Raw genomic sequence first — 57671 nt, 5'->3', positions numbered from 1 at the left:
GGCGATGATTGAGGAGAGGGCGAATGATAAGAACATGACGTCCATATTCTCCAGGGCGAATCCCGCCGAAGTCGAAGCAATCGTCCATTTCTGGTGCGTGTTAAGCGCGTGGTCTTGCGTGGTGGTTTCCATTATTCAGTTCCTCCAAAATGAATGTTCACGGACATTCGTTATTTTTGCCGGCAAACCGGACGTTGGGCATATTATGCCATGGACGTCAGTGAAAAGCAACCGTTAATCCGGATATTAAATTAATTATACGGGTTCTTAGATTTGTCAATCATTAGGAAAATTAACTATTTTGGCGAACAAAGACGGTGTGCCTTTATTTTTCTAGGTAAATCGTCTAACCTGAAACTTGAGGTTGACGCGGACCTGGATTTTCGCTAAACTCAATAGCAACTAAACCTTTAACTTAGCCCTGTGAGACTAAAAAGTTGGACGGTAAAACCCGCAGTAGACCGATTTGCGGGCGAAATCCGGCTAGCCCACCACAGGCGCTAGCCGGATTTTTTTTAGAGAAAGGACCCTTCACATGCGCCCAGTAATCGTGGCTTTAGATTTCGAAAATCAACAGGTCGTCACCGACTTTTTAGCGCAATTTCCCGCTACGGACCAGCCAATGGTCAAGGTGGGGATGGAACTCTTTTACGCGACCGGTCCCAGCATTTTACGAACATTACGGCAACGAGGACTCCAGATTTTCTTAGACCTGAAGTTGTATGATATTCCCCATACCGTCGAGCGGGCCATGCGCCAACTGGGGCGGCAAGGCGTCGCGATGGTGACCATCCATGCGGCCGGGGGCGCGGCGATGATTGCAGCGGCCCGTCGCGGATTGAATCAGGGGAGCCAAGAGGCAGGGGTGGCGCCGGCGAAGCTACTGGCCATTACCCAACTGACCTCGACGACGGAAGCGCAGATGCAAGCCGAACAATTAGTCGCTGCCGACCTCCCCACGAGTGTGCGGCATTTGGCCCAGCTGGCCCAGGCCAACGGTGCGGACGGCGTGATTGCCTCAGCTTTAGAGGATCCGGTGATTCATGCGGCGACCGCCCCGGACTTTCTATGTATCAATCCGGGGATCCGGCTGGCCACGGATGCGGCCGATGACCAGCAACGAGTCGTTACACCCGCCCAGGCCGCACGTCTGGGGAGCGATGGCATCGTCGTCGGGCGGTCGATCACGCAAGCCGCCGATGCGGTTGCGGCGTATCATCAGGTATTAGCAGAATGGGAGGCAGGAAAATGATGACGATTACGGATAAAATTGCAGCGGACCTCTTGCACATCGGCGCGGTCAGTCTGGCGCCCCAGGACCCCTTCCTGTGGGCGAGTGGCATGCAGGCGCCCATTTACACGGACAATCGGCAAACGATTGCCTATCCGCGCGTACGAGCGGCCATTGCCGACGGGTTAGCCGCACTGATTGAAGACCACTATCCCAGTGCAACCGTGATTGGCGGGGTCGCCACCGCGGGGATTCCGCACGCGGCGCTGGTTGCCGATCGGCTGGACCTCCCCATGAATTACGTCCGGGCCAAACCCAAGGACCACGGTCAGGGCAAGCAGATTGAGGGCCAATTGTCAGCGGCAGATCAGGTGGTCTTGATCGATGACCTCATTTCGACTGGCGGCAGTGTGTTAGCCGCCGCCCAGGCCGTTCAGGCGGCGGGGGCCACCGTATTGGGCGTCGTCGCCATCTTTTCGTACGAACTGCCCGACAGCGTCGTCAACTTTCGCCAGGCCGGCCTGACCTTGACGCCGCTGACCACCTACAGCACCCTGATTGCGGTAGCGCGAGCCGAAGGCGACATGTCCGCGGCAGAGTTTGCCTCCTTACAACAGTGGCGGGCAGATCCGTGGCACTGGCCGCGGCGGTAGTGTTTCACGTGGAACAAAACAGGAATAGGTAAACTTACTAGCACGCTGGTTTATTTTAAATAGGCGTGCTAGTGGTGACTTTAGAGATAATTAGATTTTAATAATTGTCTAGAGACCAGTGAAGCGGATAGCCAGCTGAAACATTTGCAAAATATGCATACTTGTTGTAAATATTTACAAAGATGGTAGAATCAAGACAGTTAATAGATAGTATGAAGAGATTTTGCTGGAGGTGGACCCGTATGAACAACGAAATTGTCATTGAAAACATCAAGAAGTGGTTGGAAAAAAACCATCATCCCCAGAGTTGGCTGGCTAAAGAAATCAATGTGAGTGCGCCACTAATCAGTCAAATGCTTAATGGTGAAAGAAAGATTCAAACGAAGTATCTGTTAAGCATTGCAACAGTTACGGGCATGTCGCCAGAAGAGCTTGCACGAGATGAGAAGGTACTAGCCGATAATGAGCTGACGTGTGAGTTAAGAGGGGACTTTTCTAATCCCAAACTCGAAAATCAATTTGATAAGTTACTCTGGGATATTCAGTGTTATGTCGATTTAGCGGGTGCCAGTCATGACTAAACAAACGCATTTTTCTGAAAAGGTCGCTGATCATGCGGCAGCCGTATTTTTAGAGAAAAATATTGGTACCGCGATATTCATCGGTGCTGATATCGAGAATCTGATTGCGGAAAATGCCCAAGTTATTTATCAAGATATTCAGGCTCCCGATTTTTTTGGTGCGCTAATTAGCTACAAGGGTAAACGGTTTGTCGTTTTAAATACCCATCAGGATTTGAGAGCGCGCTATTATAGCGCTGCCCATGAAATGTGGCATTTGGCGTTGACCAGTGCAATGTTTGGAGAACAAAGTGAAGTCATTCAATACGATGCGGCTAATCCGATATTTGATAGCGAGCGGGCTGCGGATCATTTTGCGGCTGCCCTGATGCTACCAGAAGAGACTGTGCTGAAAATTTGGGATAAGTACGTGCAGGGCCAGGAGACGCCCAGTACGCAGTTAGTACAAGAGGTTGTGGTTCGGCTGGCTAATGTTTCTGCGATGCCGTATGTGGCCGTGTGTCGGCGACTAAAGGAATTGGGACTACCGGTCAGTCGGACCATTGTGCGGTGGGATAAGTCAGATTGGCATGACTATCTACAATACGCCGATTTCCCACCAAGTCCACTAGATGAGAAGGCCAGCTTTGATAAGTTTGCGGGTTTGTCAGCATTCGTAAAAAAGCAAGTCGACCATCAGCAGATGACGTTACTGGAAGCAGCGCGCTTTCTAACGCGTGCGGATCCTAACCAAGCGAAGCGTTATCTCAAAATGCGTCAAGAAAAGATTGCCCAAATCGAGGTGGACGATGACTGATCGGCAAAACGTGCGCACTTACATTGATACCAATATGTTGATATTTGCTGAGAATTATCGAAAGGACAATGTTTTCGATTGGCTAGATCAGCTTTACAACGACGTTTGGATTCATATAGACGTCTTGGATGAAGTGCTTCTGGGAAGAAAAAGGATTGAGAGTGAGATAACGGCTAGAGGTTGGCATGTATTTAATCCTGAAACGCTGTCTAGTCCGGAAGAAAGCCTCTATCGCGCCCATCTTGCTGGAATTAAGGTTGCCTTTCAAAAGATGCGTCAAGCGCAGGGAAGCCACGCTAAAACGACTCCTGACTTAGGGGAAAAGGCCACGTTGGCAGTTTGTATCTTACAGGATGCCCAGTTAATCTGTAGTAACGACGCTGATATTGCTGAAGTTATTAGTAGAGAGAACTATTGTTACGTGGACGATGAGGGCAATTCGGAACTGATTTCACAAGATACAACTAGTGACTTTTGTTTTCATTGCGTAGTGGACGTGGGAATTACCAAGTCAAAGGTTCGCCGGTTTTACAAATCTATCTTTGAAGACCAAGCGGAACGGAATGCCAAGCTAGCGGTTTGGGAACGCCGTTTTTAAAAGCTAATGCGTATGAAAACACCCCCATCATTGGATTTTGGCCAATAGTGGGGGTGTTTTTTTGAAGTTCATTTAGACTGCATTACGCCGCCGTCTTCAGCAGTTTCAACGGATCTTGCCAGGAGTGTGCCGCTGGATTTTGCCAGTCGTTTTGGGCGCTGACCCAACTCTTGTGGTTGGTGATGCCCAAATGCAAATGACCACTGGCCTGCGTTGCGATGACTTGGCCGGTCTTGACGGTATCGCCCACGTGGACGGTGTGAGTCTGTTTGCCCATCGCAAATTCCTGGTAGATGATTTCGTCGCCCGCGGCGGTCTTGGTGACCACGACGTCTTTGCCCAGGCCCAGCGGATAGGCGTCGGTCACGCCCCGCTTCATGGGATTGCCCACGAAGATGACCTTGCCGGCGTGGATGGCGTGAATCTTGCTGCCAACGCCCGCGTTGAAGTCAACGCCGTCGTGCCAAGGAGAATCTGCCAGGTCACGTTTGCCAAAGGTCGATGTCACGTAGCGGCCACCGGTGTAGGGCCAGCCCCATTCGGTGGTGGACTCGGATTGCGTCGCGGGTTGTTGGGCCGTTGCCAAGCGGGTTAATTTCGGCTTGGCGGGAGTGGTTTTTTCCACGTGGAAGTATTGATAAACGCGCTTGGGCTGGTCCGTGGCCAGATCGGTGGGCGTGTTGGCGATGGTTAAGGTCTCTGCCTTGGCCGTCGTCTTGGTGGTCCAAGATGCTAGCAGCAGGACTGCGCCCAAGACGACCAGTGCGGCCGTGATCAGGAGCAAGTGGCGATTAAGCCGATGATTTAAGTGGGGGAGTTGATGTAGCGTCGACATTGTTTTGGAACCTACCTTTTAACAGTGATAAGAAAGATTGTACCAGTGATTAGCCGACTAAGTGTTAAGAAATTGTGAATTTTTCCCGCGACGGGCACAATTTATCCAAAAAAGTTGTGGGCCAAATGCTGTGATACCGGCGCTTGCGGCGGTTTCCGACAAAAAAGCCACGCCGAAGAAATTTTTTCTTCGGCGTGGCTTTAAACGTTTAAATTCGGCTAGATTTCTTCCACATCTGAAGATTGAAAGGGAAATGAACGCGCTGATTGCCGTAGCAACGGTGTTCTGACACCTAAAATTAGTGAAATCAGGCGCCTGCGTCAGCCAGGGTTCCGCCTGCTCTGGGGAACACCTCCAGCCTGAGGGGCGGTCTTCCGGTTCGCTTGAAAGCCTGGCACAAATCGCCAGTCTCTCAAGTCGTCCCGCGCTGTAGGCTGAGAAAGGACCTCAGCCAACACCGCCGACACAGCTGGCTCCACCCTGGCTGCCTCCGGCAAGGTGGAGGTTATCAGTAACACTGTGTTAATGAAAGACTAGTTGTCAACGTAACTACTATCTGGGGTTAAGACGATTGTTACCAACACGCACTACCGTAGCTGAGAGTTCGCCAAATATGGGTTCAGCCGTGGGAGTTGCCTTAGCGGCGCGGTTCATGCCGCTTAGGCAACTGGCGTCTTTGAGACGTGGGTTGCGGCTCAAAGCGAGGCGTCGAGACCGATCTTTGGCTCGGCCCGTCCGCCCCAGCGTTCCAACCCATATTTGGCGAACGGTAGGCGGCCAGTTCGTATTATGTGGCTGTAAACGACTATTTTTGATGCCATGAGTCGCATGCTAACCGTAGTTCCAGCTGATTTCCGTCTTTCAATCTTGAGCTTCCACATCCATTGCCGATAAGTGGCCGTGCCGGCGCGCGTAGAAGAGCACGCTGAGTAAGGAGAAGGCGACCACGATGCCTCCGAGGACGGCGATTTCTGGCAAGGCGGAATTGCCGATCATCAGCGTTTCACGCAGCCCGGCCACCGAGTAGCTCATTGGCAGCCACGGGTGTAGGGCCTGGAAGAAGCCGTTGGTCATTTGCAACGGGTAGGTTCCGGCAGAGCCACCAAGCTGGAGCACCAAGAGCACCATGCTGAAGAAGGCACCGGGCTTGCCGAGCACGAGGTTGAGCCAGTAGACGATGCTCATGAAGGCGCCGCCAGTCATCAGCAGTGTCAGGAAGGTTGCCCACGGGTGGATCGGCGCCAGTCCGTCGATGGCCGCCAAAAGGCCGGTCATGAACAGGGCTTCACCCAAGACGAAGGCGCACATGATGGACGCCTTGCCCAGCCACCACCGCCAGCCACTGCGCGGATACTTGCGGGGCGTGTACATATCAAACATCAGGTTAAACGCCAGCGCACCCACGAAGAGGGACACGGACATCATGTACGGGGCCATCCCCGTGCCATTGTCCGGGGCGTCATCGTGATCGGTGTGACTGGTAGTCGCGGGTTTGGCAAATTGCCGGTAGGTCAGCTGGGACGGGTGGACGGCCGCCTGGTGCCCGGCTTGATTCAAGGATTGTGCGAGGTGGGCGTTGCCAGCTTGTACGGTCGTGGCCCCATTGGCGGCCTGATGGGCCCCGGTGGCCAATTGCGAAGCGCCACTCGTGACCTGCGTGCTCCCGGACGTGGCACTTTGCGTGGCCGCCGTCAGCTGCGGACCCGTCGTGGCCAGAGTCGTCAGTCCGGCATTGAGCGTGGTGGCCCCAGTGGCCAATTGGCCGACACCCTGGGTCAGTTGCGGCGCCCGTTCATTCAGCGTGGCCAGGCCATTGGCTAAGGTGGTCGCCCCGGTGTTCAGCGCGGTGCTCTTGGCGGTCAATTGGTGCGTTCCCGCGGCGAGTTGCGTGCTCCCGGCGGCCAACTGGCCGGTCCCAGCGGTCAATTGGGTCCCGCTCGTGGCTAGCCGTTGCGTGCCGTTGACCAGGGTGGTGGCGCCGGTAGCCAGTTGTCCGGCGCCAGTATTGAGGGCGGGGGCTTGAGTGTTTAGCGTGTGCAGGCCTGTGGTCAGGGTGGTTAACGCCTGATTGGTCTGTTTCAGCCCACTGGTCAGGCTTTGAGCATTGGTGGTGAGAGTCGTCAGCCCTTGTCCCAGTTGCGTTTGGGCGCTAGCGGCTTGGGTCAACCCGGTCTGTAACGTTTTGGCGGCATTGGCCCCGGTCGTCAGCGCGCTGAGGTCGCTGTCGAGGTGCTTGGCGGCGGTTTGGACGGCCGTGAGGGTGCTGGTAGTCGTGGTGGCGCTAACGGCCTTTAGCATGGCGGCCTTTTGACTGGCGGTCAGGTCTTGGGCGTCGGCGGCCGCAGCGACCTTGCTTTGCAGCTTGGTGGAGTCATCGGCGCTGGCCAGGGCTGTCAATGCCGTCTGCAGGCTGGTCGCGTCTTGCTTGAGCGCCTGGGTGCTGGCGGTGCTGGTGGCCAGCTGGCTAGCGGCCTGTTTCATCGTTGCCTGTTGGGCCTGCGACGTTTTCACGCCGGCCTGGAGCTTTTGGAGGCCTTGGGTTAAAGCGGCACTGCCGGTCGTGAGCTTGCCGAAGTTTTGGGTGAGCGTTTGACTACCCGTGGCCAGTTGGTTCACGCCACTAGTGAGCTGTTGGGTGCCGGCATGTAGGGTGGTCAACTGGGTCGCGAGCTGTTGGGCGCCTTCATTGGCACTGGTGACGCCGCTGACGTAGCGGTGGGTACTGGCGTCAACGGTTTGGCTGCCACTGGACAACCGGATTGCGGCGGTGTTGAGCTGACCAGCGCCGGCTGTATAGGCACTCACGCCACTGGCGAGCTGGTGACTGCCGGTGGCCAGCTGATTGAGGCCGGCGATGAGTTGGTGCGACTGACTCAGCAGGCGGTCCAGTCCGGTGGTCAGCTGCTGGCTACCGGTTTGCGCCTGCTGAACGCCGTTGACGTATTGGCTGAGCTTTTGGGAAATAGTGCGCTCACCGTTAGTTAATTTCACGGTGCTGGTCGCCAGGGTCGTGAGGCCCCGCGCAATCTTCTGGTCGGCCGCCGTCAGTTGCTGGCTACCGGTAGCGAGCTTTTGACTGCCGCGACCGGCCGTATTCAGACCGTTCCCTAACCGCTTGATGTCCGTAAATAGGGTGTGCGCGTAGGTACGCGTGACCTGGTCGCCGACGGCCGTGGCCGCTGATTGGGCGGCCGAAGCGGTCATCTTTGAGGCGGTGTAGTTGTGCCCGGCGCTGGTTTGGTAGTGCAGAACCATTTGGTGCGGGTCTTTGGCCATCAGCGTCGTGGCGTTGTGCGAAAAGTCCTGCGGAATCGTCACGACCATATAGTACTTGCCGTTGGTGAGGCCGCGGTGGGCGGCGGCTGCGTTAGTCGTGGTGAAATGAAGCGCGCTGGAGTGGGTCAAATTGTGGGTGAGGTCTTGTCCGGCCGTCAGGTGCTTTCCCTGATAGGTGACCGGGCGATCTTGGTTGACGACCGCGACGGGTAAGTCTGCGAGCTTGCCGTACGGGTCCCACATGGATTTTAAAAATGTCACGGCGTAGATGGATGGAATCAACATGACCACCACCAACACCACCAATAATAGTTTGTGTTTTAACAAATAGCGCCATTCTGCACGGATCATCGGCGACGCCCCCCTAACTGTTGTGGTATTCTATGGGCAAAGGATCTGCCTCATTTGTGGGTAAAGCATACGCAGGGAGTGGCCAAGCGTCCACAACAGATATGAGCACTTTGAGGATTAAACCTCACTTTCGCCACATCTGGGGTTTAACGGGAGGGATTAGATGACGGATAGACGAGTTGTCCGAACGAACCAGGCACTGCGCGCGGCCTTCAGAAAGCTGGCCCAGCAGTATCCGTACCACGACATCACGGTCCAGCAGCTGACCGATGAAGCCAATATCAATCGTAAGACATTTTACTTACATTTTGACTCGATTGATGACCTGGCGGAAAGTTTCACCACAGAAATCGCTGACCAGCTCTTGACGCTGTTGCTCCAAGCGCCAGCCGACCACGAACCGTTGGAACATCCCGGCATCTGGGCGCAACGGCTGGGGGAGTTCTTCGACGAGGCACCGGCCTTTTACACGTTCATCCTGACGTCAGATGACTATAGTTTCCTATCGCGACGGGTCAAAAATCGCGTGGCTGAAGGAATGGCTGCGGATTTTCAGCGCGATTACCAGCTGAGCGCTACTGATGCCCAAATCGGCGTGAACTTCCTGATCGACAGCACGATGACGCTGTTTCGCTTGTACATCACGAAGCAGATCGACCTATCCAAGTCGGCCTTTCGCCAACGCTTGGTGGCGTTGAATTTGTCGGGGATGCAGGGGTTGTTGGCGTTAACAAAGCAAAACTGAAGGTTGAAAGACGGCAATCAGCTGAAACTACTGTTAGCATGCGACTCATGGCGTCAAAAATAGTCGTTTACAGCCACATAATACGAACTGGCCGCCTACCGTTCGCCAAATATGGGTTGGAACGCGGGGGCGGACGGGCCGAGCCAAAGGTCGGTCTCGACGCCTCGCTTTGAGCCGCAACCCACGTCTCAAAGACGCCAGTTGCCTAAGCGGCATGAACCGCGCCGCTAAGGCAACTCCCACGGCTGAACCCATATTTGGCGAACTCTCGGCTACGGTAGTGCGTGTTAGTAACAGTTGTCTTAGCCCCAGATAGGAGTTACGTTGACAACTAGTCCTTCATTAACACAGTGTTACTGATAACCTCCACCTTGCCGGAGGCAGCCAGGGCGGAGCCAGCTGTGTCGGCGCTGTAGGCTGAGGTCCTTTCTCAGCCTACAGCGCGGGACGACTTGAGAGACTGGTGATTTTTGCCAGGCTTTCAAGCGAACCGGAAGATCGCCCCTCAGGCTGGGGCCGTTTCTCAGAGCGGGTGGAACCCTGGCTGACGCAGGCACCTGGTTTCACCAATTTTAGGTGTTGGAACACCGTCGTTACGGCAATCAACGCGTTAATTTTAGGCGCAACCTTCAAAGCAAAAGTAAAACTCACTAGCGACTCTCGGCGGAGGGGGCTAGTGAGTTTTTTGATTGTCATTTTTGATAAACAAACACCAATTCCCGCGCGGTCGACCGCTCCGGCGCAAAGGCCCAGTCGGGGTGGTCGAAGGCCTGGATCTCCGCCGGGGCGTTGGCCTGGTGTTCGGCCAGAAAGCGGACCATTTCGCCGCGGGCCATCTTGGCGAGGGTGGCCTTGGTCTTGAGTTTGCCATCTACCAAACTGGCAAAGACCACGGTGATCAGTGGTTGGTCGGGCTGCAGGTAAGGCGTGATGGCCTTGGCGTATTCCTGCGAGGCCAGATTGATGATGGGCTCTGGTTTAGGGGTCAACGCGCGATACAACCGGTCGCCCCAGAAGTCGTACAAGCTGCGACTTCCTGCCACGTTGAGCTTAGATTGCATTTCCAAGCGGTAGGGTACGACGCCGTCAAAGGGCCGCAAGATGCCGTAAAAGCCCGACAGAATGCGTAAATTGGCCCGCACGTAAGCCAAGGCCGGCGCGGTGAACAGGTCCGGGGCCATGTACTGGTACTGAATGCCGGAGAAGGCCAGCAACGCCGGAGTGAGCTGATGGGTCAAGTCGAGCCGTTGCAGCCAGTCGAAGTTGGGCCGCGCCAGCTTGTCGCTACAGTGCCACAACGCCTTGGCCGCCGGATAATCCAGTTGCCGCAGGGCCGCAAGAAGCTGTTGCGTTTGGGCTAAGTATTGGGGGAGCGCGTCGATGCCAAACGTGTCGGAATCGACGACCATCTTCTTGGCGGGCGCAATGATAATTTTCACGAGGGGGCCTTCTTTTCAAGATAAATTTGTAAATAAAAACAGCCTCGCGTTCTACTCGAGACTGCTGTGGTGAGGTGCGGCGACCTTCGGAATGCTTGCGCACCGATCGCGTACCCTCACCGTGGTTTGGCACCACGAGTAGTATCGCACGTGGTGGCGGTGGCGTCAAGTTAAACTTCGTGGGCTATTCGCTGACGACGGCAATGCCTGAGCTGGTGCCCAGCCGCGTGGCCCCGGCGGCTAGCATGGCTTCGGCTTCTGCCTTAGTGTGGACGCCGCCGGACGCCTTGACTTGGATGCGGTCACCGACGGCTTGCTTCATCAAAGTCACGTCATGGACGCTGGCGCCGCGGGTGGAAAAACCAGTGGAGGTCTTGACGAATTCTGCGCCGGCGTCGACCACGAGCTCAGATGCCTGGGTGATTTCAGCATCGCTCAACAGGGCCGTTTCGATGATGACTTTGGCCAATTTGTCATGGTTGTGGGCCGTTTGAATAACCGCTTTCAAATCACTGGTCACGGTGGCAAAATGGCCACTCTTGAATTCACCGATGTTCATGACCACGTCGATCTCGTCGACCCCGTCGTGGATGGCTTGTTTCGTCTCGGCAACCTTGATGGCCGTGGTGTTGGCCCCCAAAGGAAAGCCGATGACCGTGTCGGTGTTCACGTCGGTATCAGCTAATTGTTGATGGGCGTAGGCGACCCAGTAAGGGTTGAGCATGACGGAGCGAAAATGGTGTTCCTTAGCTTCACGAATGATGCGGTCGATGTCGGCTTGCGTGGCTTCTGGGGCCAGTAAGGTGTGGTCGATGGTGCGATTTAATGTGGTCATGTGAGTTCCTCTTTTCAATGTTAAGTTATTTACCCACTTAATTTAACACTCATTTTTACAAATGTAAAGTAATAAAAATAACAAATGTAAAGTGTGGTAGAATAGGTTAACGACAAAAATTGTTCAGACGAAGGAGGGAAACCCATGGCATTAACCAAGAAACAGATCGAACGGATCTTGGCTGTCAGCCGGTATTACTATCAAGATGACCTGAGCCAACAAGAGATTGCTCGCAAGATGGACCTGTCGCGGCCCACGGTGTCCAAATCACTTCAGTTAGCGCGCGACAACCACATCGTGACCATCAACATTCACGACCCGTTTGAAGATACCGGGGTCATGCGCGAGCAGTTGCGGACCAAGTATCAGCTGAAAGACGTCGTGATCGCTGAACAGGCCAACTACGATGAGCAGGGGATTTTGGAACAGTTGGGAGCCGTCACCGCCGACTACCTCGATGAGATCGTCACGGACGGCGTGACCATTGGCATCAACTGGGGGCGGACTATGGAGGCCGTGGCCAATCATCTGCATGCCAGCCACAACCGCAACGTCCGGTTGGTCCAGCTCAAGGGAAGCGTGACCAATTCTAGCGAAGATAACTTTTCGGCCGACATCACTCAGAAATTTAACCGGGCCTTTCACACGCAGGCGAGTCTCTTGCCGCTGCCCATCGTGTTCAGCGACGCACGGATCAAGCAACTGGCCATGACCGACCAATTCATCAAGCAGGTCGTGACGCAGGGGGATGCCGCCGACATTGCGCTGTACACGGTCGGCACGACGCGGCCCACGGCGATGTTGTTTCAGTCGGGCTATCTGGATGACCAGCAGATTCACCAGCTCCAGACCGATGCGGTGGGTGACGTCTTGTCCCACTACATCACGGCGACCGGAGCCTTGGCCGCACCAGACTTAGACCAACGCACGGTGTCGATTCCACTCGAGCGGCTGAGTAAGAAGCGCTACGCCATTTTAGTGGCGGGCGGTCAGGCCAAATTGCAGCCAATCCACGCGGCGCTCGTAGGCCATCACGCCAACGTGTTGATCGTGGACCAGGCGGTGGCTAAGGCGTTGCTGCGGTTGTAAATGACACGTAAATTGCATAGTAGCATTCGCAAGGAGCTTGGGCGGTTGTCTCAAGCTTTTTTGTGTTAGGGGTTACAAAAAATGATTGAATTTCGTTTGTATCAGTAGCGGATAGCAAAACTCACCCACCGGCAAAATTACGCGGTGAGTGAGTTTAATTTCGATGGCGAGTGATTGGAAATGACTATTTAACAGCGAACCGCAGGACGTTCCAAGATAGCGGCTGTAGCGTCACGGCTGCTTGGTGACCACTGGCGTTGACGGCGAGTGGTTGGAGCTGCATCTTGCCGTCACGGTTGTCAGCCTTGACGTCGTAGCCGTAGAACTGAGTGGCATCGATGACGTGGTCGACCGTGAAGTCGGTCAGATCTAAGTCGAAGTCCAGCGTATCGGTCTGGTGTTTGTTTTCGGCAAAGACCGTGAGCGTTTGGCTGGCCTCATCGTAGGTCGTGACGGTGTCTAAGTACGGAATATCCTTGAATTCCCGGGAATTGTAGGTGGCCGACTGGCTGTGATCGACCAGGACCTTGCCTTGACCGTAGTTAGCGACCTGCATGAACGGGAAGAAGATGGACTGCTTCCACACGCCGCCGTCGGTATCGGTCATGATCGGCGCAATCACGTTGACCAGTTGGGCCAGGCAGGCAATTTTGACCCGGTCGGCGTTGCGTAACAGCGTCATTAAGAGGCTGCCGACCAGCAGGGCGTCCTCGAAGTTGTAGACGTCTTCCAGCAAATGTGGACCGACTTGCCACGGTTCGACCTTGGTGTCGGCATCGTTGGAGTGGTACCACACGTTCCATTCGTCAAAGGACAGGTTGATAGTTTTGGTCGACCGTTTGCGCGCCTTCACGGCATCACACATGGCAACGACTCCCTTGATGAAGGCATCGAGGTCGAGGTTCTTGCCCAAAAAATTGTCCAGTTCAGTCGGGTCATCGTCGTTGTAATAGCCGTAGTAGCGGTGCAGTGACAGGTAATCGACGTTGTCGTAGCATTCGTCGAGCACGGTTTCTTCCCATTCACCAAAGGTCGGGTTGTCCATCGACGAACTGCCGCAGGCCACGAGTTCCAGCGAATCGTCGACGCGGCGCATGGCCTTGGCCGTTTCGTTAGCCAGGTGGGCGTATTCACTGGCGGTCTTGGCGCCGATTTCCCACGGACCATCCATTTCGTTGCCTAAGCACCAGGTCTTGATGGCAAAGGGCTGTTCCGCCCCGTTTTGCCGGCGTAGGTCGCTCAGGTAGGTGCCCTTAGGGAAGTTGCAGTATTCGACCAGATCGGCGGCTTCTTGAATCCCGCGGGTCCCGAGGTTGACGGCCATGTTGGGGACCGCATTGACCTTGTCCGCCCACTTCATGAATTCGTGGAGGCCAAATTGATTGGTTTCGATTTCGCGCCAAGCCAAGTCAAGTCGTGTGGGCCGCTGGTCTTTCGGACCAATGCCGTCTTCCCAGCGATATTGTGACAGAAAATTCCCGCCGGGGTAGCGAATCAGCGGCACGTTGAGTTCCTTCACGGCGTTGATCACGTCGGTCCGAAAACCATCTTCGTCCGCAGCCGGGTGTCCGGGTTGGTAAACGCCGGTGTACACTGCGCGGCCCAGTTGTTCGATGAATGAGCCGTAGATGCGCCGGTCGATCGGTGCGATGACGTCTTGTGGTTGAATCTTCGTGGAACCTTTCATGGGTATGACCTCCAAATTTAATGGTGTGGTGAGCTTTTATGGTAGCGGTTACATTTGCTTGCTCACTAAATAATTACCTTAAATATAACGGAGGATAAAGTCGCTGGCCATGGGGAATTTCACTGTTCGTTTATAAATTTTGTCATAGTTGAGGGGATGAAAAAACGCGGCCGGGTCAAGTGACTGGTCGCGTGGTGGGGCTAGCGCTTGAAGATCATGGCGCCGTAACTTTCATTGCCGGTGTAGTTGCCGGCCAGGTGGAAGACATGTTTCGGAATAATATCGAAATGCTTGTGACTGAAAATCTTGACCTTAACAAGTTCGGAGCGCTTCTTGGAGTAGTGTAAGCGGCCGTAGTAAGTGGTCTTGGTGTGTTTCTTGAGGCCGGTAAAGTGCCAGTGATAATGCAGACTGGATCCCTTGACCTTGACCGTGAAGTGGTTTCCCTTAAAGGTCGTCTTGTCATGGAAGCCGCCTTGGGCACCATCGGTCAGGCGATACCAAGTGTGGCTGCGAACGGTTTTAGGTAGGTAGGTCGTCTTGGCGCTGGCAATGGTTGGGTTCGCAACCCCGAGGCCAGTCACCGCCAAGCCAATGGCGAGCGTCGTGTAAACAATCTTCTTCATGATGAATCCCCTTTCATAATGATAACTTTAGTATACGAGTCTGAGTGGGGGATTCAAGGGAAGTCTGCAAGGGAATTGGTGTAGTCAATGCCTGTGAATCAGTCAGCCGATTTTTTCCGGGTCTAACGAACCGACCCAGTGTTGTATAATGAAAGGGTGAGTTTTTTAGATGAGGTGAGTTTTTGAAGAAGTTAGCACCCCTATTTGTAGGGTTAGGCGCGGTAAGTTTCGGAATCCCCGCGACGCTGTTTAAGATTGCTGCCCGCGAAGGCGTGGTCAATGGACCGTTGTTGTTCTGGTCGTTTCTCAGCGCTGTGATCATTCTCGGCGTGATCCATTTTGCACGCCGGCAGTGGCTGCGGTATCAGCACACCAACTGGAAGCAGATTCTGCTGGTGATTGCGGCTGGCACGGCCTCCGGATTTACCAATACCTTTTATATTCAGTCGTTGAAATTAATTCCGGTCGCTGCTGCGGCGGTCATGTTAATGCAGGCCGTTTGGCTGTCAGTCTTACTGGGATCCATCATCCATCGACAATGGCCATCCCGGGTTCAGGTCGTCAGCATTGTCTTGGTCCTGGCCGGGACGGTCTTGGCCGCGGGCCTGTTTCCCATCACCCAGGCGTTGTCGCCGCTAGGCTTGTTCTTTAGTTTCCTAGCAGCCTGCGCGTATGCTTGTACCATGCAGTTTACGGCCAGCTTGGGGAACAATTTGGATGCCTTGAGCAAGACCTGGTTGTTGTGTATTGGGGCTTTCTTGTTGATCTCCATTGTGTGGGGGCCACAAATCGTGACGGCGCCGGTGACCGGCAACACCATCAAGTGGGGCGTGCTGATCGCGCTGTTTTCCATGGTCTTCCCCCTGGTGGCCTACTCCATCTTCATGCCTTACCTGGAGCTGGGCATCGGTCCCATCTTATCGTCGCTGGAATTGCCATCGTCCATCATCGTAGCGTTTGTCATCCTGGGCGAAACGGTCAGTTGGCCGCAAATTATCGGCGTGCTGATCATCATTGGGGCGGTCATCTTGCCCAACGTCTGGAGCATGCAACGCCGGGGACAACTTAATTAGGTTCTATGATACTTGGTGTTGATGGAGAACTCCATCGACGCCATTTTTGTATAAAAAAGAGGCATATCACCTCTGTGCTACAATCAAGTCGTCGAAAACCAATTGAAAGCGAGGAAAATGATATGTCCCAAGAACAGTTTACAAGAAAACTCTTACAAATTAAAGACCAAAACATTAATAACTTCAAGGTCTTAGACGAATCACGTGATGCCTTACGTATTTACGCGGATCTTTCCTACACCCTTAGTGTTTGCCCACGGTATGGCAAACATGAAGTCGTTAAAAAGGGTAGTGTTGCTGCCTTGTCCGGTTTCACGTGAAACACGGCTATCGTTAGGCACCGTGCCGTTTATTGGTTAAAAGTAATGTCGGTAACGTAATCAGCAGAGCCACAATTGAGATTAACAAAAAGCCATTCTGAAAGGCCTGAATCTTTAAAGCTAGCACATGACTGGCCGCAAAAGCTGATAAATGTTCAGCCGTTACGTGGAACTTCCCGGCTTTTAATTGTTCCGCAAAGGTATGAATCCGTGTCGTCGCATCAGCTGTTACCACCGTTGTAATTAAGGCTGAACCAAAAGCACTCCCAATGTTTTGAATAATTCGAGAACCAATCGTGGCTGCCGGAATCTGGTCTTTCCGCATACCGGTATAAGCATCCGCCATCAGTGGCATTAAGATTCCACCGGCACCAATTCCTCTAATGAACAGGACTAACGCGATTACCCAATAGGCTGTGTGCTGATCAAACCAATAAAAGGGGAGCGTTCCCACAAAGGTAATGACGACACTCACTAAGACCACATATTTTGCACCCAAGCTATCGGTTAACTTTCCCGTTGCTCCTCGTGAAATTAACATGCCAATCCCTTGTGGCAACAAGGCCAAGGCTGCCATGATTACTGACATATTTTGAATATTTTGAAAATACAGTGGCAAGAGCAGCATCGCCCCATTTAACACGGTTCCCGCCATGAATAACCCCAGACCAGAGCCATCGAAGGAACGAAATTTAAAGAGCGATAATGGCAGCACGGCTTGTTTTCCTTGATAGCTGGCCCATCCAAGATAAAATAACGCCGCAACGATTCCCAAGCCAACAAAGAGAACACTGGTGTGATTCATAAAACTACCACGGTGTGCTGCCTGAACAATGCCATAAATTAAAGCACTGGAAGATAGAATCAATAATAGAATCCCCACAAAATCCATTTTAGCGGTCTTATTTTGAGCCGGATAATGGGGCATCTTCCACAGAATCAAAGCAATCGCAATCACCACAACCGGAACATTTACCCAAAAAATCCACCGCCACGATGCCACTTTTATAATGATACCGCCAATAATGGGGCCAAATAACGGTCCCAAAATCATCGGCAATCCGACCGTTGCCATCATCTGTCCCATAACGGCAGCTCCCGCCGTTTGCACTAATAGCGTTGTCAGCAGTGGCATAATAATCCCACCAGCAAATCCCTGAATGAGTCGTGCCACAATTAAGGCCTCAATACTTGGCGCTAAAGCGGACATGATTGAACCGAGACCAAATAAAATCTCACCGGCCATGAAAACATGTTTCCCATCAAACTTATTCAAAAACCAACTAGAAAACGGAACCGCCACCCCCGTTGCAAGTAAATAGCAGGTAACCGTCCATTGAACCGTAGTCACCGAACTACCAAAGCTATGAACGAGATTGTTAAGAGCGATATTCATCATCGTTGAATCCAATAATGGTGCCATGGCACCAAAAACAATGACCAAGGCTATCACAATGGTTGACTTAGGAATCTGATTTTCTTTAGACATTTTTGTTCTCCTTTTAAGAAACTTTTTGGTATCTTAATGACGCAAAGCGTATAATACACCCTAGATAGAAAAAGTCAATAAGAAACTATATAGTTTCTTAATTTGGAGGTTATCATATGACGAAAACCCGCCGTCGCGGAGCAGAACTTAATGCCGCCATTTATCAGGCCACTCGGACTATTCTAGAACAGGATGGCCTCGCACAATTAACCTTTGCCAAAGTTGCCGAAGTAGCCGGAACCAGCAAACCCGTTATCTATCGTCACTGGGATTCACCATTTACTTTGGCCTTACTGGCTATTCAGGATAAAATTAAAACTGATAATCACGGTCGTCTCGATCAGCTCACTTTAACTGGTCATAATCTAGCGACTGATCTTTTTCAAGTACTCAAACGATTTACTCTGAGCATGGACGCTTACGGCCAGGCACTTATGAACACTTGGTTTACCGGCCTAGATCATGAACAAACTGCGCAACTACAACAAATGTTAACGGCCGTCAAAGAGATTGATAGTCACGCCATCGACCATGTTTTACAACGGGCGCAGCAACGGCACGAACTCACACGGACCAATCTTCCTGATAATCTTAAATTATTACCCTTTGATTGGATTCGTTACCAACGCTTTGTCAATCAACCAATCGATGATCGCCAACTAACCGATTTCGTACAAACAGTCCTGCTCCCTAGTTATACGGCTGCTTTAACCGAATGATTACATGTGATCGGCGCAGATGATTCTATAATTAAATTAATTTGCAAGACGAGATGGATTTTGCTGATTTTAATTGTTTTATCATTTAAAATTAGCTCAACTGCACCACTTAAAAGACAATCAACGTCTAATTGTTAGAATTAGGCGAGAATGGTGTAAATTAAACCGAAAGAATGCGATCACTGTGAAGAACCGTTCTCGTTTCATCCCATATCACCCGATACTTAGTCACCATAGATGGGAAGTTCTTTTACATGACCAAAATTACCATTCAGCACCTCACATTTGGCTTCGCTGGTACAGCACCACTCTTTGAACACATCGCGCCCCTAACACTGACCCCACTGGCGACCCATTATCCGGTTTTACTCCACGTTCAAGACCTGACGTTGCAATATCCCGGCGGCCTTAATTAAATGTTTCATGTGAAACACTAGGGGGTGGGCCAAAAGGCGATTAGCCGGCGAGCATAAGGCTACTAACCGAATAATCCCGGGTTGGGATTGTTTGGTTAACAGTTTTAAACGCCGGCCGCCTTTTGGCGCACGGTTCAGCTAGGTAAAAGTGACGCGAAGGGTCTGGGAAGTTTTTCCCAGGCCCTTTTTTCGTCAGGGTGAACGATTACTGAATCACGCAACTTGACTTTACATAGATAGGCATCTATATTTTATGTATAGATACTTATCTATGTATTGGGGGTGAATTTCGTGGATTATGAAGGGTATGCTCAGACGCTCAAAGCATTGGCCAATGCGAAACGACTGGAGATCGTCGACCTACTCTCGTGTGGGACGTTGTGTGCTTGTGATATTTTAGCGCATTTTTCATTCACCCAGCCAACATTGTCCCATCACATGAAGGTTCTTCAAGATGCGGGGATTGTTCGCGCTGAAAAGCGGGGGCGTTGGCAGTATTACACGTTAGTTGCGGCATTTACAACAGAATTTCCCCAGTTCGCCCAACGGCTGTTACAGCGTGATGAGAACTGTATTTGTCATGAGAAAACGCAAGCAGGTTCTGACTGTGAGGAGGTAGGTTAAGTTGAAACGGTATGATCCGTTAGATTCAGCGTTAACACACTATCTATTTTTTACGGGTAAAGGCGGTGTGGGTAAGACCACGATTGCGAGCGCAACCGCCATTAAGCTGGCAGATGAAGGTGCTCGAGTCATGCTCGTTTCGACTGATCCCGCGAGCAATTTGCAAGATGTTTTTCAGACATCATTGACCGACCAGCCGCGAGCCATCCCTGGGGTGGCCAATCTGCAAGTGGCAAACTTCAATCCCATGGCGGCAGCTAAAGCCTATCGTGAGTCGGTGGTGGCGCCGTACCGTGGCGTCTTACCAGCGGCAGCACTAGCAAATATGCAAGAACAATTATCAGGTTCTTGTACAACTGAAGTGGCCGCGTTCAATGAGTTTACGCATTTTCTGACTGATGAGACGGTGGACCAAAGCTTTGATTATATTATTTTTGATACGGCTCCCACTGGGCATACGTTAAGAATGTTGCAGCTGCCAGCGGCCTGGACCAGTTACTTGGATACGAACGTTACGGGGACTTCTTGCTTGGGACAACTGGCGGGATTAGCGGATAACCGACAAATTTATCGGCAGGCGGTGGCAACGTTGGCGGACGGGCAAAAGACGACGATGCTGTTAGTGACCCGGCCCCAGCGGACCTCGTTATTAGAGACTGTGCGCACAGCGTCAGAGCTAAAACGCTTAGGCATGACGCAGCAGAAAGTCATTGTTAATGGGGTTATCCCAGTAGCCGATGACGAGGTGACGGCGCAAATCCGGCGCCAGCAACAACAAGATCTGGCCGAATTATTACCACGGTTGGCGGCATCCCCGCAAAGCGAAGTTTATTTACGGGCGGGGAGTACGGTCGGTATCGCCAATATGCGACAAATTTTAGAGCTAGAAATGGTTGAACCGCACCAACAATTACGGCAGCCGACTCCCCACTTGCCAACGTTAGCGACGATTATTGCTGATTTGGACCGGCAGGACAAGCGACTGATCTTTACGATGGGGAAGGGCGGCGTGGGTAAAACCGCCACGGCAGTGCAGATTGCGCAAGGTTTAGTGGCAAAAGGAAAATCGGTGCAATTGATTACGACCGATCCGGCAGATCATTTGGGGTTATTTAAAGTGGACGCCCGGGTCCAGGTGACTCACGTTGATCAGCAGCGCGTTTTACAGGACTATCAAGAGCAGGTGATCCAGCAGGCGGCACAAACGATGAGCGCGGATGATTTAGACTACGTGAAGGAAGATTTACGGTCGCCTTGTACTCAGGAAGTTGCTTTATTCAGGGTGTTCGCGGATGAAATTGCCCAGACCAAGTGCGAGGTGACGGTGGTAGATACGGCGCCAACGGGACACACTTTATTGTTGTTGAACACGACTCGAGAATATGAAGCAGAAGTTAAACGAACGGTGGGCACTGTTCCGGTAGCGGTCACTAACCTACTGGCGCGATTACGCCACGCCCAAGACGTTGAAGTGGTCATGGTCACGCTGCCCGAAGCGACACCGGTTTATGAAACCGAAAGATTAAGCGCGGACCTGGATCGCGCGCAAATGCCGCATAAATGGTGGTTAATCAATGAGAGTTTGCTAGCAACAACTACGACTAGTCCGCTGTTACAGGCCAAGGCGGCAGCCGAGAGAAAGTGGGTAGCCAAGGTTGAGGCTGTATCGGGTGGGCACTTTGCGGTTGAAGGCTGGCAGCCGGACTTTGAAGCACAACGTTTGCGGGTTTGACAAAATTGACAACGAGTTGTTCAAAGTGACTAAGATTCCTTATTTGGGAGGCGAGATGGCTTATGCGAAAGATTCAAGTTTATGAGGAAGCATTGTGTTGTCCGACTGGGGTTTGTGGTCCGGTCGTTCGTCAAGACTTATTGCGCATGACGGCGGTCCAAAAGGAAGTGAACGCGTCCAAAGACGTGCGGGTGATTCGCTATAATTTGGCACAAAATCCTGGGGCCTTTGCCCATCAAGCGGTGGTCCAAGAACTATTGGCTACCCGGGGGATGGCTTGTTTACCAATAACGATGGTGGGAGATGAAGTGGTCAAGTCAGGTGAATACCCAAGCGTGGCCGAATTTTCAGATTACGCGCGACTTCAGTTAAAGCAGTCATGAGTGAGGGCGGTTAAGACTTGAAATGTAACCGCTAACAAAAAGAGGAATGGGCCAAAAGGCGATTAGCCGGCGAGCATTAAGGCTGCTAACTGAATAATCTCGGGTTGGGACTGGTTGGCTGTTTTAAGCGGAACCGGGCTGCCTTTTGGCGCACGTTTCAGCTAGGTAAAGGTGATGCGAAGCGTCTGGGAAGTTCTGTCCCAGACCTTTTTTTCGCGTGGCAAAATCATTAAATGGGTAATCATGTTATCGGGTGCTGTCGCCAAAAAAAGGTTGACGCCGGAACACCTGTTCTGTATAGTAAACACTACGCATAATTAATCAGATGCGTTAAATTAAAATTCTTATATTTAGATTGGTAAGCTGATTAAGCTGCCGGAACAATTTCACCGGTAAACTAGACGCTAATCGGGCGTTGTCGGTATACTGGAGAGATGAGAGTCTCGCAGAAAACCTGCGACATAGAGGAGGGGAGCATCATCGCAGTTGCACTTGATCCAAAATTAAGAGAGCTATTGCTGGCCAACAATCTCGGGTTGAGCAGAGATCACCGGTTGGCCGGTTGGAATGTGTTGACGATTCTCTATCACGACGGCGCTGCCAGTGGCGAGGTCACGGATTTAAACTACCTCTCTCAGAAATATAACAACGAGTACCTGGATGAGGAAGAAAAACCCATCACCGATGAAGTTCTGAAGCGAATCTTGGACGTGTTGAGCACTCAGGCGGGCTTGATTGAAGTGTCCCCCAAAAAGGTCCGCAAACGCATGATGAATGGGGGATACCACATTCACCAATCCTACGTTTACAAGATTACGAGTAGTGGTATTGAGTATTTAACCCTAATGGTCAAGGTCATCGATGCCGATAACACGGTGACGGCCAACATCACGCGGATTCAGGAGTACTGTGTGTTGGTGGCGAAATTGGCCGATCCGGAACTGTCGGCGGAAGATACGCAGCTGTTCAACGATTTTCAAAATATGCTGGCGGCTTACGCGGACGTGATGAAGGGAATGCACAAGCTCGACGAAGACCTCAGTGAGTTGGCCAACGACCTGGCCTTCAATCATGGCGGGGCCGCGGCCGAGCAGTTACAACAGATGCTGCAAGACAAGGCCATCCCAGCCTTTAAGCAGCTATTGGGTCAGGGCCCGCGCATTCAAGCCCTGGCGGATTCCACTAGCTTTAGCAAACGCGTCGCCCGCAGCCAACAGGGGAGCGACGACCTTGACGCGGCTCACGCGACGGGCGACCAGGCGAAGATGCTCTTGCGTTTTCAAAGCGTACAGGCGTACACCCAGCGCCAACTGGAACGACTCGCGGGGAGTTTTGACCCCAGTGCGACGGCCATTGACAACAGTCTGGATACGGTCTATCTCTTGTTTCAAACGATTCTGGGCGCGATTCGCTTGCTCAGTCAGGAGTACGACCACATTCAAAGCCAGACCGTTGACGTCAAGGCCTTGACGGGGCAAATCGACCATCTGTTGACGCACTATCAATCGTTGATCGTGCGTCAGCCGATTCCCCGCCACCTGCCCAATGATCGCGAGGACTTAGACGATAGTGCGGATCTTTTGAACGCCACGACGATGGGACCCGTGGTCTATGCGGCCCAAACGCGCACGACCAAGGTTGCGACCGAAGCGGATAACCCGCCCCTGGCAACGGATGACCCTGAAGTGCCGGATGCCCAAGCAGGCCTGGTGGAATTTCAGCAACTCGTGATGCGAGACGCGGATTATGGCGTCGTGGATCATGACCTGACCTTTCACTCGCGCCACGCCCGCGATGAAGTTATCCGCCTGTATAGTGCCACCGGGTACAGTCACTACGATAGCTTTGCGCCGTTTGGTCGGCCAGTCGTCAAGGTGGCGCTACTCAAGGCCGAACCGGTGCGGATCCACTGTGTCGATGAGCAGTATACGGTGACCTTGCCGGGGTCGTTTGCCGTCTGGTTTGCCAAGGGAGATGAAGACCATGAGTAATTTACGCGCGACGGATCGCTTAATTATCAATCAACTTTTTAATAATGGTGTCTTCACCCGAACGATTACGCCCAAGACCACGGGGCCGATGGTGGATGCCATCAATGCTTTAAAGAAACCAGCTAACCAACAGCGGCTGAACAGCTATTTTAAGAATTTACTCGGGGTGGTCCCGGACAACTATCAGGAAAACCTCCTGTTCTTGTTTGGCACGCAACGCTTAGAGCCAGAGGCGGTGCACGTATTACTGGCGACCATCAAGGCGGTCATTAACCTCCCGGAATTGCAAAATACCCAAAGCGACCGGGTGGTGGCGACTCAGACAATCATTCGGCAAGTCCACAGTGAGGTCGTCACGCTCAACGAAAAGGAGATTCGCCGGCAGATCACGGCCTTGTTCGTGGACCGCTTCGCGTTGTTTGTGCCCGACCTGCCCGATCTGGGGCCCAGCGAGCAGACCCAAACGGTGGAAGATTACTGGGACGTCAGCCCGGATTTCAACTACTTTGCCCAATGCCTGGTCAACCATCTTCAGGCGCAAACGGACACGCAGCCGTTGACGGCGGTCCAACGGGTCAACCGGGCGCTGTTGACGCAACGCTACTTGAGTCGCTCCTCTAAATTGTGGCCGGATCTACTGGTACACAAGGTAGAAATTGCGGAACAGTGGGCGCAATTGGGGCGATTTGATTTGGAGTGCGGGGATGACTACGCGTTGCTATTGGATAATACCCGTCAGCCCAGCAAGGCCAAGCCGTTTGTGGTGGCGATTGCCGTGGCCAATTCCTTGGGGGTCGGTATCCCCAGCGATATGTTGACGACGCGGATTCATTTGTTAACCCGCCAAATTTTTCCAGAAACCGATGTGCCAGTGGGCTTGGTCAAGCAAGCACTGACGGATAACGGTTTGGTCAAGGAAGAAAACCAGTACGTCAGTCCCACGCCCATCGTCAGTCGCTTTGTCATGCGGACGATGGTAGAACAGGATGCCAAGACACCAGATGAGGGGGAAGCATAACATGATGGAACTAAAGGAACATTTGACGCCGGTCAGTTTTCACCTGCGTAGCTTCAACAAGTACGGGTCCCTGGATCTACCAGCGGCCGAGAACGGAAATTTAACGCTGATTGGGGAAAATACCGCCGGGAAAACGACACTGGCCAACTGCTTCTTCCCGATGTTGATCGATGGGTCGATTGCGACGCCGTCCTTCAACTCCGCCAAGGGTACCGACAAATTGACGCAGACGGGGAATCCGCGCAACAGTGCCCGTGAATCGCGGAACTTCGAAAGCATGTTACTGGGTTGGGGCAGCGGTGCCATGAAGGTGCGGACGGGCTACAGTTACATGCGGTTGCGGTCGCAAAAACGCCAGGTCATTTTAGGCCTGGGAGCGCACCGGGCTGTCGGCGAGATCCGTAAGCCCACCTGGTGGTTCGTCGTCATCAGCAATCGGCCCGACGCCGAGTTACCGTTGATCACGGCGCGCACTGATGGCACCGGGCTAAACGAGACCGAATTTCGTGAAGCCAATGCCGGCTTGGGCAACCAATTACGACTCTTCAACCAAGCCATCAATTATCGGGAATACGCAGCCACGCAGGTCTACGGCTTTACCAGTGGTGAATCCCTGGGCAAATTAGCCGCGGTGTATCGCCTGTTGGCTTCACCGATTTTAACGGCCGGCAATGCCCGCTTTACGCCGATTCGCGAGGCCCTAAAGCATGCACAAGAGGGCATCGATCCCCAGATCATTCAACAGGTCGCCGACAGCCAGCGCGAGGTGAACCGCACCAAGGGCGTCTTGGAACGACTGAAGCAGGCCCAAACACGCCTCCAGAGAATGAAAAAAGAAATTTTCTGGCGCAACCTGAATCACATTCGCGAAACCACGCTGATCCCGTATAGTCGGGTGCGCCAGGACCATGAAAAGAAACAAGAAGTCATTGACCAGGCGCGGCAGATGATTGCTACGGTGCAGGAACAGTTGCAGTTGGTGACGACGAGTCTGACCCAGGTGACCGAACAGTTACGGCAATTACGCCAAGCCAAGGCGGATCAGCAAAGTATCGTGGTCTTACGCGACCAATACCAAGCCCAGATTCAAAGCCTCACTAAGCAGTTGGCAATCTACCAGGCCCAACAGAAGCAGTTAAAAAAGGTCCGAGCGCAATTAGCCGAGGTGGTCCAGCAACAAACGACCCTCACCACGCAACAACAAGCCGTCCAAGAACAACAATTGCGGCCGCTATTAACGCAGTTGGCCACGCGGGCCACGGACTTGCCCGAACTGATGGACGTGGTGACCGAAGTTGAGCCGACCGACGTTAACGTGGGCCTGGCCGACTACATTCGACAAATGAAGAAAGTCTTGACGCAGTATCAGGCCGATGAACGCGCCAAGGAACGGGTCAGCCGTGACGTTCAAATCGTGAGTGAGATGCGGGAGACTTTAGGACAACGCATCGATCAACGACTCCAAGGGCCACTTCAGGGACGGGTGCGCAAGGATCTGCAACAAGATAACGTTGACGTACACGAAGCCGGTGCAGCCAAGATGAATGACCAGTTCCAAGAAATTTTGGCGAAACAACAGGCGGCGTTGCGTGCGCATCCTGATTTGAAGGTCATTTTAGACCAGGCTGATTTCTTATCAGAATTGGGTCAACAGCAGCGGTCATTAGCTCAGCTGGTCCAGCACTTGGCGGATCTGCGTCGGCAGTTAGAGAGCTTGGCTAATACGCAAGCTCTCTATGAACAACAGGTCGACGACGTGCAGGCCCAAATGGACCCTGATTTTGACGCGCAACAGGCGCAAGACACGATTGTTGACACGCAACAACGCCGGGATGCCCTGGTCATCGATACGCAAATCGACCAAAAGATTGCCCAGGCCGAACATTCGCAACATCAGTTCGAACGGGAACAAGCGAAACTGAGTAATCAGCAAGCCCAAGCAGAAGGCCGCATCAGCTCTGCCAAGGAAGATATGGTGGGCCTCAGGGACCAACTGGACCAGCTGGAAACGGATGGGCAGGCGATCCTGCAGACCTTAGCACCGTACGTTCCCGCCGAGACGCCGCTGACCACGATTCTGGAAGCCCTGGCGTTTGTCCAACAGCATCGTAGCGAGGTCCGTAACAGTGACTATGCTGATATCAGTGATTGGATCGGCCGCTTGATTCATAAGAACAATAGCGATGGTATCGACCGTAACGCCTTGGATACGCTGTTTGAGGAGCGGGGGTATAACGATTTTGCCAGTGCCATGCGTCAGCAACGTTCCGTTAACCGCAACGGCTTGACGGTCGTGGCCTTTGACATCAACAAGGCGCTGCTCTTGATGTCGACCGATGAAAGTCACGTCAAACGGGCATTGCAGGAACTCACGACTGGCAACAACGTCGCCCAGGATACCTATATGGCCGCGGCCGTGCAGCGAATCACCTCGCAATACCGGTTGATTGGCGATTACAACCAGATGCTAATGGAGGGTGTCAGCCGCGAGCAGAGTATCAAATTGAAGATCACCCTGACGCCGGTGGACGTCGATGCCCAAGTCATCACGGAAGCCTGTGATCCTCAACTCCAAGAGCGGCCAACGTTATTGGCGGAGGTTCAAAATCGCTTGGAGAAATTGGCCAATGACCTGACCGTGGCCGACGATGACGAACTGTTCATGGCGGCCGCCCAACGACTGTTGGATACCCGTCAGTGGTCGGCCTTTAAGGTCATGATCAAACGGCGGCAAAGCGATGAGGACCACTACGAAGAAGTCGACGACAAGTTCGTTCAGTCCGGAGGTTCCGGGGCGGAAAAGGCCCAGGCCATGGTGTTACCACTGTTGCTGGTGCCTAAGATGGTCCTGCAACGCGCTAAGCTGCCGGATGCGCCTTATCTGGTCATGTTCGATGAGTTTGCCGACAAGCTGGACCCGGAAACCGCCAAGTCGTTTGCCAAGACGATTGCCCGGTTTGGCTTCAACTTTATTGCGACCATGCCGAGTGGGGCGCAAAATAAGATCTTGGCCGATGGTGTCGACAACATTGCCTATGACGTGATTGCGCCCGCCAAGCAAGATGACGGTCGCTTTCATGAAAACGTCGTGCGACCAGCCTTGAGTTGGGGGGATGTCCAGTGATGACTTATCAACAGGCCTACGAAACGGCCACGGGCAAACGTGCCCCGCAAGAGGCCGCTCAGCTGGCTAAATTGTTTGACCGCATTGCGGCCGGTGAAGTCTTGCCGCCGCGGGGCCAACAGGCCGTGGATCTGGGCTTGACGGCCCATAGCCTCAACGACCCGCAGGAAAATCCCGCCGTCTACGACTACTACCGGTGGGTGTTGACCAATTGCTTTCAGCCGGAACAGATCACGGAACTGACCGCCAAATTGATTGGCCGCGTATTCACGTGTGCCAATGTCTTTCAAACCGACCTGCCCCAACCACTGACGATCAATCCGTGGCAGGTCACCGCGATGCGAGATTTTCCATTGCGGACCGACCGAGCCATCATTGTCGAAAATAACGGGGTCTTCGCGTGGTTACTGCAGTTGCATCCCGATTGGCCGCTCATCAACCAGTCCGGCAACGACTTTAACACCACGTACCTAGCGTTGATTCAGTCCCTGGAACAGCGCCACGTGGCCCTCACGTATTTGGGCGACTTGGATAGTCGGGGAATTCAGATGGCCGACCACCTGTTTAGCGTCTTGCGGCAAACACCAATTGCCACGTTCACCGCGATCCAGTCGCCGGTCAACGTGGTGCAATGGCTAACGCTAAAGGGAAAAGCCAATCGCCAGCGAACCCGGTCGCTGGCGATTCAAAACTCAGTCTTTCAAAAAGAACTCAACTCGCTCAACCTCTTGGGCAAGTTCGTCGAACAAGAACAGCTGATTGCCACGTATGAGCCCCTGGTAACGCAGTGGTTAGCCAAATCGGAGAGTGGGCCAAAAGGCGATTAGCTGGCGAGCATTAAGGCTGCTAACCGAATAATCCCGGTTTTGGATTGTTTGGTTAGCAGTTTTAAGCGGAACCAGCTGCCTTTTGGCGCACGTTTCAGCTATATAAAGGTCATGCCAACGAGCCTGGGAGGTTTTATCCCAGGCTCTTATTTATTTGGTGCGGTGACGAGGCAGTGGCTGACAACTGCCGAACGTCAAGAGGCTGACCGTAATAAACAAAGCGGCAAAAGATGAGACAATTTTAATAAGCATCTCTGATTCCTCTCCAGGTAAGATTACTGTCATTGTAGCATGGATTCAGGTGGGGCGGGAAAGAGTCGTTTTACCCCATAAGTCACTTAATGGCAAATTAGTTATCGCTAAGTCAGGATGAATTCGTTAAAATGAAGGCAACCTGGTCTAAGGAGGACGCAGCGATGGCAACTTTAAAACGCACAGACTCGACGACACTGGCACTGTATTTAAACACGATTTTTACCCAACAATTTACTGAAAACCACTTGGCCTATGACGGTAAGGTGGGGGAGTTACTGGCAATGGGGGCCTATGATGGTGACCGGCTGATTGGCGGCATCATCATGCGGCGGCGCTACGACCATCTGGCCATCACGCAACTGGCGATCGACCGGGCCTATCGTGGCCAAAAAATCGGCACCCAACTGATACGTGCGGCGGAACGACTCGCCCGCGACCGCCACGTCATCAATATCACCCTGTCGACGCGGAGCTATCAGGCGGTGGGGTTCTACGAAAAATGTGGCTATCAAATTTACGGTACCCTGCCGGATCTCCCGTTTGCCGGGGTCACGACCACGTATTTTTACAAACGCCTGACACACTGAAATCAAAAAAACAGGGCAAACATAGGACCGCTGAAAAACTAAATTGTTATTTGAAGAATCACCATTTAAGCCTAAAAATAGCCAGCAAAGTGAATGGTTTCCCCCACTTTGCTGGCTATTTGACTATATTTTTGGGAGTTCGATTTTGCAAATGCCGGATTTCTGACTCTTTCGGCAGCTCCACAAACAGCCCAAGCTCGTTCGTTTCATCTTTATATAGCGAAACCGGCTAATCGCCTTTTAGCCAACTCTCTCGATACGAATCGCTTAACTTAATCACTGACACCATCATAGCCAATAAACGTATAGTAAAGCTGGCCACCGATGCGGTACAGACTGTCGAACGTGCCCGCGGTCCCCGTTTCCGGATTGCCCGCAATGTGTTGGGGTTGATGGAGGTTCTTTAAGGTCAGACGGTAAAGCGTTTGGCCGTCACGCGTCACGCGTTGGGTCTTAACGCCGGTAATGTCGTGGCTGAAATACAGCGTGCGGTTGGGATCCTTGAAGTCGGTCTTCACGATCTTGCCCATGCCAACGGGTTTTTGGTAAAAGCCCAATCCCGCATTCGCCCGGCGGTCATACTTGAGGACCTCCAGATAGCCGTCCGGCGTTACCCGAATGCTTTTGGTCTGCGGCTCCACCGGACTCAAGGCCGCCTTGGCCCCGCCGATGTAGAGGTCGCCGTGACTGTAGCCCGGCATGTAGTCGGGGGCGGGCACCCGTTTGAAGGCGCTCAGCCTGGTCGTGTCGGTGATGGTTGCTTGCGGATCATACGCGCTAGCGCCGGGATCAATCGTGTAGCCGGGTTTGGCGCTGCCAGCCAAGGCCGTGTAGCTCAGCCGTGCCAAGAATAGCTGCAGGCTGGGCACTAAATAGCTGCCGGATTTGGTGGACGTCAGGTTCCCCGCGACCGTGATACCCGTAGGCAGGGTCAGTTTTTGGCGAATGGCGTGGCCGGATTTGTAAGTTGGGAAATAGGCCACCTTGACCGTCACGGGTCGGGTCGTTTGGTAGTAGGCACTCAAATTGAGAAAGTCAGTACTGGCGGCGTAATCGCCGACCTTAACGATGGCGCTGGGCTTCTCAGTTTGGGCCTGTGCGGCGAGATAACCGCCACCCACAATAAGCCCAACGACGAGGGCACCCAAGCTACCTTTGACAAGCTGTTTGAAAATGGGAACCGACTCCTTTCAAGAAATTTCATCAACTTTAGTATACCTGAAATGCTATGGAAATGCACCGGGTGAAAGCGGGGTAGGCGGGTTAAATTGGGAAATATAACCCGGGTTAACCGGGGCAAGGAGACCGAGGGAAATACTGCTTAACCCGGGTGATAACCCCCTCATTGCAGCAGTGCCCATCAGGCTGCGTCGTTTCGCCGCTGACCTTACAATCGCCACCGGTCAAACCAATTGTGCTGGCATCAGTTGCTGGAAGAGGCGATTAAACGGCCAATCGATTTTTGACACCAAATATTCCGATAGTTAATGGCGGTAATTTTCAAGCCCGGCGTGTATAATTTGGGTAGTGACCAGTCAACGGAAGTCGTTAAAAGCTGAATCGATTTTCCTGGAGGATGGAAAACATGAAAAAGTTGGGACAAGTCATGGTCATTGCCTTAACGACCATCATGGTAGGGGGCGTTGCCGCCACGACCGCTGATGCGGCGACGTGGCACAATGGCACGCCCAAAGCCCTGCGTGGCAATTGGCAACGGGCCTATAAGGATCAGGGGACCAAGATTGTGATGCATTTTCAGGTAAAGGCCAAAACGATTCATCTGACGCGCAAGCACGCGACCACGAGTACCTGGTCGCAATTGAAGTACCAAAAGGTGGGCAAGCAGACCTACAAGTTAAAGGGGACGTTCAAGAGCAAGGATCTGACCGACAAGGATGCCCGGCTCCAAATCGTCCTGAAGAATCACAAGCTTGAATTCAAGAATGCGTGGTCGAGCAAGTATGATTATTTGGGATGGTACCACAAGTAAATCACACACTTCATTATTAAGACCCGGGATGCGCTTCCTGGGCCTTTTTCAAAAAGGCACACAAACCTGTTGACTTTAAAAGCACAACCGGCTATGCTGTAACCTGTGATTTATAAAATAACAACCAACATTTATCCTGTAGCTGTTGTGTTCAGAATAACAGATGTTAGAATAAGGAGACGTTAATGATGAAATATGCCATTTCTGCCGCGACCGGGCGCTTCGGTCAACTTGCCATCTCATATCTACTTAAGGTCGTCGATGCCGGTGACGTTGTGGCCATTGTCCGCGATGCCGCCAAGGGCCGCAGCGTTTTGCCGGCTGGTGTGACGGTTCGCCAAGCCGATTACGGCGACGAGGCGGCCTTGACCCAGGCCCTGACTGGTGTCGACCGGCTGTTATTCATCTCATCCGTGCCGGGTGGGGAGCCTTCACGCCAGCAACAACACGCCAACGTGATCCAAGCGGCGCAAACGGCTGGCGTTGCTTTCGTGGCCTACACCAGCTTTGCCCACGCCGATACGGCGCAGTCGCCGTTGTCCACGGATCACGTGGCCACGGAAAAAGCCTTACGGGCCAGCGGACTACGGCACAGTTTCCTGCGCAACGCCTGGTATTTGGAAAATGAATCCAGCTACCTGCAAGCCGGCGCCAACGGCCAAAATGCCGTCTACGCCGCCGGTCAGGGCCGCATCAGCTTTGCTCTGGAACGCGAGTATGCGGAGGCGGCCGCTCAGGTCTTGATGACCCCGGCGCCGAAGGAAGTCTACGAATTCGGGGGCGAACCACGGACTTATGCCGACTTGGCCGCAGCACTCAGTCAGGTGACGGGCAAGTCGTTTACCTTTAAGTCCGTTGACGACGCGGCCTACCGGGAATCACTGCAGGCTGCCGGTATGGACCAGGGGCTAGTGGCTGGATTAAATAGCATGCAGGCGATGATGCGTGCTGGCGAATTAGACGTGACCAGTTCTGATTTACCAGACGTGTTGGGGCGGCCGTTGACTAGCCTACCGGACGCCATCCACGAGATCTTACAGCGCTAGAGCGTTGCGGCGAAATGGTGCCCAAATTTTGGAGGAAAACCCATGAAATATTCGTATAAATTGAGTGATGCCATTCACATTTTGGTCTACATCTATATCGCCCCGCAAGGCCTCTTGGACAGTCAAACGATTGCAGCCAGCATTGGCGCTAATCCCAGTGTGGTGCGGCGGTTGATGGCCACGTTGAAGCACACGGGGCTGATCATCAGTCATGCCGGGGCCGCCGAACCGCGCCTGGCGTGTGACCCTCACGACATCACGTTGCTTGAGGTCGCCCGCGCCGTGGAACCCGGGCAGATGTTGTATCACGTGGATCCGCGGACTAATGCGGATTGTCCGGTCGGCGCGCACATCCAGCAAACCCTGGATGCGGCGTACACCCGTATTCAGCGCGCGGCCGAGGCCGAAATGCGCCAGTTGACCGTCGCCGATATGATCCAAGATGTTCAGGACCGCCACCAGCAGGTGAGCTAGGTTCATCAAATTAAAGCCGTAATTTCAGCAGTTTTTCCGGTCCAGTAGCCGGAGAGACTGCTTTTTTAATTTGTCACTCAACAACTGACAATTACCAACGACTTCGCTGGCATCTCATCAATTCTGTTGTATAATAACCAATGTAAGCGTTTTAAAAAGGAGGAAGACTTTTGAAAGCAGAAATTTCATGGCTGGACGACCCCCAGACTTTTCGGGTCAACCAGTTACCCGCACATAGTGATCACCGCGGTTACGCGACGGTTGCGGAGGCGCAAAACCAGCAGAGCAGTCTGGTCCAAAGTCTTGACGGCGCTTGGGAATTTGCCTTTGCGCAAGACCCGCAACATCGGCCAGTCGGCTTTTATCAGCCAGATTTTGACCGGGCGGACTTCGATCGGTTGGCCGTTCCCGGCCACATTGAGCTGGCGGGTTACGGCCAGATTCAATACATCAACACGGCCTATCCATGGGAGGGCAAGCATTATCGCCGGCCGGCCTACAGCATGGGCGCCGATCGCCCCGAAAAAGGGATGTTCAGTACCGACCCGCAAAACACGGTCGGCGCGTACGTGAAGCATTTCACCCTGAACTCCGAATTGCAGGGGCAACGGGTCAGCGTCGAATTTGACGGCGTCGAACAGGCCATGTACCTGTGGTTGAACGGCCATTTCGTGGGCTATGCCGAAGACAGTTTCAGCCGCTCCGAATTTGACCTGACGCCTTACCTGCAAGACGGCGACAATCTGTTGGCCGTCGAAGTCTTCAAACACAGTACCGCGGCCTTTCTCGAGGACCAAGACATGTTCCGCTTCTCCGGGATCTTCCGTAGCGTGCGGTTGGTGGCCAAGCCTGCCTTGCACGTCGAGGACCTGACGATTCGCGCCGGGGTCGACGATGCCTTTAAGACCGGCGATTTAAAGGTTAAGCTGCAATTATCCGCGGCTGACCAATTGGCCGGCACCGTGACGGCGAGCCTTTTGACGGCCGATGGCACTACCGTGTGGACCACCGAGTCGCCCGTGGCCGCGAACCTAGACCTCAAGACGACCGTTGACGCGGTCCACCTGTGGCAGCACCACGACCCGTATTTGTACCAGCTGCAAATCGAATTGCGCGATCCCCTCGGCCAACTGGTCGAAGTCGTGCCGTATCAGGTCGGGTTCCGTCGCATTGAACTGAAAAATAAGATCATGCAATTGAACGGTCACCGTTTAATCATCAACGGCGTCAACCGCCACGAATGGGACGCCCACCGCGGCCGCGCCGTGACCGCCGCGGACATGGCCCACGACATGCAGGTCTTTCACGACAACCACATCAACGCCGTGCGGACCTGTCACTACCCGGACCAGGATGCCTGGTACCACCTGTGTGACCAAAATGGCATCTACATGATGGCCGAAAATAACCTGGAAACCCACGGGACCTGGCAAAAGATGGGCGCCGTGGAACCGTCTTACAACGTGCCTGGCAGCCTGCCGCAATGGCAATTGGCCGTCTTGGATCGTGCCAAGAGCAACTACGAAATGTTCAAGAACCACCCGGCCGTTTTGTTCTGGTCACTGGGGAACGAATCCTACGCTGGCGATGACATCGCGGCCATGGACAAGTTCTACCACGACGCCGACCCGACGCGCTTGACGCACTACGAGGGCGTTTGCCGCAACCGGGTCTACGCGGACCGCATTTCCGACATGGAAAGTATGATGTATGATCCGCCGCGCGCCATCGAAGAATACCTGAAAAATGATCCGGACAAGCCATTTGTCAACTGTGAATACATGCACGACATGGGCAATTCCATTGGCGGCATGAACAGTTACATCGACTTGATCGATAAGTACCCCATGTATCAGGGCGGCTTCATTTGGGACTACATCGACCAGGCGTTTTGGACCAAAGATGAGGTGACCGGCCAGCCGGTTCTGCGCTACGGCGGGGACTTCGACGACCGGCATTCGGATTACGAATTCTCGGGCGACGGCCTGCTCTTTGCCGACCGGACGCCTAAGCCAGCACTACAGGAGGTGGACTACTACTATGGCCAACACGACTAAATTAAACGTGATCTACGGCGACGTGACGCTAGGACTCAGCGGTCCGGGATTCCACTACATTTTTGCCTATGACCGCGGCGGCTTGGAGTCGCTGGTGCGTTACGGTAAGGAGTGGCTGTACCGGACGCCGATGCCCGCTTTCTGGCGCGCGACGACCGATAACGACCGGGGTAACGGCTTTTCCACGAAGTCGGCTGCCTGGTTAGGGGCCGACATGTTCAGCACCTGTACCAGTGTGGACGTGGCGGTGGATGGTCAGGCCATTCCGCTGCCCATCGCGCCGGAAAACAACAAGTATTCCGACCACGAAACGGCGGATTCAGTGACGATCACCTTCACCTACACCACGCCGACGGTTCCTGCTACCACGGTGACCGTGGCCTACACCGTTGATGGCAGTGGCCAAATGACCGTGACCGCCCACTACAACGGGGCCGCGAGCTTACCAGAGCTGCCAGTCTTCGGGTTACGTTTCGTGATGCCAACGCGCGCCACGGGCTTTGATTACCAAGGCCTGTCGGGCGAAACGTATCCGGACCGCCAAGCTGGCGGCAAGCCGGGCACCTACCACGTCGCTGGTCTTCCGGTGACGCCGTACATGGTGCCGCAGGAATGCGGGATGCACATGCAAAATGACTGGGTCAAGGTCACGCGGGCCACGACGCAAAACAACGCCGACCCCGATCACCAGCCATTTAGCCTGACGTTTGCCCAAGCCGACCAACCGTTTGCCTTCAGCTGCCTGCCGTACACGCCGGAGGAACTGGAAAATGCGACGCACATGGAAGAACTGCCGCTCGCTCGGCGGACGGTCCTGACCATCTACGGGGCTACCCGTGGTGTCGGTGGCATCGACAGTTGGGGCGCCGACGTTGAACCGCAATACCACGTGGCCGGGGATGCTGACCATGAGGTGAAGTTTGTGATTGCGGGCGTTGAATAGCGCATCGTCAAAGAGAGTGAGCCAAAAGGTGATTAGTAGGCGAGTATTAAGGCTGCTGACCGAATAAGCCTTAGCAGTTTTAAGCGGAACCGGGCTGCCTTTGGGCGTACGTTTCAGCTAGGTAAAAATAACGCGAAAGAACCTGGGCAAGTTTTTGTCTCAGGTTCTTTTTAGTTGCAATCGACTATCTAGATGATATGATTTAGCTACCAATTAGCTGAGAAGTGAGTCAGATGGAAAATACTGAAAAGCAGCCCGATTTAACAGAAACACAGTTGGCGCAACTGCTGGATCAACAATTTGAGAAAGAGGTGAACCCAAATCGATAACCACTATGTAACGCGTAATAACTGGGCAATTGAATTAGATCAAGCGTTAGCAGAAGTTAAAAATGGCGATACTAAAACCGTTTCCGTTGATGACTTCATGAAGCTCCTTGACAATCCTGATGATTAAAAAGGTCAGATATCCCAAGCTGTTTTTAAGAACCTGGAAAAAGCTGCGAAAAAACTATGATACCGCGAAAATGACCCAAGCGATTGCTTTAATCGTTGCTGAAGACCATGAAATGCTGACTCGACAAGTTAAGTGGCACACGCCCAAAGGTAACCATGCCGGCGACTGCAGGGGGTTGATTTTTGGTTCAGCACCTAAAGACTAGCAGTATACCTAAGCACAAAAAGGGGACCATCCCAGAAATTAGCCAATTTCTGGGGTGGTCCTTTTTTATGCGAGTGGGGAGTTTGTCCCAAACTTTTTTAAACCCAACTAGTCCAGTGATTCATCCAGCTGCACGAACGCCGTATGACCCAAGCCGCCACCGACCTGCATGACGCTGCCGCCGTGACGGAGCTTGCCTAGGTTGACCGGGTGGAAATTCAGTGGCTTGACCAGCTCGGCGAACTGCTTTTTGGCAGGGCGATCATCACCAGCGTAGAACAGGACCCGTTGGCCGGGACCGTCGACGCGCCCGTTCATCAGCTCATGGGGCAAGGTGTTAAAGGCTTTGATGACCCGGGCGTTGTGCGCGGCTTTCGCAATGACTTCGCTACCGGTCAATGGGCGCGTGTCGATCTTCTTAAAGTCCGCGGTAAATTGATTGGTCACATCGACCACGATACGTTGTTGGTAATCGGCGACTTGGTTTAAAACAGTCGGCGCCACCGTAAACGGTACGGCGATGATGACTAAGGGCTGTTGGAGGGCCACGGCGACCTCCCCAAAGGTCACGTTGGCCGCAAATTCTGCGCGACGGGGTGCCAGACTGGCCGCTCCACCCTGGTGACTCAAGACGATGGTGTTTTCGCCACGACTGAAGGTCTGCGTCAAAATCGTACCGACCGTTCCGGAACCCACAACACCAATATTCATAATGCTTCATCCTTTCGGTAAATTGTCTTAGGTCTAGTCTACGGGACTGGCGGGAAAAAGCGAAGTTATTTGTTTGTGAGAATTCTGCGGGTACATTTCTGATTAGACAGATAAGATTTTAAGTAGTCTAAACCGCCAAGAAATGCTATGCTGGTTACATAAGGAGTGACCAGACGTGATCAATCAAAAAGACTTAATGCGCAAGCTGAACCAAGTCGTCTTAATTGAAGGCTTTCAAAAATTATCCATGGGAAAACTGGCCGCCGCGGTAGGCATTAGCCGGGCCAGTCTGTATCTGTATTTCAAGAACAAAGATGAGGTCGTTCAGGCCGTGGTCGAACGCCATTTGGGCTTCATCGCGGAACATCCCGTGCCGCAGCAATTTTCCCCGGCGACCTTCCTACCGATTTGGTTGGCATCGCTCCAGCTGATGGGAACGACCACCGAGCGGTTTATGGCCGACCTGCGGACCCACTACCCAGAACACTTTCAGGCGGTCAGCGAAGCCCAGCAGGATTACTTCGCCCAACTAGAGACTTACATCACTCAGGGGCAGGCGCAAAAAGTGTTGATGGACGTCTACCCCGCCGACTTTGTGATCTTTCAGGCCCAAACGCTGATTCAAGGTATCTTGACTCGGGTGCAGCATCGCCAGCTGGCAGTTGACCAGGCGGGACGGTATGTGGAGGCGACCTTGCACCTGCAATTAGTCAGCCTGTTGGCAGCCAACAGCCAAGCGCGCCTGGACGTCAAGCAGGTGGCCGGCCTGGAAGCGGCGGTTTTGCGGAAGTTCCGGGAGACCTATGCGCTGATTTTATAGGAAAGAAAAATTTTTAAACTTTCCCCTTGCCTTGAAGTACACATCAAGGTCTATCCTAAGGTCATTCAAGTGACATGAAAGGAAATGACACGGATGACAAAATAAGTATTGATTCTCGCCGCTAACGGCCAAATTGCGCGACTCGTGGAACACCGGATCTTAACGGAGGCGGCCTTTCAAGACGTCGCCTTGACGCTGTTCTTGCGTCACGCCAGTCGGTTGAACGATCTGCAGGACAATCCCCGCGTCACGTTGATTGAGGGGGACATCACGGACGCTGACGCCGTGGCCAAGGCAATGGCCGGCCAAAATCTGGTCTTCGTGGCCGTGGTGGACCATGACCGGCAAAACCGGTTAACGAAAAACGTGATTGCTGGGATGCAAGCATTTGCCGGTGAACGGGCCTTCTTGGCCGATCAGGCACGCCGCCACGTCGTTGATGTGACGTTGTTACACGATATTTACACGGAAGTTTTGATGTCAGAAGCCTTGGTAGTGGACCCTTACAGCCGAATGGTTTAAAAGACTTGTCTTCGAGTCGACTCGAAGGTTTATCGTGAGCGTAATCAGTCAAAAGGAGTGTGTCATGATGAAAATTTTAATTCTAGGTGCGCATGGTCAAATTGCCCAATTGGTCCGGACGCGGTTGCTGGCCGAAACGAATGCGACGTTGACTTTGTACCTACGCCAAGCAACGCGACTAAACGCGGTTGACGCACAACGAGAAACGGTTGTCGAAGGTGATGTCAATGATTACGCCACCCTAAAGGCCGCCATGGCCGGTCAAGACCTGGTACTAGCTGATTTGGGTGGGACGTTTGAACCCATGGCCAAAAATATCGTGCAAGCCATGGAGGAAACTGGCGTGCAACGCTTACTGTATATTACGGGATTGGGCCTGTACCACGAATTGCCAGCAAAGTTTGATGCCTGGTTGGAACGGTCGATTGGGCACGCCGTCATGGAGGATACACGGCGAGCGGCCAGAATTATCGAAGATTCACCGCTCGATTACACCATCATCCGGGCTGGCTACATGACCAACAAGGACGAGATCGATTACGAGCTGACGGAAAAGGGCGAAACCTTCAAGGGAACGACCATCTCGCGGCAAAGTATTGCCGATCTGATCGTGAAGATCGCTAAGAATCCAGCCCTGCACAGCCGCAGTAGCCTTGGCATTGCGAAGGCTGGTACGGATGGTGATACGCCGGTGTATGCCTAGCTTAAGCGACAGGCTGGCTGGTGATGGGGGTCATGCCGTGTAGCGCTGTGGTAATTAGAACGCGTCGACAAGTAATGAAGCTCAAGTCTGTTTTTTTGAAAAAACGCTTGCCTTAAAGTCTACTTCAAGGTCTAAACTGGAACCATTGAATAGATAAAGGAGATCTGCACATGGCAACGAAAACGTTAATTGTCGATTATTCATGGTCCGGAACTACCGCCAAGCTAGCGGCTGCTCTGCAGCACGTGACTGGCGGTGATCGGGTGGATTTGACGGTCGCCGCAGAAACCTTTCCTAACGATATGTACGCCACCTCTGATGTGGCGAACCAGCAGCTGACAACGCAGCAGTTACCGGCCTTAACCAATGCGCTCCCCGATGTTAACGCCTATGATGTGTTGCTCGTGGGCGGTCCCGTCTGGTCGGCGAAGGTATCGACGCCGGTCCGGTCATTCTTACAGCAGCTTACGAACTTCCAGGGCACTGTCGCGCCGTTCTACACGGACGCTGGCACCCCCGGTGGTTACGAGGATGACTTTGCCAGTCTGGTCACGACCGCTACCGTGGTCCCGGGAATTGGTTTGACAGCGGGAGAACTGCGGGACGCCGAGCAGCAGCTGACCAGTTGGTGGCAGAACCTAATTAAATAATTGGAGGAATTTCAAATGAAAACAGCCGTATTTGTTGAACCAGGCAAGGTAGAAGCCCAAGAATTACCTAAACCAGAAGTGAAGAATCCCACGGACGCCGTTCTAAAAATCGTCCGTGCCTGTGTTTGCGGCTCCGACCTGTGGTGGTATCGCGGCATCAACGACCGGCAAAAGAACACGCCGGTGGGTCACGAAGCTATCGGAATCGTGGAGAGTGTGGGTAGCGATGTCACCAACGTGAAACCCGGTGACTTTGTCGTCGCCCCGTTCACCCATGGTTGCGGTCATTGTGCGGCTTGTCTAGCCGGCTTTGACGGCGATTGTGAAAATGCACGGACCGATGACGAAATCGTCGGCTACCAAGGCGAATACTTACGCTTCAAGAACGCCGACTGGGCCCTAGTCAAGGTACCCGGTCAACCCAGCGATTATTCCGATGCCCAACTCAACGACCTGTTAACGCTAGCCGACGTGATGGCTACGGGTTACCACGCCGCCGCAACCGCCGAAGTTAAGGACGGCGATACGGTGGTCGTTATGGGTGACGGCGCCGTGGGTCTGTGCGGGGTAATTGCTGCCAAGCTTCGCGGGGCTAAGCGAATTATTGCCATGAGCCGCCACGCCGACCGCCAGGCGTTGGCCAAGGAATTTGGCGCGACCGATATCGTAGCCGAACGCGGCGATGAAGCCGTTGAACGTGTCATGGCCCTGACGGCTGGTGCTGGTGCCGATGCCGTCTTGGAATGTGTCGGGACTGAACAATCCGTCGATACGGCTGTCAAGGTAGGCCGTCCGGGTGCCGTGGTTGGTCGTGTGGGCGTGCCGCAAAAGGCTGAAATGAACACCAACAACTTGTTCTGGAAGAACATTGGCCTGCGCGGTGGAATCGCTTCGGTCACAACTTACGACCGGGCTGTTCTGCTGGATGCCGTTTTGAAGGGTGAAATTCACCCCGGTAAGGTCTTCACGCAACGCTTTGACCTTGATCACGTCCAGGACGCCTATGAGGCCATGGACAAGCGAGAAGCAATTAAATCATTGTTAATTATCAGTGATTAATAATTAAATGCAATTATTAATAATAAAAATGGGCGTGTGGCAGTAGCTGCAGGCCCCTTTTTAATGGGAAAAACACCCTCTCTACGCTTACTAACGAAATTGGTGAGGAATTTGTAACCTCTGGGCGACAAGACTTTAGAATTCCTTACAAGTCTGTCTCTTTGAAAATGAGTGACTGGGGTGAAATGCGGGATTCGCCGAAAGCTTTTTAATTTATTTCAAATTTCTTCTTGCCTTGAAGCACGGATGAAGGTCTAAACTCCTAATCATTCACTTAAAGACGAGGAGCAAATACACATGGCAAAGCAAAAACGATTTGACTGGATCTTACTGGTCATCTTAATGAGTTATTTCATGATTCTCTTGGACAATTCAATCATCTTCACGGGGACGGTTAAAATTGCCCAAGATTTAAGCCTGAATCAGGCGACGCTGTCTTGGGTCAGCAGTGCTTATTCGCTGACGTTCGGCGGTTTCTTGTTGTTAGGGGGCCGGGCCGGAGATCTATTTGGTCGGCGGCGGGTCTTTAAATTAGGACTGATCATCTTTGGCCTGGGGTCACTTTTGGTCGGGCTGGCAGTAAATGCGCCGATGATCATTGCCGCTCGGGCCTTTCAAGGCATTGGATCGGCTATTCTGGCGCCAACCACGCTGGCAATCTTGATGGATACTTACGAAGGGGCTGAACGCGTCAAAGCCATCGCTTATTATGGCGCCATGGCCGGCATTGGCGCTAGCGTCAGTCTGGTCATTGGCGGCGTCTTCGCCAGTCTGTTAACCTGGCGGGTTGGCTTCTTCATGAACGTTCCCATCAGTATCTGGATGTATTATTTGGCGGTTAAGAAGCTCAGCGCGGATCGCGGTCAATCTGGCAAATTGGATTGGGTCGGCACCCTGAGCTCTTTGATTGGGATGAGTGCACTGGTCTACAGTATTATTGGAAATTGGGCCCAGCTGCCGGCCTTACTCTTGGCCGTCGTATTCTTGGGTATCTTCATTTATCAGGAACACCGGACGGGACAACCGATCATGCCGTTACGATTGTTTACTGACCGTGAACGGATTGGGGCTTACGTGGGGCGTTTCCTTTATCTCGGGGCCATGATGGGCTTTTGGTTCATCACGCCACAACTCATGCAAAATCAATTGGGATTCAGCGCGTTGATGGCAGGGGTCGCGTTCTTCCCCTTAACCGTGGTGAACTTTATCATTGCGCTTCAGGTTGCCCGACTGACGGCGCGATGGGGTAATGGCGGCCTACTGGTCATCGGGATTGCGCTGACGGCGTTTGGCATGCTCTGGCTGAGTTGGTTTACGCCGACGACCGGCTACTGGTGGGGAATCGCCGCGCCAATGGTCGTCATCGGAATTGGTCAAGGCTTCTCCCTGAGTCCCTTCACGGCGGCCGGAGTCGCGCACACGCAAGGGGCTGACGCTGGTGCCGCTTCTGGGGTGGTCAACGTCATGCATCAGATTGGTGGCTCCGTAGGGTTGTCGATTCTGGTGACCATGCAAGATCTCTTTGGTGGTCAAGTACCAGGGTTCCAACACGCTATCCTGACGGGTGCCGGCTTGCTGTTACTGGCCTTATTAGCCGCCATCTTCCTAATTGTGCCGGGTGAACATCAAAAAAATTAAAAATAAGTTGAAATGGGCCTTGCCTTGAAGTAACTGCAAGGGGCTACACTGAATTTATCAACGAATGAATTGGAGAAAATGAATCATGACAAACGTTTTAATTATTGGGGCAACGGGTTCTGTGGGTAGCGTTACCCGTCAATATTTCTTGGACCACACGGATGACCAACTGACCTTGATGGCGCGGAACACCCGTCGCTTGGGTCAATTGTCCGACCGCGAACGTGCAGTCACCGGCAGCGTCACGGATGCGGCAACGTTGAAGGATGCACTTAAGGGTCAGGACGTGGTTTTTGCTGCCTTGAGTGGAAACCTTGCTGGTATGGCGAAGAGTCTCGTTACCGCTATGGATGAGATGGGCGTCAAGCGCCTTTTATTCATTGCCTCGATGGGGATTTACAACGAAATTCCGGCGAGCGTGGGCGCCAGCGGCAATTTGGCCACTAACCCGATGCTGCAAGGTTACCGCAACGCCGCCGACGTGATCGAAGCATCTGACCTGAACTACACGGTCATCCGGCCCGGCTGGTTTGACAACGGTAATGACACCGACTACCAGGTGACCAAGAAGGGCGAACCCTTCGGCGGCCATGATGTTTCCCGGCAAAGCATTGCCGACCTGGTCATGCGTTTGGCTCACGACGAAACGTTGGGCTCTCGCGATAGCCTAGGTATTAACCGCAAGTAGATAACGCTGGACTTGAATTAAAGGAGTATCGTAGAAATGGAAAATAAAACATGGTTGATTACTGGTGTTAGCAACGGATTTGGTCACGCGATGACCGAACAACTCTTGGCTCAGGGGAAGACGGTCATTGGCACCGTCCGTAACGTTGCCAAGGTGCAGGACTTGATGGACCAGTATCCCGACACCTTTGTTAATGAAATTCTTGATGTGACGGATGTTTCGGCCATTCATCGCTTAGTCGCCAAGTTAACGCAGAGTTATCAGATTGATGTGTTGGTCAACAATGCCGGTTACGGGTTATTTGGTGCCGCTGAGGAATTGAGCGATGACGAGATCAATCGGATCATCGCGACTGACCTGACGGGATCCATTCAAATGGTGCGGGCTATTTTACCTAGCATGCGGCATCAGGGACATGGCCGCTTGATTCAGATTTCTTCCTACGGTGGTCAGGTGGCCTTTCCGGGGAATGCAATGTATCACGCCGCCAAGTTTGGGATTGAAGGCTTCATGGAGGCCGTTGCCCAGGAAGTGGCCAGCTTTAACATTGGCGTGACCATCGTTGAACCCGGTGGTGCGCGGACTGAATTTCGTTATGGCAGTGCGCAGGTGGCCAAGGCGATGCCGGCGTACGAAGGCAATCCGGCGCACGCCTTTCAAACGATGCTAGACCCGGCCAATGGACTCGCGCCTGGCGATCCTAAGCGTATGGCCAGCCGCATCATCGAAAGTGTCGCTCAAGACCCGGCGCCGTTGCGAATGGTCCTGGGTTCTCAAGCGCTGGAAAATACGATTGCGACGCTGGAAAAGCGAGTCGCCGATTTCAAGACACAAACGGATCTGGCCGCCTCAACGGATTTTCCGGCGGGCGAATAGGCTAGACAGGGTAGAAAAGACTGACTGTGAACGTCTCGAACGCCTCCTCCGAGGTGATTGGGACGTTTTTTATGGGCTCGTTTATCATTCTTAGGGCAATGGGCCTTGACTTGAAGTAACTGCAAGGAACTACAGTAAGGTTTTATTAAATGAAAATGGATTGAGAGGCGGTTTTAAAATGAACACAGAAATCTTACAACTTTACCGGGACTACAACCAAGCCATGGCGGCAGATGACACGGCGGCCTTGGACTGCTTACTGGGGCCGGACTTTACGCTGACCCACATGACGGGATACGTGCAGCCACGCGCGGAATGGCTGGGTGAGTTGAAACGGGGAACCATGCATTACTTTTCTTCTATCGAAGACCACGTGGCGATGCGAGCGACCACTTCAGGCTGGCAGGTGACCGGTCAAAACCGGGTCGTAGCCAGCATTCATGGTAGCGGACGGCATGAGTGGCCGTTGAATACGGTCATGACGGTTTCACAGATTGATGGTCGGTGGCAGATCTTGTCAGCGGTTGTCACGACGTATTAGAAAGGAAGGCATTAATCATGGGGGTATTTGAAAATTTAAGAGCGGGCCAGGCTTACGATATCCACGACGCGGCCTATTTAAAAGAAGTTCACGGTGAAATTGATCGGTCGGATGCGTTACAATTTCAAATCAACCAAACCAATCCTAAGCAAAAACAGCGTATCTTGGATTTGGAAAATCGCCTACTTCACGGGCAAATGACCGCTGGTACCTTCTTTACGCCGCCGATGCACATCGATACGGCCAGCCGGGTCTTTCTGGGCAAAAATGTTTACGCCAATCACGGCTTGACCATGATGGCGGCGGGCACCATTACTATTGACGATGGCGTCATGATGGGGCCGGAAGTGGGGTTCTTTACGGTCAATCATGAGCCCAAAAATATTCGAACAATCTTGACCAAGGAGATTCACATTAAGCGTAATGCCTGGATTGGCGCCCGGGTTAGTCTCTTGCCGGGCGTAACGATTGGGGAGAATGCCATTGTGGGGACGGGCGCTGTGGTCACCAAGGATATCCCCGATAATGCGGTCGCCGTAGGGGTGCCAGCTAAGGTTGTGAAGACGCTGGATTAGGTTAAATGTTTCATGTGAAACATCATGGCGAACGTCGACGTGACCTTCCCCACGGACTTGATCAGCACCGCCCAGATGTGTTCCGTCTGGAATCGGCCGATGAACGGTCTGGATTTCTTTCAGTATACTGGAAGAAACTGGGGAATTCTGGATTTTATCCAGTATACTGGATAAAAATTAGAAGTTTTGAATCTTGCATGTTGTACGAAACCAAATATGTAAATACTCTCGGACTAAAAAAGACACCGCCACAGGTGCCTTTTTTCTAGCTTTTTACGGCCGCAACCGCACCACCTTCGTGGCCACAGCGGCGATAAAATCCTGGTCGTGTTCGACCAACAGGAGGGTGGGCTGCGTCTGCGTGAGCAGGGTGGCCAGCTGGTCTTGGTTGAACACGTCCAAGTAATTTAGTGGCTCATCCCAAATAAAGAGGTTGGCCGGCGTCATGAGCGATTGGGCGAGCTCGACTTTTTTCTGCTGGCCCAGACTCATCTGGTCGATGGGCGTGGTGAAGACGTCGCGGGGCAGGCCGAGTTTTTTCAAGGTATTCAGTAATTCACGATAGTTCAGGTGATGGGCCGCGGCAAATGCCGTCAGGGAGCCGTTTTCGGTGGTCAACTGGCGGGTCACGCTCAAGGTGAGCTGCTGGTGGATCGTGGCGCTACCGGTGTGCTGGCCGGTGAAGGTCCCCTGGAGGTAGTGGATGAACGAGGACTTGCCGCAGCCGTTGGGGCCCACCAAGGCAAGCCGGTCGCCAGCGTTGAGGTCAAAGGACACGGGCTGAAATAGCTGCCGGTCACCGTACCACAACGCAAAGTCGGCGACGTGGATCAGCGGCTGGTAGTGCGTGGTCATCGGCGTCAGGGACAGCGCGGCCACGTGTTCGATATTTTGCCGCAGTCCCTCGGTGGCCTGGAGTTCGCGGTCCCGCCGGCGTTCCAGGTTCTTGGCGCGTTTCATCATCTTAGCAGGTAAGGCACTGGCTCCGGCCGCCTGCCAGCCACTGTTCTTTTGGTGCGGATTGCCGTGCTTGCGGCTCTCGGTGACCTGGGCCCAGTTGGTCCGGTCGACGGCGACTTGTTTCAGGCGGTCGGCCTCCTTTTTTAACTTGGCGTCTTGTTGCGCTTCAAAGGCGTCTTGGCGCTGCTTTTGGTCCTCGTAAACGGCGAAATTCCCCTGATACAGTCGAATCTGGCGGCGTTCAATGGCCAGCGTGTGGTCGGTGACCTGATTGAGAAAATGCCGGTCGTGACTGACGACGATGAAGCCGCGGCGTTGACGTTTGAGGTAAGCTGCGACCTGTTGGCGACTGGCCAGGTCCAGGTGATTGGTCGGTTCGTCAATCAGCGGCAGGGCTGTTTCGTCGGCAAATAAAATCGCGAGTAAAGCCTTGGTCTGTTCCCCGCCCGACAGCGCGGCAAAGGGCTGCTCCAAGCGCTGCGGGTCCAGCTGAAGTTGCCGCAATTCGCGGACCACTTGCCAGTCGGCCACGTCCGCAATGGCTTGTAGGACGGTCATCGCTGGCAAAGTGGGGTCGGGGACCGTGGCGGGAAAATAGGTGTAGGGCGTGGTGCTGGTGATGTGCCCCTGATAGGGGTAGTGGCCTTGTAAGAGGTTGAACAGGGTGGTCTTGCCCCGCCCGTTACGGCCGACCAAGCCGAGTTTCCAACGGGTATCGAGGTCTAGATCTACGTGATCAAAGAGTAAGTCGGTGTTCGACGCAAAGCCGAAGGTCAATTGGTGTAATGAAATTTTGGGCATATAACGAGACTTCCCATCTTGGTTGGCTAGGTTTCCGCAATAATGGGGTGTTCTGCGTTAGGTTTTTCACGTGAATCGCGTTCTTTCGGTTTAGTGTGGGGATGACTCAGCCATCTTAAAGTGAATTTTAGATTAAAATTAGATTAAAATCAACTCTAGTTAGTCGCCAGTCACCAGTTGGGTCACCGGGACCACACATCTGGCAATTAAAGCCGTGGGGATTAGGCGGGTTGCCTCTGGACGGTGTCGATCCTTCACGATGGAGGATAGGGGCCCGTTTCTTTTTCGTTTATCTTTAATTTTCACAGAATATTTGGTATGCTAATCGAATACTGAAAAAAACTCGGGCGGCTATCGGAGTGGGCCTGGAGGGAAAGCGAGTTATCATGTCCGCAATGTACTTGAAGGGCCTACTGTTGAGTCTGGCTCTGGTATCCTCGATTGGGATGCAAAATTTATTCGTCTTTAACAACGCCATTAACCAGCCATTGAAGCGGGCTTGGCCCGTCACCATCATGGTGTGGTTCGCCGACACGGCACTGACGTTGGCCGCCTTCTTTGGTATGGGGGCCATCATCAGTTCCCACCAGTTGTTCAAGCTGATCATCATGTTTCTGGGGGGCCTGCTGGTCATCTGGATCGGCTTTGGCATCCTGCGCTCGGCGGCCAGTTTCAAATTGGAAAGTGCCAATACGCCGTTGACGATGAAAAAGTCGCTGGTCAACGCCTGGGTCGTGACCTGGGCCAATCCCCAGGCTATCATCGACACCAGCCTGATGTTCGGGGCCTTACGCGGGTCGCTGGCCGACAACGAGGTCACCCCCTTCATCACCGGGGTCGTGTCCGCCACGGCCATCTGGTTCTTTGGCATCACGCTGATCTTGGGTCTGCTCAAGGAACGGTTGCCGCAGAAGTTCTTGATGTGGGTCAACATCGTTTCCGGCGGCATCGTCATGGTGTACGGGGCCTACCTGTTGTACCAAGCGGTGATGATGGTGATTTAGCCGGATTAAATGATAAAATTTGTCGATTGGGAGCACGTCCACTGAGCTGGCGGTGCTCTTTTAATTTGCCCAGGTGAAGGTTGAAGCTAAAATTGGTGAAACCAGGCGCCTGCGTCAGCCAGGGTTCCACCTGCTATGGGGGACACCTCCAGCCTGAGAAGCGGGCTTCCGGTTCGCTTTGAAGCCTCACTAAACCCGTAAGTCTTCAAAGTCGCCCCGCGCTGTAGGCTGAGAAAGAACCTCAGCCAACACCGCCGACACAGCTGGCTCCACCCTGGCTGCCTCCGGCAAGTTGATACCTGTCAGCAACACTGTGTTAATGAAAGACTAGTCGTCAATGCAGCTACTCTCTGGGGTTAAAACAACTGTTACTGGCAAACACTACCTTTGGCGAACGGTAGTCGACCAGTTCACATGATGTGGCTGTAAACGACTATTTTGAACGCCATGAGTCGCAGGATATCAATAGTTCCAGCTGATTTTCGTCAGCTGGATTGTGAACGCTAAGCAGTCCTGCTAAGATAATGATAAAGCCTGAAAGCGAGGGGACTTAACCATGAAATCAGCACAAATCTTAACTGTTCTCCGTACCGCCGCTGTGGCGGATGCCCTGGGCGTGCCGGCTGAAATGAAGCCGCGTGGCAGCTACCAGCTGACCGGGATGACGGGTTACGGCAGCTGGCCACAGCCGGCTGGAAGTTGGTCCGATGACACGTCCATGACGTTGTGCCTGTTACAAAATATTTTGGAAGCGGGGTCTGACGAGGACCTCTTAGACAAGTTCGAGCACTACATGATGTTTGGCGAGTGGACGCCGCGGGGGATTACCTTTGACGTGGGGCGGACCTGTGCGCACGCAGTCCGGCAACACGCCATCAACCACGTGCCCGCCCAGCAGTGCGGGGATGCGGCCGAAAATGCCAATGGTAACGGCGCATTGATGCGAATCGCGCCGCTGGCCTTCGTGCTGGCAAAGCAGCCAGTCGCGGAACGCTTTGCGACCACCAAGGCCTACACAACGGTCACTCACGGCCATCCCCGAGCGGTCGTGGGAAGCTTCATTTACTTGGAATTATTGCACGAGTTATTGGCGGGCCAAGACCTAATGACCGCATTAACCACGGTGAAGGCTACGTTGACCGGGCTAAATCCGGCTACCGCATTTGCGGCGGAGGTCCCGGCCTATCAGCGGTTATTCACGGGCAACTTCCAGAACTGCCAGCTCGACGACATCCATACTTCGGCCTACGTCGTCGACACGTTGGAGGCGGCCGTTTGGGTGGCGTTAACCGCGACCGACTTGCGTTCCGGCCTGCTGCGGGCGGTCAATCTCGGCGGCGATGTCGATACGATTGCGACGGTGGCCGCACCACTGCTGGCCATGAGTTATCCCGAGCAGACCGTTCCGGCGGAGTGGTGGCAAGCCATGATCAACCGGCCGTTGCTGGATCAAGTGATGGTGCCGTTCGCTCAAAGATTTGGAGACTAAAAAGACGAGAGTGGGCCAAAAGGCGATTAGCCGGTGAGCATTAAGGCTGATAACCGAATAATCCTGGTTTTGGATTGTTTGGTTATCAGGTTTAAGCGGAACCGGTTGCCTTTTGGCCCACGTTTCAGCTATGTAAAAGTGAAGTGAAACGAGCCTGGGATGATTGTCCCAGGCTCGTTTTAAGTTATTTTTCTTTCGGCCGAAATGGCAGCACGTTTCCCGAATCATGGGGGGTATCGTTGCTCATCTCGTCAAACATCGACTGCATGAATTTGTCGAATTCTGCCGGCGTGTCCGGCGCATCCGCTGCCACGGTCTCGTCGGGATGCAGTTCCGTGTAGAGCTGGTGGTCGCGCGCGTAGGCGAAGATGGTGTGTAGCGCCTTGAGGTCAGCCGGGTAGGCGTACAGCGCAAAGTTTAGATTGGCTTCGTCAAGGAAGTATTTAAAATCCCGTTTGCCCATGGCCAGCTTGGCTGCTTGGTAGGCGTCATTCATGATGATACCCAGAATCGTGCTCTTAAAGGTGAGGTAGACCACATCCTCGTTGGCCGCCACATCAGTGAGGTCGGCCAGTGTGATCTGGTGAATCTCCCGCCGCCCGGACCGGAGATTCTTCCCGGACAGCTTGACGTGCTGGGCCGTGGTTGGCCGCGGCACCGTGGCGGTGTTCGCGGCGGCCTGCTGTAACGCCAGGTGCAAGAAGGCGTTAAAGGCCTGCTCGTCCGTTAAATGTAATTTGTCGCGCATCTCGCCAATCAATAATCCCAGGGCCTGGCTGTACTTGGCGGGGTCCTTCATGACGGTTGCGGCGTTGGTTGATTTGACCCAGGGCTCGCCGTCGACGCCCACACCAAGCGTGAAGAGCGGAAACCCTTCAAAGCCATCATCTGCCATATTTGCCTCCTATGAAAATGCATTTAGTGCCTACATTATACCGTAGTTTGGGGTAGAACTGACGAAAATTGTTCCATGTGAAACACCCCGGGATACGGTATCATGGAGACAGATAGGCGTGATCACATGAACCTTGACGAGAAATTTGCTTACATGGCCACCGGCCAACCTTATGACGATAGTGACCCAGTGTTGGTAGCAGCGCGAGATTGGTCCACCACCAAGACCAATGCGCGCAACGCTGCCCCGACCGTGGTCGACTATTTCAGGCACTAGCGGGCAGTGCCGGCATCGTGGTGACCCACGACATCCCAGCCAACGTGATTGCGGCTGGAAACCCGTGTCAGGTGTTGCGGCCCATCACGGCGGCGGATAAGACGGGCTTTGGCGGCCATGATTTCATTTAAGCACGATGGCGAGACCGATACCGATAAATAGCAGCGGTGACAACCACGCGCCAAACCGCGCGAAGAAGTGACTGGCCACCGTCGAGCGGGCCCAGTGGTGGCTGAGCAGTAGCCACAGCCCAATCATGCTGAGAAAAATCACCAGGACTACCGCAAATTCGGGTGGGTCGAGGTGCGTGAAGTAGGGGATGTAAATGCTGAGGTTATCGCCACCGTTGCCCAGCGTGAGTGACCAAACCAGCGGCAGGCTGACCGGATGCGTCAACGTTGGCGGCAATTGGGCCACGCCGCGATTGCGCCACCAGCGCGTGAGCCCGACGATTCCCAGCGATAGTGGCACTAGCCCTAACCAGTGGACCAGTCCGCCGACGTTGTAGTGGAGAATCCCGCGACTGACTAGCCAAGAGACCAGGATCAACGTGGAAATACCCAGGTATTGGCCCACGACGACGTGGCGCCGTTGCAGCGGGGTGGCCGCGGCTAACCAAAGCAAGAGTAAGACGACCAGGTCATCGGTATCAGTGACAAAGAAGATGCCCACGGCGGTCAAAATAAAGGATAGCGTACGACTCACCTTCCTTGGTGCTACAAGATTACTTCCATTGTACAAGAAAAATGGCCCCCCGGACCGCATGGCTTGAAAAATAGTTAACAAGTCGGTCGGTTAGTTAGCTATGCGAATGATAGGTGGGTGAAAAAATAGTCGTTTCCAGCCTCGCAATGCAAACTGGCCGCCTACCGTTCGCGTGGCCTTTACCTAGCTGAAACGTGCGCCAGAAGGCAACCGGTTCCGCTTAAAACTGCTAACCAAACAATCCAAACCCAGGATTATTCGGTTAGCAGCCTTAATGCTCGCCGGCTAATCGCCTTTTGGCCCACTCTTAAAAAATGAGCGCCTAACCGCAACGGGTTAAGCGCTCAAAGTGTTTGGCGAACAAATTAGTCAGCGGGAGCGGGTTGGTTCTTGAAGACCAGCTTCTTGGATAAGAAGAAGTTCAAGACCAGTGCAATGGCGTGGCCGATGACCTTGGTCATGGTCCCGTTGGCGTTGAGCCAAGAGATTCCCAAGAACAAGATGACCGTTTCCAACAAGAACGTGGCGATTCGGGTCATGTAGAACGTGCCCATTTCACGTATTGGCTTGTCGGACTTGTGCTTGAACACGAAGGTCCGGTCGAGCCAGAAGGAACATTGCACACTGATGACCCAGTCAATGAAGTTGGCCAGTTGGTATTCAATGCCAAAGGTGTGGTAGAACAGGTAGAACAACGTGATGTTGATGACCACTGAGATGGCCCCAAACAGTAAGTAACGCGCGGCTTGGCCTTGGACCTTGTCCTCGACTGCCTGTAACTGCGCAGCGTATTCGTTTTCCGTTTCGGTTAACTCCGCTTCGTACTCCTCCTTTGAAGCCGGGTAGTGATCGTGACGTAAGGGTTGACTTTCCATAAAATTCGGAACCTTTCTGTGACGTTTCACTTAGCTGGGTGAAACCGCTGTGAAAGCACCCCGGGTCCCACCTGAGTTATGAAAACGTGTAATTGTAATGCTAGCTTAATTATACCGTTTTTGGCTGGCACTGCAACGAGAATACCCTGGGAAATTAAAGTGGTTAACTGAAGGTTGCCAGACGAAAATCAGCTGGCACTATTGGCATCAGGCGACTCATAGCGTCAAAAATAGTCGTTTCCAGCCACATAATACGAACTGGCCGCCTGCCGTTCGCCAAATATGGGTTGAAACGCTGGGGCGGACGGGCCGAGCCAAAGGACGGTCTCGTCACCTCGCTTTGAGCCGAAGCCCACGTCTCAAAGACGCCAGTTGTCTAAGCGGCATGGACCGCGCCGCTAAGACAACTCCCACGGCTGAACCCATATTTGGCGAACTCTCGGCTACGGTAGTGCGGGTTAGTAGCAGTCGTCTTAACCCCAGATAGTAGCTGTATTAACGACTACTCTTTCATTAACACAGTGTTGCTGATAAACGTCAACTTGCCGGAGGCAGCCAGGGTGGAGCCAGCTGTGTCGGCGGTGTTGGCTGAGGTTTTTTCTCAGCCTACAGCGCGGGACGACTTGAGAGACTGGCCGGTTTTGCCAGGCTTTCAAGCGAACCGGAAGACCGCTTCTCAGGCTGGAGGTGTTCCCCAGAGCAGGTGGAACCCTGGCTGACGCAGGCGCCTGGTTTCACCAATTTTAGGCGTCAGAACACCGTCATTACGGTAATCAGTGCGTTAATTTCACTTTCAACCTTCAGTTGTTAAGTGGTTAATCCGTCACATAAGCGTGCTGGTAATCCGGGCTACCATTGAATTTGTTATAAACAACGCCCTTGATCTGAGGGTTGACCAGCGTATTGGTCCGGGCCTCGTACAGGGGGGTGACGGCCTGGTCGGTCAAGGCCGTTTTGGCCGCCGTCAACAGGTCCTGGTAGCGTGCCGTTGGCTTGAGCGCATCGACACCCTCCGCGTGGGTGATGGCGCGGTCGTAGGTCTTGCTGTCGTAATGGCCCATGTTCGAGTTGTTGGTCGACGCCAAAATCTGCAGGGATTGGATTGGGTCGGCGTTGTCCATGCTCCAGCCGGTCAGGTTCAACTCGAAGTTCCCCTTGGAAACGTTGCTCAGCATGGCAGGAAATGGCATGGCGGCAACGTGAATCTTGAGGCCTAACTGATTGCCGACCGTGCTCTGAATAAATTCGGCGACGTTCTTGGTGGTGTCGTCATCGCCACAGGTGACGGTCACGCTGAGGGATGACTTGCCCAGTTGCTTTAGAGCCCGCCGGTAATACTGCTTGGCCAGCGTCGGGTTGTAACTAGCAGTGTTCTTGACGTAGGCGTCGGTCGTGAAGTCTTTACCGGTCTTGGCATTGGTCATCATGTGGTGAATGGCAAACGTCTGGGCGGGCCGCGAGCCGTTCTTTAACACCTTATCGGCTAATTGCTGGCGATTGATAGCCAGTGAAATGGCGAGGCGTAAGTCCCGGTTGGCGGCCACTTTGTTCTGTTGATTGTACTGGATGAAGCCGATACGTCCAGCGGCCAATGACTTCAAGTTCGGGTTGTGCTGGTTTTGGGTGGTCTGTTCGCCGTCCAGGGTGACGGCATCTAGTCGCTTAGACTGGTACAAGTTGTAGGCCGTCGAGCTGGTCTTGATGACCTGGTACTTGATACTGCTGAGCTTAACGGTCTTGGCGGCCACGTAGGTCGGGTTCTTCTTTAACGTCCAGCTATCGTTGGTCCCGTTCCAGTTCTTCAAGACGAACGGCCCGTTATAGACGGTCGTGGCTGCCGATGAACCGTAGCGCTTGCCGTACTTCTCGACGGCGCGCTGGTTCAACGGGTAGTAGGTAGTGCTGGCCAACATTTGCTTGAAGTAAGATGCGGGGCGACTCAGCGTGATCTGGAGTTGGTATTTTCCCACGGCCTTCACGCCCAGCGTGTTCAGGGACTTTTTGCCCGCGGCGATGGCACTGGCGTTTTTGATATTGGCAAATTGGTAGGTGAACTCCGATTTGGATTGGGGATCGAGCGTACGCTTCCAAGAGTAAACGAAGTCCTGGGCCGTCACGGGCGCGCCGTTGCTCCATTTGGCGTCGTGACGCAGGTCGATGGTGTAGTGATGGCCATGGTCTGTGACGGTAGTCTTGGTGGCCAGGGCATCTTGCGCCTGACTGTCGGCGTTCAGGCGATACAGGCCCTCACCGACCTGGCTCAACGTGTTGCTGGACACGCTGTCGGTAATCTTGGCGACGTCCAAACTCGTGATGGGCGCCGTTTCGGCTAGACGCAGGTGCTGGGCCACTGCCCGCTTAGTCGTTTGGGAATGGCCGGTCACGGCGAAGATACCGCCGATTAGGATAATGCCGCCGCAAAGGGCGAGTGCTTTCTTGTGTTGTAATAAGCTCATACTGATTTCCTCCAGTTAATTGGTCTTGGTCGGCTAGAAATAGATATGAGCGTTGCCATCGAATCATCATCAGTGAGTCCCCCTCGGAAAAAAGTCGACAAAAAACCGCCCTCAACAGCCAATGTGTTAAGGACGGTTTTAACCGCGGTGCCACCTTAATTAGACGGGTCCCCAAAAGAGACCGCGCCCCTCTCCACAGGAAACTAACATTTCCCTGACAACTGACGTATGTCACACGTCTTCCCGTACTGCAAAAGGTTCGGGGAAGCCCTCGGTGGTCCATTTAACTACCTGCGTTCGGCCGTACTCTCAGCAACGACGGCTCTCTGCACGTGCACGATAATCTTGATCTCCACCTCAATGGTTTGTTTCGGACGATTTATTGAATTGAGGCTAGTGTACCCCCGGAAAGGGTGGGTGTCAACGGTGAATTTGAAATGCAATTGGATTAATCATTGATTGATTATTAATAATTAACGTTTAATAACAGATTGATAACTACCATCAAGTAACTGAAACAGCGTCTCGCGGTCCGTGTCTTGATCCAACACGATTGACAGCCAGTGTTCCTTGTTCATGTGGTAGCCGGGCAAATAACCCGGTTTACTGCGCAGAATACCGCTCAGTTCCGGGTCGACCTTGACGTCTAAGACATCGACTTCTGCCTTACCAGTCAAGCCGAGCTTTTCGCGGGGAACGTTCATGATCAGCCCGAACCATTTGCCTTGACGGTTTTTGAGCGCGGCGTAGTGGGGGTACTGTTTGAAGGTGTACTCGGGAGTGACGCCGTAATTGTCTTCAGTGTAGGTAAAAATCTCTTTGCGCGTGACCATGATCAGCATCCTTTCTGGAAACGAGTGAGTACCTTCAGTATACGCGTAAAATTAACAGCGGGCGCCAAAAGGCAGCCAGCGAGCATTAAACCTGATAACCAAACAATCCAAGACCAGGATTATTTGGTTATCAGCCTTAATGCTCGCCGGCTAATCGCCTTTTGTCCCACTCTCCTAAATAAAAGCGAAGTTACTTGCTCGTTGGCACTTGAGGAGTCGCCGGTGTGGCCAACCCCGTCTTCAAAGCCGCGCCCACCGCGGGAATCTGGCCCAAGTCGGCCACGTGATCGTTAGGCACGACGACCACATTGGCCGGTGATTTGGCCAGGTCGCTGAAGGCCGAGATCGATTGGTTTTCGAAGAATTCTTTGGTGGCCGATTCCAGACTGGAATTGATTGTGTCAATCCGGTACTTTTCAGCGTCGGCACGCGTCCGGGTGGCCGTGGCTTCGGCGGTTGCGGTGGCCATTAGGGCGTTATTTTTAGCCTTGGTGGTCAGTTCGATGGACTTGGCTTCCCCCTCGGCCTTGGCAATGGCGGCGATCCGTTCCCGGTCGGCCGTCAACTGCTTGTCCATGGCGGACTGAATGGCCTTAGACGGCGTCAGTTCGTCGATGTTGGTCCGGTCGACGTTGATGCCATAGGTGTCGGTCAGATCGCCAATCGCGGTGGCCAGTTCCAAGTTGATCTTGGCCGTGGATCCCAACGCCTGGTTCAGGTCCATCCGGCCGATGATATCGCGCAAGTGGCCCCGCACCAGTTGCGCCATGGATTCCACGGAGTCCGTGTTTTCGTATTGATACTTCACCGCGTTGGTCACGTGGTAGTTCAGCGTCAGACTCGCCGAGACGTCCGCGTTGTCCTTGGTGATGACCGAATAATTCGGCAGGGCCAGCGGCGACATGGCCAAGCTGACGGTCCGAATTTTCTGAATTCCGGGCAGGTAAAAGTGAATCCCGGATGTGACGGAGTGCTTGTATTTCCCCAGTGTTTCTACCAAACCGACATTATTTTGCCGAACAATCCTAATCCCAAACATCCAATTCCCCCTAGATCTTTTTCAATGTCAAAATATTCCCATGACTCTCGATGACCGTGTAAGTCGCTGTTGCGTCCGGTTTTGCGGGTGCCTCCAACAGGTAGCGGTAGTAAATGCCGGCAACTAAGACCAGACCGGATTTCACGTCTAGTTCCTTCTTCGAAATGGCGCGGCCAATCAATTGGCGCTGCTCCCAGTTGCCAGCAGGTGCCGCACGCGCGAGAACCTGAGCAATGTAGGCGTTGATGCTCCGGCCATCAGCGTCTGCTGCCGCGGCAACGCGGTCAAATAAATGCTGGTCCAAGCGTAAGAGAAAACGTTTCTGTGGTTCCTTAGCCATGCGAACACCCCTTCCTGATGATAGCTTAATGATATCACGATGATATCACTTTTGCCAGCCCCGTGAACGATTAAGTGGTGGGGGCTGGTTGGGTCAAGGCCTGGGGGGGCGAGATGGTGGGCATTCTCCCAACTGAAGGTTGAAAGTGGAATTAACGCGTTAATTGCCGTAATGATGGTGTTCTGACATCTAAAGCTGGTGAAACCAGGCGCCTGCATCAGCCAAGGTTCCGCCTGCTCTGGGGAACACCTCCAGCCTGAGAAGCGGTCTTCCGGTTCGCTTGAAAGCCTGGCAAGGACCGCCAGTCTCTCAAGTCGTCCCGCGGTGTAGGCTGAGACAAAACCTCAGCCAACACCGCCGACACAGCTGGCTCCACCCTGGCTGCCTCCGGCAAGGTAGCGATTATCAGTAACGCTGTGTTAATGAAAGACTAGTCGTCAATGAAGTTACATCTAGGGTTAAGACAACTGTCACTAACACGCACTACCGTAGCCGAGAGTTCGCCAAATATGGGTTCAGCCGTGGGAGTTCCCTTAGTGACATGGTTCATGTCGCTTAGGGAACTGGCGTCTTTGAGACGCGATTTTCGGCTCAAAGCGAGGCGTCGAGACCGTTCTTTGGCTCGACCCGTCCTGTTATGATCCCTTTGGGGTTGTCAAATGAAATAATATAATTCATCTGACAATCAACGGAGGGAATATGACATGTCAAAGGTCAAGTTTAGTGCCATGGAGAAGCTGGAGCT

The 57671-nt window shown here is 53.3% G+C and carries 54 protein-coding genes and 1 pseudogene (1 of these 55 running past the window's edge); 37 read left to right on the top strand and 18 right to left on the bottom strand.

From position 1 onward, the window contains the following. On the bottom strand, positions 1-132 hold the start of the coding sequence (locus EGT51_RS08675) for an MFS transporter (protein ID WP_135368315.1). The gene continues 1101 nt to the left of window position 1, outside the view; only the first 132 of its 1233 coding nucleotides appear in the window; the start codon lies at positions 130-132; its stop codon lies beyond the left edge, outside the window. 403 nt (positions 133-535) lie between these two features. Here EGT51_RS08675 and pyrF point away from each other — a divergent pair, with 403 nt between their 5' ends. From pyrF to EGT51_RS08650, 5 genes are all read left to right on the top strand, one after another. After that, complete coding sequence (gene pyrF / locus EGT51_RS08670; RefSeq protein WP_135368314.1) at positions 536-1252, top strand: orotidine-5'-phosphate decarboxylase; 717 nt, start codon at positions 536-538, stop codon at positions 1250-1252. Next, positions 1249-1884, top strand: a complete 636-nt coding sequence (pyrE, locus tag EGT51_RS08665) for an orotate phosphoribosyltransferase (protein WP_167850180.1) — start codon at positions 1249-1251, stop codon at positions 1882-1884. Before pyrF ends, pyrE begins: the two co-directional genes overlap by 4 nt. A gap of 242 nt (positions 1885-2126) precedes the next feature. Further along, positions 2127-2465, top strand: coding sequence for a helix-turn-helix domain-containing protein (locus tag EGT51_RS08660; protein ID WP_167850179.1), 339 nt, complete (start codon positions 2127-2129; stop codon positions 2463-2465). Further along, complete coding sequence (locus tag EGT51_RS08655; RefSeq protein WP_135368312.1) at positions 2458-3261, top strand: ImmA/IrrE family metallo-endopeptidase; 804 nt, start codon at positions 2458-2460, stop codon at positions 3259-3261. Before EGT51_RS08660 ends, EGT51_RS08655 begins: the two co-directional genes overlap by 8 nt. Beyond that, positions 3254-3859 carry a hypothetical protein gene (locus tag EGT51_RS08650; RefSeq protein WP_135368311.1) on the top strand — a complete coding sequence of 202 codons (606 nt, stop codon included), beginning with the start codon at positions 3254-3256 and terminating at the stop codon, positions 3857-3859. The genes EGT51_RS08655 and EGT51_RS08650 overlap by 8 nt, the downstream gene beginning before the upstream one ends. A gap of 82 nt (positions 3860-3941) precedes the next feature. On the opposite strand, the gene EGT51_RS08645 is transcribed toward EGT51_RS08650, so the two are convergent. Continuing rightward, positions 3942-4694, bottom strand: coding sequence for a M23 family metallopeptidase (locus EGT51_RS08645; protein WP_135368310.1), 753 nt, complete (start codon positions 4692-4694; stop codon positions 3942-3944). A gap of 861 nt (positions 4695-5555) precedes the next feature. Next, positions 5556-8321, bottom strand: a complete 2766-nt coding sequence (locus tag EGT51_RS08640; RefSeq protein ID WP_135368309.1) for a YhgE/Pip domain-containing protein — start codon at positions 8319-8321, stop codon at positions 5556-5558. 163 nt (positions 8322-8484) lie between these two features. On the opposite strand from EGT51_RS08640, the gene EGT51_RS08635 reads away from it, so the two are divergent. Then, a complete protein-coding gene (locus EGT51_RS08635; protein WP_135368308.1) occupies positions 8485-9066 on the top strand; it encodes a TetR/AcrR family transcriptional regulator in 582 nt (193 codons plus the stop codon). Positions 9067-9758: 692 nt separating this feature from the next. On the opposite strand, the gene yaaA is transcribed toward EGT51_RS08635, so the two are convergent. Both yaaA and deoC read right to left on the bottom strand, forming a co-directional pair. Next, positions 9759-10505, bottom strand: a complete 747-nt coding sequence (gene yaaA / locus EGT51_RS08630) for a peroxide stress protein YaaA (RefSeq protein WP_135368307.1) — start codon at positions 10503-10505, stop codon at positions 9759-9761. A gap of 184 nt (positions 10506-10689) precedes the next feature. Then, positions 10690-11340 carry a deoxyribose-phosphate aldolase gene (gene deoC / locus EGT51_RS08625; protein WP_135368306.1) on the bottom strand — a complete coding sequence of 217 codons (651 nt, stop codon included), beginning with the start codon at positions 11338-11340 and terminating at the stop codon, positions 10690-10692. A 144-nt stretch (positions 11341-11484) separates the two neighbouring features. Between deoC and EGT51_RS08620 the strand changes: the two genes are divergently transcribed. Further along, a complete protein-coding gene (locus EGT51_RS08620; RefSeq protein WP_135368305.1) occupies positions 11485-12429 on the top strand; it encodes a sugar-binding transcriptional regulator in 945 nt (314 codons plus the stop codon). A 184-nt stretch (positions 12430-12613) separates the two neighbouring features. On the opposite strand, the gene arfA is transcribed toward EGT51_RS08620, so the two are convergent. Continuing rightward, complete coding sequence (gene arfA, locus EGT51_RS08615; RefSeq protein WP_135368304.1) at positions 12614-14116, bottom strand: arabinosylfuranosidase ArfA; 1503 nt, start codon at positions 14114-14116, stop codon at positions 12614-12616. Positions 14117-14316: 200 nt separating this feature from the next. Then, the gene (locus EGT51_RS08610; RefSeq protein ID WP_135368303.1) at positions 14317-14742 is read right to left on the bottom strand and encodes a hypothetical protein; all 426 of its coding nucleotides are present in this window, start codon (positions 14740-14742) and stop codon (positions 14317-14319) included. Positions 14743-14924: 182 nt separating this feature from the next. Here EGT51_RS08610 and EGT51_RS08605 point away from each other — a divergent pair, with 182 nt between their 5' ends. Then, a complete protein-coding gene (locus EGT51_RS08605) occupies positions 14925-15815 on the top strand; it encodes an EamA family transporter (protein WP_135368302.1) in 891 nt (296 codons plus the stop codon). 122 nt (positions 15816-15937) lie between these two features. Further along, a complete protein-coding gene (locus EGT51_RS12975; RefSeq protein ID WP_167850178.1) occupies positions 15938-16135 on the top strand; it encodes a hypothetical protein in 198 nt (65 codons plus the stop codon). A 13-nt stretch (positions 16136-16148) separates the two neighbouring features. On the opposite strand, the gene EGT51_RS08595 is transcribed toward EGT51_RS12975, so the two are convergent. Then, positions 16149-17624 (bottom strand): DHA2 family efflux MFS transporter permease subunit, encoded by a 1476-nt coding sequence (locus EGT51_RS08595; protein WP_135368301.1) that lies wholly within the window; start codon positions 17622-17624, stop codon positions 16149-16151. Between the two features lie 116 nt (positions 17625-17740). Here EGT51_RS08595 and EGT51_RS08590 point away from each other — a divergent pair, with 116 nt between their 5' ends. The 10 genes from EGT51_RS08590 (at position 17741) to EGT51_RS08550 (ending at position 29300) form a co-directional block, all read left to right on the top strand. Continuing rightward, on the top strand, positions 17741-18343 hold the full coding sequence (locus EGT51_RS08590) for a TetR/AcrR family transcriptional regulator (protein ID WP_135368300.1): 603 nt from the start codon (positions 17741-17743) through the stop codon (positions 18341-18343). Between the two features lie 254 nt (positions 18344-18597). Next, on the top strand, positions 18598-18759 hold the full coding sequence (locus tag EGT51_RS12970) for a hypothetical protein (protein WP_167850177.1): 162 nt from the start codon (positions 18598-18600) through the stop codon (positions 18757-18759). Positions 18760-19050: 291 nt separating this feature from the next. Further along, the gene (locus tag EGT51_RS08585) at positions 19051-19383 is read left to right on the top strand and encodes an ArsR/SmtB family transcription factor (RefSeq protein WP_135368299.1); all 333 of its coding nucleotides are present in this window, start codon (positions 19051-19053) and stop codon (positions 19381-19383) included. A 1-nt stretch (position 19384) separates the two neighbouring features. Further along, positions 19385-21115, top strand: coding sequence for an arsenical pump-driving ATPase (gene arsA / locus EGT51_RS08580; protein ID WP_135368298.1), 1731 nt, complete (start codon positions 19385-19387; stop codon positions 21113-21115). Between the two features lie 62 nt (positions 21116-21177). After that, positions 21178-21498, top strand: coding sequence for an arsenite efflux transporter metallochaperone ArsD (gene arsD / locus EGT51_RS08575; RefSeq protein ID WP_135368297.1), 321 nt, complete (start codon positions 21178-21180; stop codon positions 21496-21498). Between the two features lie 479 nt (positions 21499-21977). Then, positions 21978-23489 carry a hypothetical protein gene (locus tag EGT51_RS08570; RefSeq protein WP_135368329.1) on the top strand — a complete coding sequence of 504 codons (1512 nt, stop codon included), beginning with the start codon at positions 21978-21980 and terminating at the stop codon, positions 23487-23489. After that, positions 23482-24507 carry a hypothetical protein gene (locus EGT51_RS08565; protein ID WP_135368296.1) on the top strand — a complete coding sequence of 342 codons (1026 nt, stop codon included), beginning with the start codon at positions 23482-23484 and terminating at the stop codon, positions 24505-24507. Before EGT51_RS08570 ends, EGT51_RS08565 begins: the two co-directional genes overlap by 8 nt. Position 24508: 1 nt before the next feature. Further along, entirely contained in the window at positions 24509-27631 is a 3123-nt protein-coding gene (locus tag EGT51_RS12965) for an SbcC/MukB-like Walker B domain-containing protein (protein ID WP_225428706.1), read from the top strand. Further along, positions 27628-28458, top strand: a complete 831-nt coding sequence (locus tag EGT51_RS08555) for a DUF2399 domain-containing protein (protein WP_135368295.1) — start codon at positions 27628-27630, stop codon at positions 28456-28458. The genes EGT51_RS12965 and EGT51_RS08555 overlap by 4 nt, the downstream gene beginning before the upstream one ends. A 416-nt stretch (positions 28459-28874) precedes the next feature. Further along, positions 28875-29300: a GNAT family N-acetyltransferase gene (locus tag EGT51_RS08550; protein ID WP_167850175.1), complete on the top strand. Its 426-nt coding sequence runs from the start codon at positions 28875-28877 to the stop codon at positions 29298-29300. A 272-nt stretch (positions 29301-29572) separates the two neighbouring features. On the opposite strand, the gene EGT51_RS08545 is transcribed toward EGT51_RS08550, so the two are convergent. Further along, positions 29573-30421: a hypothetical protein gene (locus EGT51_RS08545; protein ID WP_225428705.1), complete on the bottom strand. Its 849-nt coding sequence runs from the start codon at positions 30419-30421 to the stop codon at positions 29573-29575. Between the two features lie 464 nt (positions 30422-30885). Between EGT51_RS08545 and EGT51_RS08540 the strand changes: the two genes are divergently transcribed. From EGT51_RS08540 to EGT51_RS08520, 5 genes are all read left to right on the top strand, one after another. After that, entirely contained in the window at positions 30886-31290 is a 405-nt protein-coding gene (locus EGT51_RS08540) for a hypothetical protein (RefSeq protein WP_135368292.1), read from the top strand. Between the two features lie 188 nt (positions 31291-31478). Continuing rightward, entirely contained in the window at positions 31479-32336 is an 858-nt protein-coding gene (locus tag EGT51_RS08535) for an SDR family oxidoreductase (protein ID WP_135368291.1), read from the top strand. A 42-nt stretch (positions 32337-32378) separates the two neighbouring features. Continuing rightward, the gene (locus tag EGT51_RS08530) at positions 32379-32810 is read left to right on the top strand and encodes an Rrf2 family transcriptional regulator (protein ID WP_135368290.1); all 432 of its coding nucleotides are present in this window, start codon (positions 32379-32381) and stop codon (positions 32808-32810) included. 170 nt (positions 32811-32980) lie between these two features. Continuing rightward, positions 32981-34867 (top strand): glycoside hydrolase family 2 TIM barrel-domain containing protein, encoded by a 1887-nt coding sequence (locus EGT51_RS08525; RefSeq protein ID WP_135368289.1) that lies wholly within the window; start codon positions 32981-32983, stop codon positions 34865-34867. Further along, positions 34851-35810: a beta-galactosidase small subunit gene (locus tag EGT51_RS08520; RefSeq protein ID WP_135368288.1), complete on the top strand. Its 960-nt coding sequence runs from the start codon at positions 34851-34853 to the stop codon at positions 35808-35810. Before EGT51_RS08525 ends, EGT51_RS08520 begins: the two co-directional genes overlap by 17 nt. A 768-nt stretch (positions 35811-36578) precedes the next feature. Here EGT51_RS08520 and EGT51_RS08515 read toward each other — a convergent pair. Continuing rightward, a complete protein-coding gene (locus EGT51_RS08515) occupies positions 36579-37181 on the bottom strand; it encodes an NADPH-dependent F420 reductase (RefSeq protein ID WP_135368287.1) in 603 nt (200 codons plus the stop codon). Between the two features lie 175 nt (positions 37182-37356). Here EGT51_RS08515 and EGT51_RS08510 point away from each other — a divergent pair, with 175 nt between their 5' ends. From EGT51_RS08510 to EGT51_RS08465, 10 genes are all read left to right on the top strand, one after another. Next, positions 37357-38001: a TetR/AcrR family transcriptional regulator gene (locus tag EGT51_RS08510; protein WP_135368286.1), complete on the top strand. Its 645-nt coding sequence runs from the start codon at positions 37357-37359 to the stop codon at positions 37999-38001. Positions 38002-38109: 108 nt separating this feature from the next. Next, positions 38110-38523 carry an NAD(P)H-binding protein gene (locus EGT51_RS08505; protein WP_135368285.1) on the top strand — a complete coding sequence of 138 codons (414 nt, stop codon included), beginning with the start codon at positions 38110-38112 and terminating at the stop codon, positions 38521-38523. Between the two features lie 67 nt (positions 38524-38590). Then, positions 38591-39226 carry an NAD(P)H-binding protein gene (locus EGT51_RS08500; RefSeq protein WP_318531305.1) on the top strand — a complete coding sequence of 212 codons (636 nt, stop codon included), beginning with the start codon at positions 38591-38593 and terminating at the stop codon, positions 39224-39226. A gap of 170 nt (positions 39227-39396) precedes the next feature. Then, on the top strand, positions 39397-39876 hold the full coding sequence (locus EGT51_RS08495) for a flavodoxin family protein (protein WP_135368283.1): 480 nt from the start codon (positions 39397-39399) through the stop codon (positions 39874-39876). Between the two features lie 15 nt (positions 39877-39891). Continuing rightward, positions 39892-40935, top strand: a complete 1044-nt coding sequence (locus tag EGT51_RS08490) for a zinc-dependent alcohol dehydrogenase family protein (RefSeq protein ID WP_135368282.1) — start codon at positions 39892-39894, stop codon at positions 40933-40935. A gap of 297 nt (positions 40936-41232) precedes the next feature. Then, the gene (locus tag EGT51_RS08485; RefSeq protein WP_135368281.1) at positions 41233-42573 is read left to right on the top strand and encodes an MFS transporter; all 1341 of its coding nucleotides are present in this window, start codon (positions 41233-41235) and stop codon (positions 42571-42573) included. Positions 42574-42658: 85 nt separating this feature from the next. Next, the gene (locus EGT51_RS08480; protein ID WP_135368280.1) at positions 42659-43261 is read left to right on the top strand and encodes an NAD(P)H-binding protein; all 603 of its coding nucleotides are present in this window, start codon (positions 42659-42661) and stop codon (positions 43259-43261) included. Positions 43262-43297: 36 nt separating this feature from the next. Next, complete coding sequence (locus tag EGT51_RS08475) at positions 43298-44137, top strand: SDR family oxidoreductase (protein WP_135368279.1); 840 nt, start codon at positions 43298-43300, stop codon at positions 44135-44137. 178 nt (positions 44138-44315) lie between these two features. Beyond that, a complete protein-coding gene (locus tag EGT51_RS08470) occupies positions 44316-44678 on the top strand; it encodes a nuclear transport factor 2 family protein (RefSeq protein ID WP_135368278.1) in 363 nt (120 codons plus the stop codon). A gap of 17 nt (positions 44679-44695) precedes the next feature. After that, a complete protein-coding gene (locus EGT51_RS08465) occupies positions 44696-45253 on the top strand; it encodes a DapH/DapD/GlmU-related protein (RefSeq protein ID WP_135368277.1) in 558 nt (185 codons plus the stop codon). Between the two features lie 273 nt (positions 45254-45526). On the opposite strand, the gene abc-f is transcribed toward EGT51_RS08465, so the two are convergent. Beyond that, on the bottom strand, positions 45527-47014 hold the full coding sequence (gene abc-f, locus EGT51_RS08460; RefSeq protein ID WP_135368276.1) for a ribosomal protection-like ABC-F family protein: 1488 nt from the start codon (positions 47012-47014) through the stop codon (positions 45527-45529). A gap of 386 nt (positions 47015-47400) precedes the next feature. On the opposite strand from abc-f, the gene EGT51_RS08455 reads away from it, so the two are divergent. Next, a complete protein-coding gene (locus EGT51_RS08455) occupies positions 47401-48018 on the top strand; it encodes a LysE/ArgO family amino acid transporter (protein WP_135368275.1) in 618 nt (205 codons plus the stop codon). Between the two features lie 556 nt (positions 48019-48574). Then, on the top strand, positions 48575-49507 hold the full coding sequence (locus EGT51_RS08450) for an ADP-ribosylglycohydrolase family protein (RefSeq protein WP_135368274.1): 933 nt from the start codon (positions 48575-48577) through the stop codon (positions 49505-49507). A gap of 184 nt (positions 49508-49691) precedes the next feature. Here EGT51_RS08450 and EGT51_RS08445 read toward each other — a convergent pair whose 3' ends face one another. Next, positions 49692-50402, bottom strand: a complete 711-nt coding sequence (locus EGT51_RS08445) for a hypothetical protein (RefSeq protein ID WP_135368273.1) — start codon at positions 50400-50402, stop codon at positions 49692-49694. Between the two features lie 284 nt (positions 50403-50686). On the opposite strand from EGT51_RS08445, the pseudogene EGT51_RS13240 reads away from it, so the two are divergent. Continuing rightward, positions 50687-50809, top strand: a pseudogene (locus tag EGT51_RS13240) (sugar O-acetyltransferase); the annotation flags it as partial. Here the strand turns inward: EGT51_RS13240 and EGT51_RS08435 are convergent. From EGT51_RS08435 to EGT51_RS08410, 6 genes are all read right to left on the bottom strand, one after another. Next, entirely contained in the window at positions 50802-51383 is a 582-nt protein-coding gene (locus EGT51_RS08435; protein ID WP_225428704.1) for a cadmium resistance transporter, read from the bottom strand. The pseudogene EGT51_RS13240 and the gene EGT51_RS08435 overlap by 8 nt on opposite strands. A gap of 365 nt (positions 51384-51748) precedes the next feature. Next, the gene (locus tag EGT51_RS08430) at positions 51749-52258 is read right to left on the bottom strand and encodes a GtrA family protein (RefSeq protein WP_135368272.1); all 510 of its coding nucleotides are present in this window, start codon (positions 52256-52258) and stop codon (positions 51749-51751) included. Positions 52259-53073: 815 nt separating this feature from the next. Continuing rightward, positions 53074-54714 carry a peptide ABC transporter substrate-binding protein gene (locus EGT51_RS08425; RefSeq protein ID WP_135368271.1) on the bottom strand — a complete coding sequence of 547 codons (1641 nt, stop codon included), beginning with the start codon at positions 54712-54714 and terminating at the stop codon, positions 53074-53076. A 473-nt stretch (positions 54715-55187) separates the two neighbouring features. Beyond that, positions 55188-55547 carry an MmcQ/YjbR family DNA-binding protein gene (locus EGT51_RS08420; RefSeq protein ID WP_135368270.1) on the bottom strand — a complete coding sequence of 120 codons (360 nt, stop codon included), beginning with the start codon at positions 55545-55547 and terminating at the stop codon, positions 55188-55190. Between the two features lie 190 nt (positions 55548-55737). Then, entirely contained in the window at positions 55738-56586 is an 849-nt protein-coding gene (locus EGT51_RS08415; RefSeq protein WP_135368269.1) for an SPFH domain-containing protein, read from the bottom strand. Positions 56587-56596: 10 nt separating this feature from the next. Beyond that, positions 56597-56926, bottom strand: a complete 330-nt coding sequence (locus EGT51_RS08410) for a toxin-antitoxin system HicB family antitoxin (protein WP_135368268.1) — start codon at positions 56924-56926, stop codon at positions 56597-56599. Positions 56927-57671: the final 745 nt, after the last annotated feature.

The organism is Levilactobacillus suantsaiihabitans, from assembly GCF_004745505.1.
Lineage (GTDB): Bacteria > Bacillota > Bacilli > Lactobacillales > Lactobacillaceae > Levilactobacillus > Levilactobacillus suantsaiihabitans.
This window is presented reverse-complemented; position numbering and strand designations above follow the sequence as displayed.

What these genes read in the sequence shown, in the direction of transcription:
- pyrF (WP_135368314.1), top strand. Translation starts at nt 536, where the DNA reads ATGCGCCCAGTAATCGTGGCTTTAGATTTCGAAAATCAACAGGTCGTC.
- pyrE (WP_167850180.1), top strand. Translation starts at nt 1,249, where the DNA reads ATGATGACGATTACGGATAAAATTGCAGCGGACCTCTTGCACATCGGC.
- EGT51_RS08660 (WP_167850179.1), top strand. Translation starts at nt 2,127, where the DNA reads ATGAACAACGAAATTGTCATTGAAAACATCAAGAAGTGGTTGGAAAAA.
- EGT51_RS08655 (WP_135368312.1), top strand. Translation starts at nt 2,458, where the DNA reads ATGACTAAACAAACGCATTTTTCTGAAAAGGTCGCTGATCATGCGGCA.
- EGT51_RS08650 (WP_135368311.1), top strand. Translation starts at nt 3,254, where the DNA reads ATGACTGATCGGCAAAACGTGCGCACTTACATTGATACCAATATGTTG.
- EGT51_RS08645 (WP_135368310.1), bottom strand. Translation starts at nt 4,694, where the DNA reads ATGTCGACGCTACATCAACTCCCCCACTTAAATCATCGGCTTAATCGC.
- EGT51_RS08640 (WP_135368309.1), bottom strand. Translation starts at nt 8,321, where the DNA reads ATGATCCGTGCAGAATGGCGCTATTTGTTAAAACACAAACTATTATTG.
- EGT51_RS08635 (WP_135368308.1), top strand. Translation starts at nt 8,485, where the DNA reads ATGACGGATAGACGAGTTGTCCGAACGAACCAGGCACTGCGCGCGGCC.
- deoC (WP_135368306.1), bottom strand. Translation starts at nt 11,340, where the DNA reads ATGACCACATTAAATCGCACCATCGACCACACCTTACTGGCCCCAGAA.
- EGT51_RS08620 (WP_135368305.1), top strand. Translation starts at nt 11,485, where the DNA reads ATGGCATTAACCAAGAAACAGATCGAACGGATCTTGGCTGTCAGCCGG.
- arfA (WP_135368304.1), bottom strand. Translation starts at nt 14,116, where the DNA reads ATGAAAGGTTCCACGAAGATTCAACCACAAGACGTCATCGCACCGATC.
- EGT51_RS08610 (WP_135368303.1), bottom strand. Translation starts at nt 14,742, where the DNA reads ATGAAGAAGATTGTTTACACGACGCTCGCCATTGGCTTGGCGGTGACT.
- EGT51_RS12975 (WP_167850178.1), top strand. Translation starts at nt 15,938, where the DNA reads ATGTCCCAAGAACAGTTTACAAGAAAACTCTTACAAATTAAAGACCAA.
- EGT51_RS08595 (WP_135368301.1), bottom strand. Translation starts at nt 17,624, where the DNA reads ATGTCTAAAGAAAATCAGATTCCTAAGTCAACCATTGTGATAGCCTTG.
- EGT51_RS08590 (WP_135368300.1), top strand. Translation starts at nt 17,741, where the DNA reads ATGACGAAAACCCGCCGTCGCGGAGCAGAACTTAATGCCGCCATTTAT.
- EGT51_RS12970 (WP_167850177.1), top strand. Translation starts at nt 18,598, where the DNA reads ATGACCAAAATTACCATTCAGCACCTCACATTTGGCTTCGCTGGTACA.
- arsD (WP_135368297.1), top strand. Translation starts at nt 21,178, where the DNA reads ATGCGAAAGATTCAAGTTTATGAGGAAGCATTGTGTTGTCCGACTGGG.
- EGT51_RS08565 (WP_135368296.1), top strand. Translation starts at nt 23,482, where the DNA reads ATGAGTAATTTACGCGCGACGGATCGCTTAATTATCAATCAACTTTTT.
- EGT51_RS12965 (WP_225428706.1), top strand. Translation starts at nt 24,509, where the DNA reads ATGATGGAACTAAAGGAACATTTGACGCCGGTCAGTTTTCACCTGCGT.
- EGT51_RS08550 (WP_167850175.1), top strand. Translation starts at nt 28,875, where the DNA reads ATGGCAACTTTAAAACGCACAGACTCGACGACACTGGCACTGTATTTA.
- EGT51_RS08540 (WP_135368292.1), top strand. Translation starts at nt 30,886, where the DNA reads ATGAAAAAGTTGGGACAAGTCATGGTCATTGCCTTAACGACCATCATG.
- EGT51_RS08535 (WP_135368291.1), top strand. Translation starts at nt 31,479, where the DNA reads ATGAAATATGCCATTTCTGCCGCGACCGGGCGCTTCGGTCAACTTGCC.
- EGT51_RS08530 (WP_135368290.1), top strand. Translation starts at nt 32,379, where the DNA reads ATGAAATATTCGTATAAATTGAGTGATGCCATTCACATTTTGGTCTAC.
- EGT51_RS08520 (WP_135368288.1), top strand. Translation starts at nt 34,851, where the DNA reads ATGGCCAACACGACTAAATTAAACGTGATCTACGGCGACGTGACGCTA.
- EGT51_RS08515 (WP_135368287.1), bottom strand. Translation starts at nt 37,181, where the DNA reads ATGAATATTGGTGTTGTGGGTTCCGGAACGGTCGGTACGATTTTGACG.
- EGT51_RS08500 (WP_318531305.1), top strand. Translation starts at nt 38,591, where the DNA reads ATGAAAATTTTAATTCTAGGTGCGCATGGTCAAATTGCCCAATTGGTC.
- EGT51_RS08495 (WP_135368283.1), top strand. Translation starts at nt 39,397, where the DNA reads ATGGCAACGAAAACGTTAATTGTCGATTATTCATGGTCCGGAACTACC.
- EGT51_RS08490 (WP_135368282.1), top strand. Translation starts at nt 39,892, where the DNA reads ATGAAAACAGCCGTATTTGTTGAACCAGGCAAGGTAGAAGCCCAAGAA.
- EGT51_RS08485 (WP_135368281.1), top strand. Translation starts at nt 41,233, where the DNA reads ATGGCAAAGCAAAAACGATTTGACTGGATCTTACTGGTCATCTTAATG.
- EGT51_RS08480 (WP_135368280.1), top strand. Translation starts at nt 42,659, where the DNA reads ATGACAAACGTTTTAATTATTGGGGCAACGGGTTCTGTGGGTAGCGTT.
- EGT51_RS08475 (WP_135368279.1), top strand. Translation starts at nt 43,298, where the DNA reads ATGGAAAATAAAACATGGTTGATTACTGGTGTTAGCAACGGATTTGGT.
- EGT51_RS08470 (WP_135368278.1), top strand. Translation starts at nt 44,316, where the DNA reads ATGAACACAGAAATCTTACAACTTTACCGGGACTACAACCAAGCCATG.
- EGT51_RS08465 (WP_135368277.1), top strand. Translation starts at nt 44,696, where the DNA reads ATGGGGGTATTTGAAAATTTAAGAGCGGGCCAGGCTTACGATATCCAC.
- abc-f (WP_135368276.1), bottom strand. Translation starts at nt 47,014, where the DNA reads ATGCCCAAAATTTCATTACACCAATTGACCTTCGGCTTTGCGTCGAAC.
- EGT51_RS08455 (WP_135368275.1), top strand. Translation starts at nt 47,401, where the DNA reads ATGTCCGCAATGTACTTGAAGGGCCTACTGTTGAGTCTGGCTCTGGTA.
- EGT51_RS08450 (WP_135368274.1), top strand. Translation starts at nt 48,575, where the DNA reads ATGAAATCAGCACAAATCTTAACTGTTCTCCGTACCGCCGCTGTGGCG.
- EGT51_RS08445 (WP_135368273.1), bottom strand. Translation starts at nt 50,402, where the DNA reads ATGGCAGATGATGGCTTTGAAGGGTTTCCGCTCTTCACGCTTGGTGTG.
- EGT51_RS08430 (WP_135368272.1), bottom strand. Translation starts at nt 52,258, where the DNA reads ATGGAAAGTCAACCCTTACGTCACGATCACTACCCGGCTTCAAAGGAG.
- EGT51_RS08425 (WP_135368271.1), bottom strand. Translation starts at nt 54,714, where the DNA reads ATGAGCTTATTACAACACAAGAAAGCACTCGCCCTTTGCGGCGGCATT.
- EGT51_RS08420 (WP_135368270.1), bottom strand. Translation starts at nt 55,547, where the DNA reads ATGGTCACGCGCAAAGAGATTTTTACCTACACTGAAGACAATTACGGC.
- EGT51_RS08415 (WP_135368269.1), bottom strand. Translation starts at nt 56,586, where the DNA reads ATGTTTGGGATTAGGATTGTTCGGCAAAATAATGTCGGTTTGGTAGAA.
- EGT51_RS08410 (WP_135368268.1), bottom strand. Translation starts at nt 56,926, where the DNA reads ATGGCTAAGGAACCACAGAAACGTTTTCTCTTACGCTTGGACCAGCAT.